Here is a 55,207-nt window from a genome sequence, read left to right on the forward strand (position 1 = left end):
AAGCCCGGCGCGGAGGAGACCCCGCCCGCGAAGCCCCGCGCGAAGCGGGCGCCCAGGGCGGCCGCGCGGCCGGCCCCGGCGGAGCCCCGCGCGAGGCCCGGCCGGTCGCCGCGGCCGCCCGCGCCGCCTTCCGGCCCTCCCACCACCCCGCCCCTGTCCGAGCCGGCCGCCGGCGAGACGCCCCTCCGCATCCCCTTCGGCAACAAGGAAGCGGCGCTGCGCCTCGGCGCCCGCTACCGCGCCGGCGGCTGGTACGCCCCGCCCGGCACGGAACTCGAAGGCTTCCGAGAGCGCGGCTGGCTCTGAGCGGCGGCCGGGCAGGCCATCGCCCGGGAAAAGCGGCTCCCCTCGGCCCCACCAGTATTGCCTTGCAACCCCGCCCGAAAAGTCCATATTGGAGGGGTCAGGTTTCGTTGTTTCGGTTTGCTTCCTCTGCCCTCACGGGCGCCGGGTTTGTTTCCGTTTCAAGGCGAAGGTGATCCGCGGGGCAATGTTGCCCGGCGGTTTTCTCTATTTGATCGGATCAAAAATCATGGCGACCGGTACCGTTAAGTGGTTCAACGCGACCAAGGGCTACGGCTTCATCCAGCCCTCTGACGGCTCGAACGACGTCTTCCTGCACATCTCCGATGTCCAGCGCGCCGGCCTCGACGTGCGTGAGGGCGACAAGCTCGAGTACGACGTGCAGGCCGGCAACAACGGCAAGTTCTCGGCCGGCAACCTCCGCCAGGCCTGAGGCGAAGCGGGACGGCCCAGCCCGTCCTGATGAACGACGCCGCGGCATCCCCGCGGCGCGCAGGGGCCCCTGCCGGAGAGATCCGGCAGGGGCCTTTCGCGTTTCGGGCGGTGTTCCGGGCGGCGGTGGTCAGGTCCGCGCGAACCACTCCGGGCAGGGCAGCGGGTGGCCATGGGCCTGGATCTCGGCCCGGCGCTGGTTGTTCAGCATGTAGGTGCAGTAGTCGTCCGCCGCCGCGTCGGCGTCCATGTCGGCCGGGATCAGCTCGCTCGCCCGGATCGCGTCGGAGATGGCGGCCCAGTTGCCGGTGAGCGAGATGTCCGACACATCCCCGCCCGCCCCGCGGCCCACCGTCAGCCGCACGGCGTTGACGATGATCGCGGTCTGAACAATCCAGAGGAACTGCTCCTGCTTCGTCACGTCCGTGTTCGTCCCTGATCGGTTGGCGGAAGTCTGCACCCGGCGAGGGGGCCTGAGAAGCCACTCGGCCCGGTTGCATCCCCGCGATATGGCCCCGTCCGCGCGTTCCGCCATCCGTCATTCTGGCCCCTGCCTTGCTGCCCCTCCCCACGCGCGGCATAGAATTCGGCGATGACCGACAGCCCGGCGCCCGCGCCCGACGCGCTCCCCGAGGCCTCCGGCGAGGAGGCGGCGCTCGCCGCGGGCTTCGACCTCTCCCGCCTGGACGCCGCCTTCCTCGACGACCCCTTCCCCACTTACCGCGCGCTCCGTCGGCACGCGCCGGTGAAGCGGATGCGGGACGGCTCGCTCTTCCTCACGCGCTGGGCCGACCTCGACCGCATCTACCGCGACACGAAGACCTTCACCTCCGACAAGCGCGACGAGTTCCGGCCGAAATACGGCGACACCCCGCTCTACGAGCACCACACCACCAGCCTCGTCTTCAACGACCCGCCGCTGCACACGCGCGTGCGCCGCCTCATCGCGGGCGCGCTCATGCCGCGCGCCATCGCCGCGATGGAGCCCGGCCTGCACGCCCTCGTCGCCCGCCTGCTGGACCGGCTCGAGGAGCGCGGCGGCGGCGACCTGATCGAGGACTTCGCGGCCGCGATCCCGATCGAGGTGATCGGCAACCTCCTCGGCGTGCCCGCGGACGAGCGCGGCCCGCTGCGCGACTGGTCGCTCGCCATCCTCGGCGCGCTGGAGCCGGTGGTCACGCCCGGGGCCGCGGCGCGCGGCAATGCGGCGGTGACCGAGTTCCTCGCCTATCTTCGCACCCTCGTCGCCCGCCGCCGCGCCGCGCCCGGCGACGCCGCGACCGACGTGCTCACCCGCCTCATCGCGGGCGAGGCCGACGGCGAGCGCCTCACCGAGGCCGAGCTGCTCCACAACTGCGTCTTCCTCCTCAACGCCGGGCACGAGACCACCACGAACCTCATCGGCAACGGGCTGGAGCTGCTGCACCGCTTCCCGGCCGAGCGCGCGCGCCTTCTGGCGGAGCCCGCGCTGATCGGCACCGCCATCGAGGAGACGCTGCGCTACGAATCCTCGAACCAGCTCGGCAACCGCCGCGCGGCCGCGGAGGTCGCGCTCGGCGAGGCCGTGGTGCCCGCGGGCACCCTGCTCACCCTCTGCATCGGCGCCGCCAACCGCGACCCCGACCGCTTCGAGAACCCCGAGCGCTTCGACATCGCCCGCCAGCCCAACCGCCACCTCGCCTTCGCGGGCGGGCCGCACATGTGCGCGGGCATGAACCTGGCCCGGCTCGAGGGGCGGATCGCGATCGCCGCCTTCCTGCAACGCTTCCCCACCTATACGCTCCCCGCGGCGCCGGTCCGCGGCGGCCGGGCGCGGTTCCGCGGCTTCCTGTCGGTGCCCTTCCGCCCGGCCTGACCGCGTCTGGCACGGAGAGAAGAGGCGCCCGCCACCGCGGCGGCGCGACCGCAACGGAGGAGGCGGCATGACCCCCATCACGCGGCGCCTGGCCCTGGCGGCCACGGCGGCGGCCCTCGGCGCCCGCGACGCCCTCGCGGCCTTCCCGGACCGCCCGGTCCGCTGGCTCGTCGGCTACCCGCCGGGCGGCGGCACCGACGTGCTGGCGCGCCTTCTCGGCCAGGGCATGGGCGCCCGGCTCGGCGTGCCCGTGGTGGTGGAGAACCGGCCGGGCGCCGCGACGAACCTCGCCGCCGAGGCCGCGGCCAACGCGGCGCCGGACGGCCACACCGTCTTCACCGCGGGGAACGAGACCCTCGTCTTCAACCCCGCCCTCTACAAGCGCCTGCCCTTCGACGCCGAGAACGGCCTCCGCCCGCTCGGCCTCATGGCCCGCTTCCACCTCGTCCTCTGCGCCAAGCCCGGCGGCGCCGCGACGCCGGCCGCCTTCGTAGACGCCGCTCGGGCCCGCCCCGGCGCGCTCGACTACGGCTCCCCCGGCATCGGCTCGCCCCACCACCTCGCGATGGAGCGGCTGGCGCGCGACCTCGGGCTGCGGCTGAACCACGTGCCCTACCGCGGCATGGCGCCCGTGATGACGGACCTCACCGCCGGCACGGTGGAGGCCGCCGTGCTCGACATGGCCGCGGGGGCGGAGCTGATCCGCGGCGGCCGGGTCCGCCCGCTCGCGATCCTCTCCGCCGCCCGCCTCCCCGGATTGCCGGACCTGCCGACGGTGACCGAGGCGCTCGGCCTCGCGGGCTTCGAGGCCTATGCCTGGCAGGGGCTCACCGCGCCCGGCCGCACCCCGGACGACGTCGCCGCCCGCCTCTCGCGCGAGCTCGCGGCCAGTGTGGCCGACCCGGCGACGCAGGCCCGCATGCGCGAGATCGGCCTCGACCCGCTGGAGGGCGGCCCGGAGGAGCACCGCGCCCTCATCGCCGCGGAGCGCGCGATCTACACGCCCCTCATCCGCGGCCTCGGCCTCAGCCTCGACTAGCCCTCACGCCCCGCCCGGCGCGGGGCGGAAGAGGTAGTCGCAGCGCCCGTTGTTGGCGCCGGCCAGCGCGAGCTCCGGCGCGCCGGGCGGCCCGGCCGCGCGGCGCAGCACGCTCTCGGGCGTGAGGAGAAGCCCCGGCGGGCGCAGGAAGAGGACGAAGAGCCCGTTGCCGGCCGGCTCCAGCCGGGCCTCCACCGCCGCCTCGCAGACCGCGGGCCCGCCGCGGGTGAGCGCGCCGAGCAGCGCTCGCGGCGCCGCCGGCGCGCCGGGAAGGGCAAGCACCATCGCGCCGGGCGGCGGGGCGGGCGCGCGCGCCGCGCTCTCCGGCCGCGGGGCGGGCGGCACCTCCGCGGCGCAGGCGGCAAGCGCCGCGGCCGCCAGCATCGCGGCGACGACCCGCCGCGCGGTCCCGGGCGCGCTCACGCCGGCGCCTCCCCGGCCGCGGCGGCCTCCAGCCGGTAGCCCAGGCCCCGCACGGTCTGGATCACCACCCCCGCCCCCGCCTGCCCGAGCCGCGCCCGCAGCCGGTGGACATAGACCTCCACGGCGTTGGGCTGCACCGCCCGGTCGAGCCCGGCCAGCCGCGCCTCCAGCGTCTCCTTCGCGACGGGGCGGGGGGCGGCGCGCAGCAGCACCTCGAGCAGCGTCCGCTCCCGCGGCGGCGGGTCGAAGGGCGCGCCGCCCACGGTCAGCGCCCGGGAGAGCGGGTCGAGCGCGATGGCGCCCAGCACCAGCGGCGCCGCCCCCCGCCCGCCGCGCCGCTGCGCCGCGTTCAGCCGGGCGACCAGCTCCACGAGAGAGACCGGCTTGACCATGTAGTCGTCCGCCCCGAGGTCGAGCCCCTCCACCACCTCCGCGACCTCGCCGCGCGCGGTCATGATCAGCACGGGCGGCGAGCCCGGCCGGTGGCGGAGGCGGCGCACGAGGTCGATGCCGTCGCCGTCGGGCAGGCCGCGGTCGAGCACCACGGCGTCGTACTCGCCCGTCGCCAGCGCCGCCTCCGCCTCCTCCAGCGATCCCCCGGTGTCGGCCTGCCAGCCGGCGCGCCGCAGCCCCTCCGCCAGCAGCAGCGCCAGCCGCTCGTTGTCCTCCACCAGCAGCACCCGCATCCGGTCCCTCCCTCGGGGGCGGGAGAGTGAGGCGGCGCCCGGGTCCCGGCAAGCCGCCCGGAACCGGAACGACGCGGACGAGACAAGGGGGAGGGACAAGGGGGCGAGACAAGGCGGGCGGCGGAGGGGTAGCCTTGGCGCATGGCCGCAAGCCCTGCCCCCGCCGCCCCGCCCAAGCCCTATAGCCTCATCGCCCGCCTCGCCGGCGCCTACGCGGTGATCGGCCTCGGCGCCCTCGTCTTCGGCGGCCTCATCCTCCACCACACCATCAACCGGGTGGTCTGGACCGAGCACCAGCGCGGCATCCTCGCCTCGGGCAACGAGCTGACGGAGCGGCTGCAGCGCGACGGCTTGGCCGGCCTCTCCCGGCCCATCCGGACCGAGGCCTCCCGCCGCTTCGACACCGCCAGCGGCTCCATGCTCTACGCCGTCACCGACGCGCAGGGCCACCGCCTCGCGACCTCCCCCGGCGTGCGCGAGCAGCTTCCGCGGGTGGAGGAGGACGGCTCCATCCCCGCCAACTTCCAGCTCGGCCAGGACGGCACCCGGCTCTGGGGCGTGACGCGCTGGATCGACACGCCGGACGGGCGCCTGGCGCTGCAGATCGCGCAGGACATGGAGCGGTCCTACATCGTGCTCGACGACGTGCCGGCGGCGGCGCTGGGGCCGATCATGGCCGTCCTCGCGCTCGGCGCCTTCCTTCTCTTCATCGCGAACATCGGGCTGCTGATCCTTCTCTCCGCCCCCCTCCGCCGCGCGGCGCGGGAGGCGGAGCGGATCGGCCATGGCGGCCCGCCCCGGCTGGAGGAGGGGGAGATCCCGCTCGAGCTGCGCCCGCTGATCCAGGCGGTGAACGGCGCGCTCGACCGGCTCGACGACAGCCTCGAGTGGCAGCGCGGCTTCTCCGCCGAGGTCGCGCACGAGCTCCGGACCCCGCTCGCGATCATCCAGGCGGAGCTCGACCTCCTCAGCGCCGACGAGGTGACGGACCGCCTCCGCCGCGACGTGCAGGAGCTCGCCCAGCTCGTCTCCGACCTGCTGGAGGCCGCCGAGGCCGCGCGCGACATGCCCGTGACCGAGGGCTCCTTCGACCTGGTGGAGCTCGCCGCCGACACTGCCCGCCGCTTCGCCCCCATCGCCGAGCGGGAGGGCCACACCCTCGTCGCCCCCGTCGCCAACGCGCCGATCTGGGTCCGGGGGGAGCGCGAATCAATCGGCCGGGCGCTGCGCAACCTCATGGACAACGCCCTGTCCCACTCCCCGCCCGGCGGCGCCGTCACCCTGCGGCTCGGCACGCCGCGCGACGGCATGGCGCTGGTGGAGGTGGCCGACCAGGGCCGCGGCGTGCCCGAGGCCGAGCGGCGCGACGTCTTCCGCCGCCACTGGCGCGCGGGCGACGTCCACCGGCGCGGCCTCGGCCTCGGCCTGTCGATCGTGGAGCGGATCGTGAACGCCCATGGCGGCACGGCGGAGGTGGGCGACGCCCCTGGCGGCGGGGCCGCCTTCGCGCTGCACCTGCCGCTCGCCCCGGCGCCGGCATCGGCGCAGACGCCCGCGCCCCCGCTGCCCGCCGGCTTCCCGGCCTAGGCGCACGCCGCGGCGGATCAGTCCTGCGCGGCCCGGTCGATGAAGAGGGCGCCGCCGGTCACGATGCGCGCGCCGGGGGCGAGGCCGTCCGTCACCTGCACCATGCCGTCCGACTGCAGGCCGGTCTTCACGCGGCGCATGACGAAGCGGTCGTCGCCGAGGGCCTCCCAGAGGGAGGTGTTGGCCCCACGGTAGATCAGCGCCCCCGCCGGCACCGCCAGCGCCTGGTCGGCGTCGCCCACCGCGATGCGGAAGGAGGCGAACATCTCGGGCTTCAGCAGGCGGTCGGGGTCCTGGATCGCGGCGCGCACCGTCAGGCGGCGGGTGGTGGCGTCGAGGGCGCTCGCCACGTTCTCGATGCGCGCGTCGAAGGTCCGGCCGGGCAGCGCGTCCACGCTGACCTGCACGGTCTGGCCCACGCGCACCATCGGCGCGTCCATCTCGCGCACGCCGGCCACGAGCCACATCTGGGAGAGGTCGGCAATGGTGTAGATCGGGTCCGACCCGCCGGCGTTCAGCCACTGGCCCGGCCCGATGCGGCGCTGCACCACGGTGCCGGCCAGCGGCGCCGTCACGGCGACGACCGCGTTGACGTGGCGGGTGCGCTCGATCTCGGCGATGGCCGCGGGGTCGCGCCCGAGGACGCGCAGGCGGTCCCGCGCGGCGGCCAGCGTCGCCTCGGCGGTGCGCTGGTCGGAGAGGGCGTTGGCGAGGTCGGCCTGCGCCTGCTCGAGGTCGCGGCGCGCCGCGGCCTTGGCGGCGAAGAGGTCGCGCTGGCGGGTCTCGTTGCGGCGGAACAGGTCCACCTGGGTGCGGGACTTCCCGGCGGCGTCGAGGGCGGCGAGGAGGTCGTTGGCCGCCCCCGTCAGGTCCGTCGTCTCGATCTCGAACAGCACGTCGCCGGCCGCCACCTGCTGCCCGGGCTGGGCCAGGGCGCGCACCACGCGGCCGGTGTAGGGCGCGAAGACGGGGGTGGAGCGCTCCTCGTTGAAGGCGATGCGGCCCTCGGCCACGCGCTCGGGGCGGAAGGCGCGGGCGCCCACGGGCTCGACGCGCAGCAGCTTCGCCTCGGTGGGGGAGAGGCGGAAGGAGCCGTCCGCCAGCCGGCCCGTGTTGGAGGCCGCCTGGGCCGGGGAGATCACGGCCGGCACCGGGGTCGTGCCGAACTCGCGCCAGGCCAGGGCGCCGCCGAGGCCGAGCACGGCGACGCCGGCGAGCAGCAGGGCGAGGCGGCGCGGCCGCGCGGCGGGGGCGTCCGGGGCCGACGGGGGGGCGAGGGGCGTGGCGGCGGCACCGCCCGGCAGGGCCGGGGCGTCCGGGGCGCGGCTTTCCACCGCCGGGGCATCCAGGGTCTGGCTGTGCAGAACCTGGGCGGCGGCGGCTTCGAGCTGAGGGGGGGTCAGCATGTTCATGGCCAGCACCTGCTTTCCGGTCGTGGGGGCGGGACGAGCGATCCCGCCAGCCGTGATCGTCTTATGCACCCCCCTCCTTACAGGCGGCTTACGGCCGATTTTATGGCTTCCGCTTTCGCCCCCGAGGGCTCAGACCGACGCTGACGGGGCCCGCGCCCCTCCCTTCGACACGCCCTGCACCACCCTTCCCCGTTCCGGGAGCCGCCCCCTTGCGCCACCTCGTCGCCCAGTCACTCGAGCGCCGCCCGCTCGTGCTGCTGTTCTTCGTCGTCTTCATGGTGGTGGGCGTGCTCGGCTTCCAGCACCTCAACATCGAGGCCTACCCGGACCCGGTGCCGCCCACCGTGGTCGTGATCACCCAGAATGCCGGGCAGAACGCGGAGGAGGTGGAGCGCACCATCACGATCCCGATCGAGGTCGCGATGTCGGGCCTGCCCAACCTCACCACGCTCCGCTCCACGAGCCTCTTCGGCCTGTCGGACGTGCGCGTGCAGTTCAACTTCAACTACACCTACGAGGAGGCGGTGCAGCAGGTGCTGAACCGCCTCGGCCAGCTCGGCGGCCTGCCCAACGGCGCCCAGCCCGGCATCTCCCCGGCCTCCCCCATCGGCGAGATCATGCGCTACCGCCTCGTCGGCCCGCCCGGCTACCCGCTGGAGGACCTCAAGACCCTCCAGGAATGGGTGCTCGACCGCCGCTTCAAGCGCGTGCCGGGCGTGATCGACGTCACCTCCTTCGGCGGCATCTCCAAAACCTACTCGGTCCAGGTCGACCTCGGCCGGATGAACGCCTACGGCCTCTCCCTGCCCGCCGTCGTGGACGCGATCCGCAACGGCTCGGTCAATGTCGGCGCGGGCACGCTGAACGTCGGCCCGCAATCGGTGGTGGTGCAGGGCATCGGCCTCATCCACTCCCTCGACGACATCCGCAACGTCGTGCTCGGCAGCCAGAACGGCAGCCCGGTCCTCGTCTCGGACGTGGCGACCGTCGGCATCGGCAACCTGCCGCGCCTCGGCATCGCGGGGCACGAGGGCGACGACGACGTGATGCTCGGCACCGTCCTCATGCGCCGCGGCGAGCAGACCCTGCCGACCATCCACGGCGTGCAGGCCGAGGTGAAGCGCATCAACGAGGGCGGCATCCTGCCCCCGGGCGTGAAGATCGTCCCGCTCTACGACCGCGAGGACCTGGTGAACACGACCACGGTGAAGGTGGTCCACAACATCCTCGAGGGCGTGGCCCTCATCCTCGTCATCCAGTGGCTCTTCCTCGGCGACCTCCGCGGCGCGGCCGTGATCGCCGCCACCATCCCCTTCGCCTTCTTCTTCGCGGTGCTGATGATGATGGCCCGCGGCGAGAGCGCGAACCTCCTCTCCCTCGGCGCGCTCGACTTCGGCCTGCTCGTGGACGCGACCGTCATCATGGTCGAGAACATCTTCCGCCACCTCCACCTCGCCCGGCACCACCTGCCCCCCGGCGCCAAGCCCCGACCCGTGCCGATGACCGTCCTCAAGGCCGCGAGCGAGGTGGACAACGCCATCCTCTTCTCGATCATGATCATCATCGCGGCCTTTATCCCCCTCTTCGCGATGGGCGGCATCGAGGGCCGCATCTTCGGCCCCATGGCCAAGACCTACGCCTACGCCATCGGCGGCGCCCTGCTGGCCACCTTCACCGTCACCCCGGCGCTCGCCGCCACCTTCTTCAAGCCGGAGACGGAGGAGAAGGACACCTTCGCGGTGAAGGGCATCCGCTGGGCCTACACCCGCCTGTTCCACGGCGGCATGCGCCGGCGCGCGCTGACCATGGCGCTGGCCGGCGCCATGCTGGTGGGCAGCGTCGGCGTCATGACCCGCCTCGGCGCCGAGTTCCTGCCGACGCTCGAGGAGGGAAGCATCTGGCTGCGCGCCACCATGCCCTCAACCATCAGCCTGGAGGAGGGCAACCCGACCGCCAACCGCATCCGCCGCATCCTCATGGAGTTCCCGGAGGTCATCACCGTCACCTCCCAGCAGGGCCGGCCCGACGACGGCACAGACAGCGCGGGCTTCTTCAACGCCGAGTTCTTCGTCCCCCTCATCGCCCAGGAGAAGTGGACCACCGCCCATGACCGCGACGGGCTGGTCGCCGCCGTCAACAAGCGGCTGGAGGACGAGTTCGCGGGCGTCGAGTTCTCCTTCTCCCAGGCGATCTCGGACAACGTCCAGGAGGCGGCCTCGGGCGTGAAGGGCGCCAACGCGGTGAAGGTGATCGGGCCGGAGCCGGAGGTCGCGTCGCGCATCGCCGACCAGATCCGCCGCGAGATGTCCCAGGTGCAGGGCATCGCCGACCTCGGCGTGCTGCTCAGCGTCGGCCAGCAGACCCTCTCGGTCACGGTCGACCGCGCCCGCGCCGCCCGCCTCGGCCTCACGGTGAACGACGTGAACACCGCCATCTCCGCCGCCGTCGGCGGGCAGGAGGCGGGCAACCTCTACGAGCCCGGCGGCGACCGGAACTTCCCCATCATGGTCCGCCTGTCGTCCCGCTTCCGCGACGGCATGGACGCGATCGGCCGCGTGCCCGTCGGCGCCAACGCCGTGCTGCGCGACGTGGCCAGGATCGAGATGGTCTCCGGCGCCTCCTACATCTACCGCGAGAACTCCGCCCGCTACGTCCCCGTGCGCTTCTCCGTCCGCGGCCGCGACCCCGCGAGTGCGGTGCAGGAATCCCAGGACCGCGTGGCGCGCAACGTCCAGCTCCCGAACGGCTACCGGCTGGAATGGGTGGGCGAGTTCAAGAATCTCCAGCAGGCCGTCGCGCGGCTGATGGTGGTGGTGCCCATCGCGCTCGCGATCATCGCGGTCCTTCTCTACGTCGCCTTCGGGCGCCTGCGGGAGACGATCATGGTCTTCGCCCTGCTGCCCCTCTCCATCTCGGGCGGCGTGCTGGCCCTGGCCGCGGCCGGGCTGAACTTCTCCGTGCCCGCCGCCATCGGCTTCCTCGCCCTGCTCGGCATCACGGTGATGGAGGCGATCATCTTTCTCTCCTACTTCAACCAGCTCCGCGAGCAGGAGGGGATGTCCTGGACCCCGGCGCTGACGCGGGCCGGCTTCGACCGGCTGCGCCCGGTGATGATGACCTGCTTCGCCTCCTTCTGCGGCCTGCTGCCCATGGCCCTCGCCCACGGCATCGGCGCGGACGTGACGAAGCCGCTGGCGATCGTGGTGGTCGGCGGCATCGGCCTGGTGCCGATCTTCATCCTCGTCGTCCTGCCCGTCGCGGTGGACCTCACCGGCCGCAGCCGCGCCGTCCGGGAGGAGCGCGCGGAAGCGGCCGCCACCGCCCGGGCCGCCGCCGCGGCCGAGTGACCCCGCCCCGCCCCCACGCCCGTCGCCAAGGCCCGACCCGCATGAAACGCCCCTCCGCCCGCCTCGCCCGCGCGATCCTCGCCGCCGGGGCCCTCGCCCCGCTGCTCGCCGCCCCCGCCCGCGCGCAGGTCGCCCCGGCGCCCGCCCCGGCCGCGGCCCCCCCCGCCGCCGGGCTGGTCGTCCCCGCCCCTTCCGCCCCCCGCCCCGCCCGCCCGGCCCGCGCGCCGCGCGCCAGCGCCCCCGCCGAGGCGCCGCTGCCCATCCGCGCCCCGGCCCTCACCCTGGCCGAGGCCGAGGCGCAGCTCGTGGACCGCAACCTCGCGGTCATCGCCGCCCGCCGCGGCGTGGACGTCGCGCGCGCCCAGCGCCTCGTCGCCAACACGAACCCCGCCGGCAGCATCGGCTACGGCCAGACCACCGCCCAGGTGAACGAGGGCGGGCGCTTCCGCAGCTACAACGGGGAGCGCTACATCTCCCCCCTCAACAACGCCTCGCTCAACATCAGCTTCACCATCGAGCGCGGCGGCAAGCGGGAGCTCCGCACGCGGCTCGCCGAGGAGCAGATCAGCGTCGCCGAGGCCCAGGTGCTCGACGCGCTGCGCGGCCAGGTCTTCACCCTCCGCCAATTCTTCATCCAGGCGCTGCAGGCCCGCGCCAACCTCCAGGTGGCGCTCGCCAACCGGGGCAGCCTCAACGGCACGGAGGGGCTGCTGTCGCGCCAGGTGCGGGAGGGGGCGATCCCGGAATCCGACCTCCTGCGCTTCCAGGCCAGCCGCCTTCCCTTCGAGCAGGACGTGGCCAACGCCGCCCAGTCCTACGCGGCCGCGGCCGCCCAGGTCGCGGCGCTGCTCGGGGTGGATGCCAGCCGCACGCCGGACCCGGCCGCGCGCAACGCCGGGCGCGATCCCGTGCCCTCCATCCTCGCGGGGATGCCCTTCGACCTCCGCGGCCGCTTCGACGCCACCCCGCCGCTCGACCTCACGCGCGAGGCGCTGGCCGAGGCCCTGCCGAACCGCCCGGACGTGCTCGCCGCCGCCCGCGGCGTGAACGCGGCCGACGCCAACACGCGCCTCGCCGAGGCCGGCCGCTCGCGCGACGTCTCGCTCAACGGCACCCTCACCCGCACGGAGCTGAGCCAGGACCTGCCCAACGCCTCCCGCCCGCTGCGCGCGAACGACACGCTCGGCATCGGGGTCTCCATCCCGATCTTCACCAGCCGCCTGACGGAGGGGAACATCGCGGTCGCCAACGCCCAGCGCGGGCAGGCCCAGGCCCAGGCCCAGGCGGCCCTGGCCGGCGCGCAGTCCGACCTCGCCGTCGCCTGGTCCGCCTATGTCCAGGCGCGCGCCCTGCTGGACCTGACGACCGGCAGCGCCCTCGGCCGCGCGGAGGAGGCCTACCGCTCCACCGAGGCCGCCTACGCCGCCGGCGGCCGCACGCTGCTCGACACGCTCGACGCGCTCCGCACCCTCAACGCGACGCGGGTGGCCGGCAACGCGGCGCGCGCGGCCTACCTCAACGCGCTGGCCGGGCTGGAACTGGCCAGCGGCATCGGGGGCATCGCGCCCCGGCTCTGAGCCGCGGCGCGCTCAGCCCTCCGCCGCCAGCATCGCCGCGTCGATCTGCTGGAGGAGCTGCGGGAAGTCCACGGGCTTGGGGTGGTAGTCGTTGCACCCCGCCTCAAGCATCCGGTCCCGGTCGCCCGACATCGCGTGGGCCGTCAGGGCGATGATGGGGATGGCCGCCGTGTCGGGGTCGGCGCGCAGCGTGCGGGCGGCGGTCCAGCCGTCCATCACCGGCAGGTTCATGTCCATCAGGACGACGTCCGGCCGCTCCGCCCGCGCCATGTCCACGCCCTGCTGCCCGTCATGCGCCAGCACCACGTCGAAGCCGCGGCGGCGCAGCCGGCGGGACAGGAAATCCCAGAGCTCCTCGTGGTCCTCCACGAGCAGGATCTTCGTCATCGTGCAGCAGCCTCCGTCTCCGTCGTCAACGGGGCGGCCGGGGTCGGGTTCCCTGCCGGGTTCCCTGCCGCGCGCGCCTGGGCGATGCGCCGCAGCTCGGAGAGCAGCGCCTCCGGCGGCTCGTCGTCGGCCGGCAGCACGCGGCGCACCTGCCCGCGCAGCGCCTCCAGCTCGGCCGGCGCCACCTCGCCGCCGGTCAGCGCGATCACCTGCAGGTGCCGCAGGTCCTCCCGCGCCCGCAGCCCGTGCACCAGCCGCAGCCCGTCCCCCTCCGGCCCGGGCACGGCGACGAGCACCAGCCCGACCGGAGGCGCGAGCGGGCCGGGGGCGGTCAGGCGCGCCATGGCCGCCTCGGTCCCCTCCGCCTCCTCCACCGACCACCCTTCGCTCTCGAGCAGCCGGCGGAGATCCGCCCGCGCCTCGCCCTCGGCCTCCACCACCAGCGCCGCGCCGGGCGCGCGGTAGCGATCGAGCACGCTGCGCAGCCGGTGCCACTGAACGGGCTTGATGAGGTAGTCCGCGGCACCCAGGGAGACCGCCAGCGCCCGCTCCTGCACGATCGAGACCATCACCACCGGCGTGTCGGCCAAGTCCGGATCGGCCTTCAGCGCGGTCAGCACGGACCAGCCGTCCATGCGCGGCATCATCACGTCGAGGAGGATGGCGGTGGGGCGGAGCTGCTTCGCCAGGCGAAGCCCCTCCTCGCCGTCCTGGGCGCAGCGCACCGCGAAGCCGTCCCGCACCACGAAGCGCGACAGCAGCTCGCGCGAGGCCGGGTCGTCGTCCACCACGAGCACGAGCCCCGCTTGCGTGCGCTCCTCCTCGCCCGGCAGGGCGGTCGCCTCGCGCTCGGCCTCCGGGTCCGGCCCGGTCTCGCGCAGGTCCATCGGCACGCGGATGGTGAAGGTCGTGCCGCGGCCCTCCTCGCTCTCCACCGCGATGTCGCCGCCGAGCAGCGTGCAGAAGGCCTTCGTGATCGCGAGCCCGAGCCCCGTGCCGCCGAAGCGCCGCGTCGTGGAGCTGTCCGCCTGGGTGAAGCGCGTGAACAGGCGGGAGAGCTGCTCGGGCGTCATGCCGATGCCCGTGTCCGCCACGCGGAAGGCGATCTCGCGCCGCCCCATCGCGTCCCGCCCCGGCTCGGCCGACAGAGTTACCCGCCCCTTCTCCGTGAACTTGCTCGCGTTGGAGAGAAGGTTGATCAGGCACTGCCGCAGCTTCACCTGGTCCGAGTGCATGCTGCCGAGGCCCTCGGGCGTCCGCACCTCGAGCGTGTTCCCCTTCCCCGCCACCAGCGCCTGCACGGTCGAGACCGTCTCGCTCACCAGCGTCTCGACCGGGAAGTTCTCCGCATGCGTCTCCATCCGCCCCGCCTCGATCTTCGAGAGGTCGAGCACGTCGTTAATGAGGGAGAGGAGGTGGCGCGCGTTGGCGCCGATCTTCTGCAGGTCCTTCGTCAGCGCCTCGCCGCCCTCGAGGTCGCCCGCCTCCTCCTCAAGCATCTCGGAGTAGCCGATCACGGCCGAGAGCGGCGTGCGGAGCTCGTGGCTCATGTTGGCGATGAACTGGCTCTTCGCGCGGTTCGCGTCCTCCGCCGCCTCGCGCGCCAGCATCGCCTCCTCCTGCGCCTCCCGCAGGTCGGTCGCGTCGGTGTTGGTGCCGAACCAGCCGGTGATGGTGCCGCCCTCCCCGTTCTCGTCGGGCTCGTCGCGGATCGGCACGGCGCGGCTGAGGAACCAACGGTAGTGGCCGTCGGCCCCGCGCAGGGGGAAGAAATCCTCCCAGGGCTCCCCGGCCTCGATGGCCGCGCGGAAATGCGCCTTCACCCGCTCGACATGGTCCGGGTGGTGCACGGCGACCCAGCCCGAGCCCTTCATCGTGTCGAAGGTGGTGCCGGTGAACTCGTACCAGCGGCGGTTGTACCACTCGATCTCGCCCGCGGCGTTGGTCTGCCAAGCAAGCTGCGGGAGGGAGTTGGCCAGGGTGCGGAAGCGGGACTCGCTCCGCCGCAGCCGGTCCTCGGCGCGGCGGCGGCGGGTGACGTCCATCAGGATGAGGCCGGCGCCCCCCTGCCCCGGCCCGGACTGGGCGAGGGGGAAGAGCGTGGCCAGGAGGTAGTGCCGCTCCTCCGGCCGGTCCGGCGGCGCGGTCTCCACCTCGACCTCCGCCTGCGCCCTCCCGCCCTCCATGACCGCGCGCAGCCGGGGTGCGAGCCGCTCCCGCACCGCCTCGGGCAGGGCCGGCATGGCGCCGGGCGCGCCGGCGCCGGCCGCGAGGCCCATCGCCCGCTCGCCGATCTCCACCAGCGCGCGGTTGGCGTTCGTCACGCCCATGTCGCGCCCGACGAAGCCGAGGCCGACCGGCGCGTTGGCCATCACGGCGTCGAGCAGCGCGTTCGCCCGCCGCTCGGCCCGCCGCCGCGACAGCGCGTAGGCGCCGAGCAGCGCGCAGGCGAGCAGGGCCGCGCCCACGGAAAGGCCCCAGAGAAGGATGCCCCGGTCGCTGCTCGCCTGGTTCAGCGCCTCCACCCGCGCCCGGGCCGCCGCCTGCTGGCGCGCGACCTCGACCCGGATGGCGTCCATCGCCGCCCGCCCCTCGCCCGTCTCCATCACGGCCTGGGCCTGCTCCACGCCGCCCTGCCGCCGGGCGACGACCGAGCGCTCCGCCAGGGCCTCGCGCCGCTCGATCAGCTCGCGCAGGTCCCGGTCGGCGGGCAGGCCGGCGACGCCGCGGAGGCGCTCCACCGCGACCAGCCGCTCCTCCACCGCCACCAGCCCGGCCTTGTAGGGGTCGAGGTACTCCTCCCGCCCGACGATGAGGAAGCCGCGCTGCCCGGTCTCCACGTCCTTCATGGCCGAGAGCACGCCCTCCAGCCCGACGACGACCTCGTTGCCGGCGTCGATGGCGACCCCGTCCCGGCCGTTGAGGACGGTGCCCAGGCCACCGGCGACGATCGCCAGCACCACCAGCAGGCCGGCGAGGAGGGGAACGCGCAGGCGCAGGGGGCGCTTGGCACCCCCCGCGGCCGGGAGGAAAGCGGGCGGGGGTGGCGAGGCGGCTGGACCGGGCACGGGGACTCCTTCGTTCCGGCGCCGATCCTGGCATTCCGGCCTGTCGTGATCACCGGCTCCGCCGATGACGTTCCCGCGCGCAACGCGGCAGGGGGCTGGTGGGATGCCGGGGGGCGTGGCACGGCCGCCCTTTCCCGCCCTCCCGATGGAACGAATAGCGCCTGATGGCCCCGACCGACCGACGCCTGCCGCCGCCGCCCGCCGCCGCCAATCCCGTGGCCGGGGCGGCGATGCTGGTCTCGGCCGCGGTGATCGTGGCCGCGCTCTACTTCGGGCGGGACGTGCTGGTGCCGCTCGTGCTGGCCGTGCTGATGGCCTTCGTGCTGGCGCCCGTCGCCAAGGCCCTCCAGCGCCTGGGCCTGGGCAAGGGCCTCTCGGTGCTGGCCGCGGTGCTCGCGACCTTCCTCGTCCTCGGCGCGATCGGCACGGCGCTCGGCGCCCAGGCGGTGGACCTCGCCGCGGAAATCCCCCGCTACGCCGCGACGCTGCGGGCCAAGCTCGGCGCCCTGCAGGGCCTGGGCGACCTCGTGCGGCGCGGGCAGGAGCTCCTCGGCGGCGCCGCGCCGGACGCAGCGGCGGCCGCGCCGGTCGTGGTCGCCGCCCCCCGCTCGGACGCGGCGCTGCTGGGCGTGCTCGGCAACGTGCTCGGCCCGCTCCTGCGCCCGCTGGCCACCGCGGGGCTCGTCATCATCTTCAGCATCCTCGTCCTCCTCTACCGGGAGGACCTGCGCGACCGCGCGATCCGCCTCGCCGGCGCGCGCGACCTGCACCGCACGATGACCGCGATGAACGACGCGGCCGCCCGCCTCTCGCGCCTCTTCCTCGCCCAGGTCGCGCTCAACGCGGGCTACGCGGTGCTCATCTCGGCCGTGCTCGCCGCCATCGGCCTGCCCAGCCCGCTCCTCTGGGGCATCCTCGCGGGGCTGATGCGCTTCGTGCCCTTCATCGGCACCCCCATCGCCATCGCGCCGCCCCTCCTGCTGGCGGCCGCGATCGAGCCGGGCTGGACGATCGCCATCGCGGTCCTCGGCGTCTTCCTCGTCTGCGGCCTCGTCATGGGCCAGGTGCTGGAGCCGCTGCTCTTCGGCCGCCGCACCGGCCTCTCGCCCCTCTCGGTGGTGCTCGCCGCCAGCTTCTGGGCCTTCCTCTGGGGGCCCATCGGCCTCCTCATCGCGACGCCGCTCACGGTCGGCCTCGTCGTGCTCGGCCGCCACGTCCCGCGCTTCGAGTTCTTCGACGTGATGCTCGGCGACCGCCCGCCGCTCCAGCCGCAGGAAAGCTTCTACCAGCGCGCGCTCGAGGGCGACGCGGACGGGCTGGTGGAGCAGGCGCGGGAGTTCCTGGCCGAGGACGGCAACTCGCTGACCGCCTACGGCGACAACGTGGCGCTGCAGGGCCTCGTCCTCGCCCAGAACGACTGGTCGCGCGAGGCGCTGGAGCCCGAGCGAATGGACATCATCCGCAACCAGGTCGGCATCCTGCTGGACGACCTCTCCGACCTCGGCGCCGCCGGCCCCTCCTCGCTCCCGGCGGAATGGCAGGCGGAGGGCGCGGTCCTCTGCATCGCCGGCCGCGGGCCCTTCGACCCGCTCGCCGCCCGCCTCGCCGCCCTCGTGCTCCACCGCGCCGGCCTCGGCGCCCGGGCGGAGACGAGTGCGGCGCTGGAGAACGCGAACCTCGCGCGCCTGGACCCCGCGATCGTCCGCCTCTGCCTCCTCTCGGTGCTCGAGGAGGGAAACAGCGTGGCGGGGCTGCGCTACTTCCTCCGCCGCATCGCGCGCCAGCTGCCGGAGGCGAAGGTCATCGTCGGCCTCTGGGACGCGCCCCCCGACAGCGCCATGCTGGCGGCGCTGCGGGAGGAAGGCCCCGCCGACGCCATCGTCACCTCGCTCGGCGAGGCGGCGGCGCTGGGCGAGGCGATGGCCGCCCGCTGAACGGGCGGCCCGGGCAGCGCCCGCTCAGCCCTTGAGGCTCTCCGGCACCTTGCCGCCGTTCTCGGCCAGCTTCTGCATGACCTGCTTCTGCAGCCAGATGTTCATGGAGGCGCTGTCGTCGGTGCTGCCGGTGTAGCCCAGCTCCCCCGCCAGCTCCTTGCGGTTGGCCAGACTGCTGTCGAGGCCGAGCAGCTTCATCAGGTCGACGATCGAGGTCTGCCAGTTGAGCGGCTGCGCGTTCTTGGACGCCATGTCCTTCAGCACGGCCTCCACGTCCACGCCGCCGCCCGCCCCGGCCGTCGTGTCCGGCGTGGGGCTGCCGGCGTTCGCGCTGCTGCTGGTGGGCGTGCCGATGCCGCCCGGCGTCGCCGCTTCGGCCTTGTGGCCGAAGATCTTCGATTTGATGGTGTCGAAAAGGCTCATGGTGGTCTCCCTGTTGCCGAAATGGCCGCGGGAGTGAACGGCGGCGGCGCGCCGGGGTTCCCCGCCGCCCCTCAGCCCCCGCCCTCGGGCTCGCGCGCGCCGCGGTCCCGGAAGCGCGCGCCGTGCAGGGGATAGGCGGTGGTGTACTTCAGCCGCTCCATCGCGAAGCGGGAGGTGACGTTGCGCATCGGCACGGCCTCGATCAGCCGCTTGTAGAAGCCGTCGAACTCCGCCATTCCGGTGACCGCAACGCGGAGCATGTAGTCGACCTCACCGGCCATGCGGTGCGCCTCCATCACCTCGGGCATCGCCGCGATGGTGCGGGAGAAGGTGCGGAGCCAGTCCGGCGTGTGGTCCCCGGCCTCGATCGCGACGTAGACGATGAGGTCCACCCCGATCTTCTCGGGATCGACGAGCGCGACCCGGCGCGTGATGACGCCGCTCGCCTCGAGCTTCTGCACGCGCTTCCAGCAGGGCGTGGCCGAGAGCCCTACCTTGTCCGCCAGCTGCGCCACGGAAAGCGTCGCGTCCTCCTGCAGGAAGCCGACGATCTTGCGGTCGATCTCGTCCATCATGGCGCGAGGAACACGGGCGCGCCGGGCGGATCGCGCCGCCCGGCCACGGGCCCCGTCAGCCCTGCTTGATCCACTCCGGCTCGTCGACGATGTCGAGGTCGGGCAGGTTCACCACCACCTCCTCCGTCCCGCTGCGGACCAGGGCGCAGTGCAGCACCTCGGTCGCGGAGGAGTTGATCTCCTGGTGCGGCACGTAGGGCGGCACGAGGAAGAAGTCCCCCGCCTTCGCCTCGGTGATGAACTCCAGCCGGTCGCCCCAGCGCATGTGGGCCGTGCCGGAGATGACGTAGATGACGCTCTCGAGCGGGCCGTGATGGTGCGGCCCGGTCTGCGAGTTCGGCTCGATCCGGTTCGTGCCGGCCCAGAGCGCGGAGGAGCCGTTGCGGCTGCCGGAGATCGCGACCTCGCGGTTCATGCCCTTCGTCTCGGGCGTGTCGCAGCTCTTCGCCTTCGCGGAGATGTGGCGGATGCCCTTGTTGCGCCAGTCATAGCCCTGGGGGGGCTTGGCGATGTTGCCGTCCGGCATGGTGCTCTGTCCTCTTCGTGGGTTCCCCGGGTGGGGGAGGGTTGCGGCCGGGTGCCGCCGGCGTCAAGCGCCCCGGAGGCCGGCCGCCACGGCCTCGTTGAAGGAGGCGTCGAGCAGGTCGCGCGCCTCGATCCGGGTGCGGACCAGCCGGGCGCGGGTGTAGAGGTCGATGTTCCGCTGCTCGTCCGCCGCCACGCCGTCGTCGATCGGCACCACGCGGGTGCCCGCGCGCTCGAACCAGCGCTGGGCGACGGGGGCGGGCACGTTCATCAGCCCCGACCAGGTCTGCGCGTAGCCCGGCGCATTGGCGTTGGCCCATTGCCGCGCGGCCGCGAGCCGCCGCACGAACTCGGCGAGCTCCGGACGCCGGGCGGCGATGGCGTCGGTGCGCGCCGCCTGGAAGCCGAGACCGGGGGTGATCCCCTGCCCGTCCGCCACGATCCGCGCGCCGGAGAGAAGCTCCTCCTGCGAGACATAGGGCTCCCAGGTCGCCCAGGCCTCGACCGCGCCGCTCGTGTAGGCGGCCTTGGCGTCGGCGGGCAGGAGGAAGACGAAGCGCACGGCATCCAGCGGCAGGCCTGCCGCCTCCAGCGCCGCCAGCACCACCTGGTGTCCGATCGAGCCGCGCCCGGTCGCGACGCGCTTCCCCTTGAGGTCCGCCAGGGACTGAACGGGGCTTTCCTTGGGCACGATAATGGCCAGCCCCCCGCGGTTCTCCCGCGTGGCGGCGATCGCCTTGATCGGCACGCCGGCCGCGGCGCCGAAGGTGAAGGGCGCGTCCCCCACCAGCCCCGTGTCGATGGCCCCGGCGTTCAGCGCCTCCACCAGGGGGGCGGCGGCCGGGAACTCGCTCCAGGCGATCCGCTCGCCGAAGCCCGCGAGCTGCCCCGAGGCCTCCATCACCGCCCGCGCGTTGCCGCGCTGGTCGCCCACCCGCAGCGGCGCCTGCGCGCGAAGCAGGCGCGGGGCGGCAAGGATCCCGGCGCCCGCCAGGAGAAGACGCCGGCCGATCATCGCGCTCATTCCGCGGCCACCCGCACGCGGCGCGCGAGGCGCTCGGCGACGAGCCGGCGCGTCGCCGGCAGCAGGGAGCGTCCGTACTCCAACGCGTCCTCCAGCGGGTCGAAGCCGCGGATGAGGAAGGTGGTCACGCCGAGGTCGTAGTATTCGAGGAAGGCCTCCGCCACCTGCTCGGGCGTGCCGACGAGGGCGGTCGTGTTCCCCCGCGCGCCCGTCTCGCGCGCGATCGCGGTGTAGAGCCGCCCCTCCGGCCGGTCGCCCAGCGCCGCCGCCGCCAGCAGGCGCTGCGAGCCCGCGTTCTGCGGCCCGTGGCTGTTCGGGCCGAGCGCAGACTGCCCCCGCACCTCCCGGATGCGGCCGAGGATGCCCTCCGCCTTCGCCCAGGCCGCCTCCTCCGTCTCCGCCAGGATGGGGCGGAAGGAGAGGGAGAAGCGCACCTGGTCCGCACGCCCATGCTTCGCCGCCTCGGCCCGCACGCGGCTCACGATCTCCCGCACCTGCGCGTGCGTCTCGCCCCACAGCGCGTAGACGTCCGCCTGCTTGCCGGCCACCCGCAGCGCGGCCTCGGAGGCGCCGCCGAAATAGACGGGAACGCGCGGCTGCTGCACCGGGCGCACGGCCGGCGAGGCCCCCTTGATGCGGTAGTAGGCGCCCTCGTGGTCCACGGGCGCCCTGCCCTCCCAGACCGACTTCAGGATCGAGACGTACTCGTCCGTCCGCGCGTAGCGCTCGTCCTTCGAGAGCCAGTCCCCGTCCCGCGCCTGGTCGGCGTCGTCGCCGCCGGAGATAACGTGGATCGCGGCCCGCCCGCCCGTGAGCTGGTCGAGCGTCGCGTAGGCGCGCGCCGCGTTGGTCGGCGCGACGAAGCCCGGGCGGTGCGCGACGAGGAAGCCGACCTTCTTCGTGTGCGCCCCCGCATGCGCCGCGAGCTGCAGCCCGTCCGGCCCGTCCGAGAACCAGCCGATGAGGATACGGTCGAAGCCGCCCTCGTCATGCGCCTGGGCGGAGGCGACGAGATAGCCCGGGTCGATCGAGGGACCGCTCGCCGGGTGGATCTCCGACTGCTGGCGCGGCTGCACCATGCCGATGAACTCGACGCCGTCGGCAGGAAGCGTGTTGAGGCTCATGAGGTGTTCCTCCGTCAGATGGAGAGCGCCGCGCGCCCGGCCGCGAGGAGCGCGGCGTCGGGCTGGGGCGTGTGGATTCGGGCGCAGAGAACGTCGCGCAGGTGGCGCTCGAGCGGGTTGGCCCGCGACAGGCCGTGGTTCCCGCAGAGCGCCAGCGCCTCCTGCACGGCGGCGATGGCGTTGTCGGCCGCGACCGTCTTGACCAGGGCGCAGGCCGTCGCCGTGCCCGGCGCGCGCGCGGCATCGGCGACGAGGCGCTCGTTGGTCAGGATCAGCGCCTCGATCCGCCCCACCGCCTCCTGCACGCGCGGCAGGGTCGCAAGCGGCGCGCCGAGACTGGCCGGCGCCCGCTCCCGCAGGAAGCCGACCAACCAGTCCCGCGCCGCGCGGGCGACGCCGGTGTAGAGGGCCGCGACCAGGATCGTGTTCCAGGCCACCGCGTCGGCGTCAGGCGCCGTCCAGGCCGCGGGCGCGCGCAGCTCCAGCGCGTGGTCCTCCGGCAGCGCCACGTCGGCGAAGAGCACGTCGTGGCTGCCCGAGGCGCGCAGCCCCGCCCCGTCCCAGGTCTCCACGATCCGCACGCCCGGCGCGCGCATCGGCACGAGGAACATCCCCGTCCGCGGCGAGGCCTCGTCCGTGCGCGCCCAGACGAGTCCCCAGTCGAGCGCCGGCGCGCCGGTCGAGTAGATCTTGCGCCCGTCCAGCCGCCAGCCGCCGTCGACGCGGCGGGCCGTGGTCGCGGGCAGGCCGCCGCGCGCGGGCGTGCCGAGCTCGGGCTCCACCCGCAGCGCGTTGATCACCTCGCCCCGCGCGACCGCGCCCTCCGCAATCCGGGCGCGCAGCGCGCGCGGCACGGCGCCGTTGCGGGCGAGGCCGCGGTGCTGGATGAGCTGCATCGCGAGCACCAGCGCCGTCGCCGGGCAGCCCTCCGCCACCGCGCCGACGAGCGACGCGGCCCAGGGAAGGTCCCGCCCCGGCCCGCCGAACTCCGGCGGCACCGTCGCGCCCAGCAGCCCAGCCTCGCGCAGAGCCGCGATGTTCTCGTGCGGGAAGCTGGCGTCGCGGTCATGGGCGGCGGCACCCTCGGCGAAGCGCCGCACGAGGTCGCCGAGCGGCGCCGCCCGCGGCGCGAGGATCGAGCCGTCCATCACGCCGCGCCCCCCAGCCGGGCGAAGCCGCGGTCCCAGAGCGGCGCGACCTCCACCCGCCGCGGGATGACGCCGATCCGCGCGAACTCGTCCGCCACCGCCTGGTGCGAGGCGATCGCCGCGTCGTCCACCGCGACGAGGCTCCGCGGCTGCGAGACGTTGTCCAGCAGGGCGCGGATCGTCGCCTCCGGCACGTTCAGCGCGGCCGCCTGGGCCGCCGCGTATTCCGCGGGACGCTCGGCGATGAAGGGCAGCGCGCGGCGAAGGCGGTCCAGCAAGTCGCGCGCCGCCTCGGCCCGCGCCGGCTCCTCCGCCAGCCCCGCGCGGATGAAGTAGGGGTAGTTGCCGGAAAGGATGCCCTCCGCCGTGCGCAGCACCCGCGCGCCCCCCTGCCGGGCCACCGGCACGGAGTAGCCGTAAATCGCCCAGGCATCGAGCGCCCCCGCCCGGAAGGCTGCCTGGCCGTCGGAGGGCGTCAGGTTCACGAGCTGCACGTCGGCCAGCGAGAGCCCCGCCTCCGCCAGCATGCGCGAGAGATAGTAGTGCGTCGTCGTCGCCCGCACGTAGCCGACGCGCTTGCCGCGCAGCCCCGCGACGTCGCGGATGGCCGACCCCTGAGGCACCAGCACCACCTGCTCGTTCACGTCGCCGCGGATGACCGCGACGAGCCTCACGCGGGCGCCGGAGACGGCGGCGAAGGTCGGCGGGACCTCGCTGCCGTAGGCGAGGTCCAGCGCCCCGGCGTTGGCGGCTTCCAGCATGAGGTTGCCCGAGCCGAACTCGGACCACTCCACCCGGTAGGGCGTGTCCGCCAGCCCCGCGAGGCGGAGCAGCAGCGCGTCCCCCGCCTTGTACTGCGCGACACGCAGCGTGACCGGCCCCTGCGCCCGCGCGACGGCCGGCAGGGAGAGCGCGCCGAGAAGGCCGGCGCGGCGCGTGACGGCGGTGGTCATGCGGCCTCCTGCAGCACCTCGGCCTCGAGGCCAAGCTCGGCGAGGAGGCGGCGGCGCAGCGCGACGAAGCGCGCGTCCCCGTGGCTGCGCGGGCGCGGCATCTCCACCGCGATATCCGCCGCGATGCGCCCGGCGTCGAGCACCAGCACGCGGTCGGCCAGCAGCACCGCCTCGTCCACGTCGTGCGTCACGATCAGCGTGGTCGGGCCGTGGGCGCGCCAGAGCTCCAGCACCAGCGCGTGCATGCGGATGCGGGTGAGCGCGTCGAGCGCCGCGAAGGGCTCGTCCAGCAGCAGCAGCCGCGGCTCCCGCACGAGCGCCCGGGCCAGGGCCGCGCGCTGCGCCTCGCCGCCCGACAGCGTCGCCGGCCAGGCCTCGAGGTGCCGCGCGAGGCCGACCTCGCCCAGCGCCCGCTCCGCCCGCCCCTTCGCGTCGCGGCCTTCGAGCCCGAGCGCGACATTCGCCCAGACGCGCTTCCAGGGCAGCAGCCGCGGCTCCTGGAAGACGGCGGCGACGCGGTCCGGTAGCCCGATCCGGGCCTCCGCCGGCGCGGGATCGAGCCCCGCCAACGTGCGCAGCAGCGTCGTCTTGCCCGAGCCTGAGCGGCCGAGCAGCGCGGTGAAGGAGCCGGGCTCCAGCTCGAGGTCGAGCCCGTGCAGCACGGTATTGCTGCCGAAGCGGCGCGTCAGCCCGCCGACCGAGACCCTGCGTTCGTCCGACATCTCTCACCCCTTGATCAGGTTTGGGCGCCAGGCGAGCGCCCGCCGCTCGAAGCCCCGCACCAGCGCGTCGGCGCCGAGGCCGAGCAGCGCGTAGACGAGGAGCCCCACGACGATCACGTCGGTGCGCAGGAAGTCGCGGGCGTCGTTGATGAGGAAGCCGATGCCGGCCGTCGCGTTGATCTGCTCCGCGATGACGAGGCTGAGCAGCGCGCTGCCGAGCGCGTAGCGCAGCCCGACCAGCCCCGAGGGCAGCGCCCCCGGCAGCACGACGTGGCGGATGAGCCCGGCGCGGTCGAGCCCGAAGACCCGCCCCGCCTCCATCAGCTTCGGGTCGGTGCCCCGAATGCCCGCGAAGAGCGTGAGGTAGACGGGAAAGGCGCTGCCGAGCGAGACGAGCGCGATCTTCGGCGTCTCGCCGATGCCGAACCAGAGGATGAAGAGCGGCACGAGCGCGAGGAAGGGCAGCGTCCGCAGCATCTGCATCGGCGCGTCCACGATCTCCTCGCCCCGGCGCGACAGCCCCGCGATCAGCGCGAGGGCGACGCCCGACGAGACGCCGATCGACAGCCCCGTCGCCACGCGCCCGAGGGAGACGAGCAGGTGGTGCGGCAGCTCGCCCGACAGGACCAGCTCCCAGGCCGTCGCCACGATGGTGGTCGGCGCCGCGAGGGTGCGGGGCGCGATCAGCCCGGCCATCGAGGCCCCCTGCCAGAGAAGCAGGATCACCGCGGAGGAGGCGAAGCGCCGCGTCCGGGAGAGATCGAGGCCTCGGAAGCGCGGGCGCCGGGGCGCGGGAACGGGCCGCGCGGGGGCGACGGCCCCGCGCCCGCCGAGGGCGTGCGTGTCGGACATGGAAGGACTCCGGCGGTTCGGGACGGCGTGGGATCGGGGCGGATCAGCCCCGACAGCGCGCCGCGAAGCCGGAGAAGGCGGCGCGGAAGAGGGTCTCGTTCATGGGCCAAAAGCTATGAACGACGCCGCCCCGGCGAAAGAGCGCGGTTTCCCAAACATCGGCCACGCCGCGGTGGCCCTGTCCTGCGGGGGCCCCCGGCGGGGGAATGGCATTCCCCCCCGGCCGGGAAGGGCCCTATTCCGCGTCGCCCTGCCGCTCGGGCGAGGCCGCGACGAAGGCCGGGTGCGCCTCGCAGGCCGCGACCGCCGCGCGGAGCCTCGGCAGGTCGTCGATCGGCGCCCCGAAGCGGCGCGCGTTGCCCACCTGCGGGACAAGGCAAAGGTCCGCCAGCGTCGGCGCGGCCCCGAAGAGGAACGGCCCCTCCCCGCCCGCCACCAGCGCCTCGCAGGCCTCCAGCCCCTCCCGGATCACGCGCCGCGCCCAGCCCGTCACCGCCTCCTCCGGCAGCGGGATCGCCCGCAGCGCCGCCAGCACCTTCAGGTTCTGCACGGGGTGGATGTCGCAGGCGATGGCCAGCGCGACGGCCCGGATCCGCGCCCGCGCCAGCGCGTCGCCCGGCAGCAGCGGCGGCGCGGGGATCGTCTCGTCCAGCCACTCGCAGATGGCGAGCGACTGGGTGAGCACCGCGCCGTCGTCCGTCTCCAGCGACGGCAGCAGCCCCTGCGGGTTGAGGCAGAGGTAGTCCGGCGCGCGCTGCTCGCCCTTCCGCAGGTGGTGGAAGGCGTGCTCCACCGCCACCCCCTTCAGGTGCAGCGCGATCCGCACCCGCCAGGCCGCGGAGGAGCGGAAGTATCCGTGCAGGCGCATCGGCGCTCCCGTCAGTCGAGGGTGATGTTGAGGTCGCGGATCAGCGGCAGCCAGGTCGCGCGCTCGCGATCGAGCAGCGCCTCGAACTCCGCCGGGCCGCCCGTCAGCGGCTCGAGCCCGAGCTGCTGCAGCCGCGCCCGCACCGCCTCGTCGCGCATCGTCGCGTCCAGCTCCCGCGTGAGCTGCGCGACCAGCGCGTCCGGCGTCGCCTTCGGCACCACCACGCCCTGCCAGGCGTAGGCCTCGAAGCCGCGGAGCCCGAGGGCGGCCCCCGCCGTCGGCACCGCCGGCAGGTCGGCGATGGGTTGGGCCGAGAGCACCGCGAGCGCCTTCACCCGGCCCGAGCGCAGGTATTCCGCGCCCGAGGGGTAGTCGAGCACCATCATCGGCACCGTGCCGGCGATCAGGTCGTTCAGTGCCGGCGCCGCCCCGCGATAGGGCACGTGGTTGAATCGCACCCCCGCCTCGCGCGAGAGACGCTCCAGCGCGAGGTGGTGGGGCGAGCCGATGCCGGCCGTCGCGCAGTCGATGGAGCCCGGCGCCGCCTTCGCGCGGGCCACCAGCGCCTCCACCGTGTCCGCCGGTGCCTTCTCCCCCACCACCAGGAACAGCGGGAAGCGCGCCATCAGCCCGACGGGGCGGAAGTCGCGCACGGGGTCGTAGGGCAGGCGCTTGAAGAGGGCCGTGTTAAAGACGAGCGTGCCGTTGTCCGCGCTGAACAGCGTGTAGCCGTCGGGCGGCGACTTCGCGACGGCCTCGGCGCCGATGTTCGTCGCGGCGCCCGGCCGGTTCTCGATGACGATCGGCTGGCCGAGGCGCGGCGAGAGGCTCGCCCCCACCAGCCGCGCCAGCACGTCCGTGCCGCCCCCCGCCGCGTAGGCGACGATCCAGCGGAGCGAGCGCTCGGGATAGGCGGCCAGCGCCGGGGCGAGCGGCAGCGCTGCGATCCCGGCCCCCAGCAGGGCGCGCCGGCGAAGGGTGAAGCGGGTCATGGATGGAACCTCCCTGCCGCCGGCTCGCGCGGCCGGCTTGTCGTATTGATTCGGGTGACGCGTCAGTTGGCCGGCAGAACGGTCGCGCGGCAATCCCCGAAGCCGATCGAGGCGAAGCCCGCCCGGCTGGCATGGGCGCGGAGAATCACCTCGTCCCCGTCCTCCAGGAAGCGGCGGACCTCGCCCGAGGGCAGCGGCACCGGCTCCTTCCCGCCGCGGCTGGCCTCCAGCAGGCTGCCGAAGCCGCCCGTGTCGGGCGCCGAGATGGTGCCCGAGCCCAGCAGGTCCCCCGGGTTCAGGTCGCAGCCGTTGGACGCGTGGTGCGCGACCATCTGCGCGACGGTCCAGTACATGTGGCGCGTGTTCGACAGCGCGATCCGGTGCGGCGCGATCCCCTTCTCGCGCATGGCCGCCGTCAGGATCAGCACCTCGAGGCCGATGTCGAAGGCCCCGCGCGCCTGGTCCTGCGGGTCGAGCAGGTAGGGCAACGGCGCCGGGTCGCCCGGCGGGCGCGGGGGCTGGGCGATGCGGAAGGGCTCCAGCGCCTCCGGCGTCACTACCCAGGGGGAGATGGTCGAGCCGAAGTTCTTCGCGAGGAACGGGCCCAGTGGCTGATACTCCCAGGCCTGGATGTCGCGCGCCGACCAGTCGTTCAGCAGCCCGTAGCCCGCCACATGCGCGTCGGCCTCCCCCACGGGGATGCCGTCGCCGAGCGCCGAGCCCGGGCCGATCCAGATGCCGACCTCGAGCTCGTAGTCGAGCCGCTCGCAGGGCGCGAAGCGCGGCGCCTCGGCCTCGGGCGCCTTGATCTGCCCCTTCGGCCGCCGCACCGGCGTGCCCGAGACGCGCACCGAGGAGGCGCGGCCGTGGTAGCCGATCGGCACGTGCTTGTAGTTCGGCAGCAGCGGGTTGTCGGGCCGGAAGACACGGCCGACGTTCACCGCGTGGTGGATGCCGACGTAGAAGTCCGTGTAGTCGCCGATGCGCGCCGGCAGGTGCAGCGTGCAGCCGGCCATCGGGTGCAGGTGCGGCTCCACCGCCCCGCGCTGCCCGCCGCCGTCGGACAGCAGCAGCGAGAGCCGCTCCCGCAGCGCGCGCCGCGGCCCGGCGCCGAGCGCGAAGACCGCGTTCAGTGACCCGCCCGCCGCCGCCTCGCGGATGTCCTCGGCGACCGGCGCGGCCGCAAGGTCGAGGATCATGTCCCCGATCGCGACCCCCGCCCGCGCGGCGCCGCCCCCGGGCGGCGTGAAGACGCCGAGCGGCAGGTTCTGGATCGGGAACTCCGCGTGGCCGTTGGCGGAGGCGACCCAGCTCCGCAGGGCCGGGTCGTGCGTGGCGTCGGTCATGCTCTACCGCTGGTTCGGGTTGAAGTGCTTGCGCAGGCCCGCGCCGTAGCCGGCGTAGTCGCGCTGGAACCCCGGCGCCTCGGCCGCGAAGCGCGTGACGCGCTGCGGCAGGCGCGTCTCGAGCATGAAGGCGAGCGTGCCCTCGAGCTTGTGCGGCTTCAGCTCCGCCGCGCTCGCGCCCTCGAAGGCCGTCACGTCGGGCCCGTGCGGCAGCATGCAGTTGTGCAGCGAGAAGCCGCCGGGCGTGAAGCCGCCGCCGGGCTTGGCGTCGTAGACGCCCTCGATCAGCCCCATGAACTCGCTCATGACGTTCATGTGGTACCAGGGCGGGCGGAAGGTGTTCTCGGCCACCAGCCAGCGGTCGGGGAAGATGACGAAGTCGATGTTCGCCGTGCCCGGCGTTTCGCTCGGCGAGGTCATCACCGTGAAGATCGAGGGGTCCGCGTGGTCGAAGAGGATCGGCCCCACCGGGGAGAAGCGCTTGAGGTCGTACTTGTAGGGCGCGTAGTTCCCGTGCCAAGCGACGACGTCGAGCGGCGACTGCCCGATCTCCGTCCGCCACAGCACCCCGCCCCACTTCACCGTGAGAAGCGAGGGCACCTCGCGGTCCTCGTAGGCCGCGACCGGCGTCAGGAAGTCGCGCTGGTTCGCCAGGCAGTTGGCGCCGATCGGCCCCCGCTCGGGCAGGGTGAAGGCGCCGCCGTAGTTCTCGCAGAGATACCCGCGCGCCGGTCCGCCCCGCAGCTCCACCCGCAGCTTCACGCCCCGCGGCACGACGGCGATCTCGCCGGGCGCGATGTCGATCACCCCGAACTCGGTCGCGAGCCGCAGCGCCCCCTGCTGCGGCAGGAAGAGCATCTCCGCGTCGGCGTTGTAGAAGTACTCGTCCGCCATGGAGCGCGTGACGAGGTAGACATGCGCCCCCATGCCGGACTGCGCGCCCGCGTCGCCCGCCGTGGTGATGGTGCGGATGCCCTCCAGGAAGGAGACCTCCCCCTCCGGCAGCGGCAGCGGGTCCCAGCGCATGGGCGCGAGCGGCAGCTCCACCTCCGCGCAGGGGGCCGTGCGCCACAGCCCCGGATCCACCCGCTCGAAGGCGCCCCAGTGGGCGACGGTCGGCCGGATGCGGTAGAGCCAGGACCGCTCGTTCGTCGCCCGCGGCGCCGTGAAGGGCGAGCCCGAGAGCTGCTCCGCGTAGAGGCCGTAAGAGCATTTCTGCGGGGAGTTGCGGCCGACCGGCAGCGCCCCCGGCAGGGCCTCCGTTTCGAAGCCGTTCCCGAAGCCGGGCATGTAGCCCGTCTCGTTGCGGGTGAGCGGCGATGGGCTGAAGGGGGCGTTCATGCGGGGCTCCTCTCTAGCGGTCCAGCTCGGCGGACTTCATCTCGGTGCCGTGTTCCAACGCCTTCCACATCTCGACGTCGCGCTCGGCGGTCCAGATGCGGGGATGGTCGAGGCCCTTCGCCTCGTCATAGGCGCGGGAGACGTCGAAGGGCATGCAGTGGTCGAAGATCACCCAGTGCCCGTATTTCGGGCGCATGGCCGACATCGCCTCGTCGTAGACCTGCTTGAGGGAGTGCCCGGCCGCGACCCCCTTCCGCGCGATCGCGAACAGGTCCGCCGTGAACTCCGCCGTGCCCCGCAGGCCTTCCTCGATCCGCTCGGGTGTCGTCAGCGAGTTGCCGCGCCCGGGCACCAGCGCCACCGGCTTCAGCGCCCGGATGGCCTCCAGCGTGCCCGGCCAGTCCGCGAAATGGGCGTCGCCGCAATAAGGAGTCGCGCCGTATTCCACGCAGTCGCCCGAAAACAGCACGCGCTCCTTCGGCAGCCACACGATCGTGTCGCCGGCCGTGTGCGAGCGCCCGATCTGGATGATCTGCACCTCCCGCTTGCCCATCCAGAGCGTCATTTTCTTGTGGAAGGTCACGTCCGGCCAAGTCAGGCCCGGGATGCTCTCCTTGCCGCGGAACAGGCGGGGGAAGCGGCCGATCTCGCTGTCCATGTCCTGCTGCCCACGCTCGACGATGAGGTCGCGCGTGACGTCCGACGCAATCACCTGCGCCCCCTCGTAGCCGGAGGCGCCGAGCACGCGCACGGCGTGGTAGTGCGAGAGCACCACATGCGTCACCGGCTTGTCCGTCACGGTGCGGATGCGCGCGATCACGTCGGCCGCCATGCGCGGCGTCGCCTGGGCGTCCACGACCAGCACGCCCTCGTCCCCGATGACCACGCCCGAGTTCGGGTCGCCCTCCGCCGTGTAGCCGTAGAGGCCCGGGCCGAGCTCGTCGAAGGAGATGGTCTTGTCGGCGAGGTCGGTGGTGCTGGCGAAGCCGGACATAGGGGGTTCCTTCAGGCGCGGGCGGCGAGGGTGGCGTCGTGCCCCGCGGGCACGATCCCCTCCCGCGCCCGCGCCATGGCCTGGCGCAGCACGGCGGGGTCGCCGATGTGGTTGCAAAGGAGCAGGATCAGCCGCGCGTCCACCTGCCGCCCCTGCTCGGGCGAAAGGTCCTGGTGGAGCGCGAGCAGCGCCTCGTAGAAGTCGTCGGGCGCGGCGATGTTGGGCTCGGTGTTCAGCATCACGCCCCCTCCACGCCCCGCCCCGTCGCGCGGTCGAGGGCCGCGCGCACGGCCTCGGGATCGAAGCGGCGCCAGCGGGCGCAGACGTGCTGGTCCGGGCGGATGAGGTACGTGGTCCCCGGCCGCGCGTCGTAGCGGCGCGCGGCCAGCCCCTCCGCGTCGGCGGCCGCCGTCACGGCCAGGACACGAAGCGGCGGCACGGTCGCGGGCGGGGCGGGCGCGGCCTCGCCGAAATGCAGCAGCACGAAGCCGCCGCCGAGATGCCGCAGCAGCCAGTCGCCGCCGGCCAGCGGCGCGTCCAGCGCCGGCGCGCCGGGCACCATCGGCCCCTCGAAGACCTCGTCGTCCGGCGTGTTCAGCGGCGAGGCCGCGTAGGTGCTGGGCAGGGAGAGCCGCCCGCTGTTCACCAGGCGCCGCGCGAAGGCGCAGTCCCGCGCGAGGTCCAGCACCGCGTCGCGGAAGGCCCGGCTCGCCTCGCTCTTCGGCGTGATGAAGTCGGTGGAGCGCGTGGAGTTGAGGATGTTCTCGTCGGCCGCCGCCACGCGCTCGGCGTCGTAGCTGTCCAGCAACGCGTCCGGCGCCGCGCCGCGCAGCACGAGGGCGAGCTTCCAGGCGATGTTCTCCGCGTCCTGCACGCCGCTGTTCGCGCCGCGCGCGCCGAAGGGGGAGACGCCGTGGGCCGCGTCGCCCGCGAAGACCACGCGCCCGTGGCGGAAGCGCTCCATGCGCAGGCAGGAGAAGGTGTAGACGCTCACCCATTCGAGCTCGAAGTCGGCATCCTTGCCCAGCAGCGCCCGCACGCGGGGGATCACCCGCACGGGATCGCGCTCCGCCACCGGGTCCGCGTCCCAGCCGAGCTGGAAGTCGATGCGCCAGACGCCGTCGGGCTGGCTATGCAGCAGCACGGACTGGTTGGGGTGGAAGGGCGGGTCGAACCAGAACCAGCGCTCGGCCGGGAAGTCGGCCTTCATGCGGACATCGGCGATGAGGAAGCGGTCGCGGAAGGTCCGGCCCTTGCTCTCCAGGCCGAGGGCGCGGCGGATCGGGGAGCGCGCGCCGTCCGCGGCCACGAGGTAGTCGGCGACGATCCGGTACGCGCCGTCCGGCGTCTCGACCGTGAGGCCCACGCCATCCTCCGAGGGCTCCACGGCCGCCACCTTGTTCCCCCAGCGGATCTCGATCCCGGGCATGGCGCGGGCGCGGTCGAGCAGGAAGCCCTCGACGTAGTATTGCTGCAGGTTGACGAAGGCCGGGCGGCGATGCCCGCTTTCGGGCAGAAGGTCGAAGCTGTAGACGGGGTCCTCCCGGTGGAAGACCCGCCCGCGGCTCCAGGTCACGCCCTTCTCCACCATGGCGTCGCCGCAGCCGAGCCGGTCGAAGATCTCGAGCGTGCGCTTGGCGAAGCAGATGGCGCGCGACCCGTTGGAGAGGCTGGCGTCGTCGTCCAGCAGCAGCACGCGCCGGCCCGATCCCTCGAGGGCCTGCGCGAGGTCGATCGCGGTCGCGAGCCCCACCGGCCCCGCCCCCACCACCACCACCGCGTGGCGCGCGGCCTGGGGCGCCGACTGGTCCGGCGAGCGCCGGTACTCGAAGCGGAGGGATCGGTAATCGACGTGCATGGCCGGGCCCTCCTCCTGGCCGATCTTCGAGGACCAGGCCGTTATCGGGGGCTTATCATCTCATATAAGATGATACAACACTCCCCTGATGCCCAAGCCCGCCCCCGCCCCGCTCCGCCTCGCCGAGTTCCTGCCCTACCGGCTCTCGGTCGCCGGCGAGACGGTGAGCCGCGCCTTCGCGGACCGCTACGAGGCCGAGTTCGGCCTCTCCATCCCCGAGTGGCGCGTCATGGCCATCCTCGGCGAGGGCACGTCCCTCACCACCCAGGCGGTGATCGCGCGCACCGAGATGGACCGGGTGAAGGTCAGCCGCGCCGTCATCCGCCTCGCGGCCAAGGACTTCGTCGCCCGCGCCCCGCACCCGGAGGACCAGCGCGCCCAGGTGCTGCGCCTGGCGCCCCGTGGCCTCGCCCTCTACCGCCGCATCGTCCCCCGCGCCCGCGCCCTGCAGGCCGAGCTGGCCGAGGCGCTGACGGAGGAGGAGCGGCACGCCCTCGACGCCATCCTGCACAAGCTCCACCGCCGCGCCGCCCGCCTCCTCGGGCGCGAGGGGCCGGCGCTAGGCCCAGGCGGCGAGTAGCTCCTCCGTCCGCACCGTCTCCACCTGCTGCCCGTAGCGCTCGCGGTAGAGCGTGAGCAGCGCATCGTGCGTGCGGTCGGAGGAGGAGCAGACGGCATCGGTCGGCACCACCACGCGGTACCCGCGGTCCACGGCGCCGAGCACGCCGGCGAGGACGCAGACATCCGTCTCCGCGCCCGTGACGATCAGCGTGTCCGTCTCCCACTCCTTCAGCACCGCCTCCAGCTCCGGCCGAAGCCAGGGCGAGTACACGCTCTTGTCGATCACCCGCGCCGGCGGGACCAGCCGGGCGAGCGGGGGCAGCAGCTCCACCTGCTCGGGCCGAAGCGCCTCCAGCGTCACCCCCTCCCAGCGCTCGTAGTAGCGGCGCCAGGTCCCCTCCCCCTCCCCGGGATGGGTGGCGGGGATGAAGCGCGTGAAGATCGTCCGCTCGGGATGCGCGGCCGCGATCCGCTCCACCACCGGCAGCGTCCGCGCCATCCAGGGCGCGTGCCAGTCGGTGGGCTCGGCGAAGAGCCGCTGCATGTCGATGCACAGATGCGCGCAACGGGCCGAGAGAGGCCCGTACCGAAACCCGTTCTCTTCCTTCACGTCCGCTCCCTCCGGTTCTTTCTGTCAGAACGAAGGAGGCGGCACTCCGCTGCGTGCCACCCGCACGCAAGACGCCGTCCGCGGCCGACCGCCCCTCGCCGGCCCTGCCCCCCGGGATCGGCCCCCGCCGGGAACCCGGCCACCACCCCGTCCCGCCCGCCCCTGGAACGATGCCCGTCCGTGTTCTGTTACAAGGCCGCGGAAACAGGAAGAAAGGCCGCCTCAGCCGGCGCGACCGGCCTCGGCCGTCCGCCCGCCCGGAGCCGGGATTGGCGCCTCCCGCTGGAAGGCCCAGCGCAGCGTCCGCGCGATCCCCAGGGTCCCCGCCCGGACCAGCGGCCCGCTGAGCGCCCCGCCGGGCAGCCCGTGCATCCGCCGGGCCCAGGGCGGCAGCAGGTCCACCCCCGCCTGGAGGGTGAGCTGCTGCAGGGGCTCCGTCACCCGGTTCGGCGCGGGCTGGGTGAGGACGACGCGGGCCACCTCCCGCGTCCTGGCATCGCTCAGCAGGGCGGGCCGCATGGCCCGGATCAGCCCCATGGCCTCCGCCCGGCTCCGCGGCACGGGGCCGGCGCCGAGCGCCAGCCCGACTTGCGCCATCTCGTCGAAGTAGCGGTCCTGGTCCGCGACCGACATGCCGGGCTCGCCGTAGCGGATCCAGGCATCCAGGAAGCTCGCCGTCTCCGTCACGTGCACCCAGGCGAGCAGCGCGGGATCGTTCGCCTCGTAGGGGACGCCGGACGGAAGGACCCCCCGGATATGCCCGTGGATCCGCCGCACCCGGGCGATGATCGCCTCCGCCTCCTCCCGCCCGCCATAGGTCGTGACGGCGATGAACCGGGCCGTGCGCCGCAGCCGCCCGTGCATGTCGGCGCGGAAGTTCGAGTGGTCCCAGACCCCCGCCAGCACCGCCGGGTGCAGCATCTGGAGAAGAAGGGAAGCCACCCCGCCAACCATCATGGAGGTGACGTCCCCGTGCACCCGCCAGGCTACCGAGTCTGGCCCGAACAACCCGTCCGCCTGCCGCAGGACCGGCGTTTCGCCGCGTTTCCGGTCGTTGAAGAGGGCCACGACCTGGGCCGCGATCGCCCCGCGGATGGGGCGGGAGACGAGGCGCCCGAGGGTGGCCGGGGAGGGAACGGGCGAGCCGGAGGCCGGCATCAGCGCGCCCCCGTGGCCGGGAGGGAGGCCAGGCGACGCCGGCCAGACGGGGAAGGGAGAGGAATCATCCCCTCGTCAACGGCCGAGCCCCGGGCCGCGTTGCCGAACGCCCCCCAGCAGGGGTTCGGAAACGGTCCTCCGGCAGCCCCCCACCAGCCCCTTATCCACCCCTGAATCACGATCACGTCACCATTACGTTCTCAAAAAAGTGTGCTTTCGGCGCACGGCGCAGTGTGTCGTAACATGATCGTACGATCATTCCTGGGTTCATCATCCTAGCAATCACGCGAATGCGAGGTCCCAGCCGTCGAATCGTGACGGTTTCGGCAACCGTTGCCGGACCATGGCTGTGTCGGCCGGGACACCTTGGTAGCCCTGCCGCCAGCGGTAGGGGACGACCGCCAGGGCCGATGGGAAAATCCACGGACCGGCTTCGCGACTGATGACTGGGAAAGACAACCACACATGAGCACGCTCACCGTTGGCGCAGGCCAGCAGTACTCGACCATTGCCTCCGCCGTCGCCGCGTCGCGCGATGGCGACGTGCTGGCCGTGCAGGCCGGCACCTACCGGAACGACTTCGCCAACATCGACAAGAAGCTCACCATCGAGGGCGTCGGCGGCGTCGCGCGGCTCGAGGCCTCGGGCGACATCCCCAACGGCAAGGGGATCCTCATGGTCAACACCGACGTGACCATCAAGAACCTCGCCTTCTCCGGCGCGACCGTCGCCGACGGCAACGGCGCCGGCATCCGCTTCCAGGGCGGCAACCTCACCATCGAGAACTCGCTCTTCGAGAACAACCAGAACGGGCTCCTCACCAACACGATGCCGGGGAGCACGCTCACCATCCGCAACAGCGAGTTCTCGCACAACGGCACGGGCGACGGCCGCACGCACAACATCTACGTCGGCGAGATCGGGAAGCTGTCGATCGACAACAGCTACTTCCACGACGCCGTGGTCGGCCACGAGATCAAGAGCCGCTCCTACGAGACGGTCATCACGAACAGCCGGATCGCCGAGGGCGCGGACGGCACCGGCAGCTACTCCATCGACCTGCCGAACGGCGGCAGCGCCTACATCGCCGGCAACACGATCCAGCAGGGCGAGCACTCGCAGAACCCGGCGATGATCCACTTCGGCGGCGAGAGCGGCCCCTACCCGGGCTCCAGCCTCACGGTCACCAACAACACCTTCGTGAACGACCTTCCCTCGCAGAGCGCCGTGGCGGTGCTCAACCAGACGGGCGTGCTGGCCAGCGTCACCGGCAACGCGACCTACGGGATCGCCTCCGACCTCGTCGCCTTCGGCGCCGCCCAGGTCTCCAACGTCACCACCCTCGTCGTGCGCCCGCTCATCGACCTGCTGCACTCCGTCGACGCGCCGGCCGCCCCCGCACCGGCTCCCGCCCCCGTCGCCGCGGCCCCGGTCGTGACGCCCGACCCCGCGCCGGCGCCGGCCCCCAGCCCGTCCCCGGCCGCCGGCCCCGGCGACCTCGTCCTCCGCGTCTCCGAGGACGCCTGGCAGGGCCACGCCCAGTTCACCGTCTCGGTCGACGGCGCCCAGGTCGGCGGCGTCCGCACCGCCAGCGCGTCCCACGCCGCCGGCCAGCACGACGACGTCGTCATCCCCGGCCTGCCCGCCGGCGCCCACGCCGTCGCCGTGACCTTCCTCAACGATGCCTGGGGCGGCAGCGCCGCCGCGGACCGCAACCTCTACGTCGACAGCGTGAGCTACGCCGGCGAGGAGAAGGGGATCGGGGCCGTGCTGCTGAGCTCCGGCGCCTCGGCCACAACGACGGTCGGCGCCGCAGCGCCCGCGCCCGCGCCCGAGGCCGCGGGCGGCCACAGCCTGACCCTGCACCTCGCCGAGGACGCCTGGCGCGGCGACGCGCAGTTCGCGGTGATGGCGGACGGCAAGCAGGTCGGCGGCGGCACCGTCACCGCCTCGCACGCGGCCGGCGCGGTGCAGGACTTCACCTTCAACCTGCCGAGCGCGCCCAGCACCGTGGACGTCGCCTTCCTGAACGACGCCTGGGGCGGCACCGCCGGCACGGACCGCAACCTCTACGTGGCCGGCTTCAGCGTGGACGGCCACGAGCAACCCGGCGCGACCGCGGCGCTGATGAGCGCCGGGACGGCCCACTTCAACGTCGATCCCTGGGCCTGACACCCCGCCTGCGCGCCGGCCTCCAAGCCGGTGCGCCCACGCCGGGGCCCCGCGCGGGGGCCTCGGCCGGGGCGGCGCGGCCCGGAGGCCGTCCGCCTCGCGCCCGCGTCAGTCCCGGCTGGGCGCGCGGCCCTCGCCCTCGGCGGCCGGCTCGCCCCCGGGCACGCCTCCCTCCTCGCCCGCGGCCTTCTCGAGCTTCTTCTGCGCCTTCTGCTGCGCCTTGATTTCTTTGGCCTTGTTGCGCTGGCTGCGTTCAAAATCATAATTCGGCTTACGCATGCACAACCTCACTTTCCCTGGGCTGGATGGCCCTGCACCGCCCAGGGTAGCGCGCATGCCCCCCCTGCCTCAACGCCCCCCACCCGCCGCCCGGCCCGTGGCATGGCCCGCCGCCGCGCGGCAGGGCATGCTGCGCGCCCGCCCCGCGCGAAGGACAGGATGAGAACCAGCCGGACGCACCCCCTGCGCATCGCCGCCCTTCCCTGCCCCGGCGGCGGCACGCTGGGCATCACCTTCTGCCCCGGGAAGTGGCAGGCCACGGCCGCCACCGGCGCCTGGGCGCGCGACCTGGAGGCCGATGTCGGCGCCATCGCCGAATGGGGCGCGAGCCGCGTGGTCACCCTCGTCACCGCCGCGGAGCTGCGGGCCCTGCGCGTCCCCGGTCTTGGCGAGGCCGTGGCCGCCCGCGGCATGGCGTGGCGCCACCTGCCGATCGAGGACTTCTCCGTCCCCACCCCCGCCTGGGAGGCGGCCTGGGCCGCGGAGCGCGGGGCGCTGCACGCCGCCCTCGACCGCGGCGAGGCGGTGCTCGTGCACTGCAAGGGCGGCCTCGGCCGCGCCGGCCTCGTCGCCTCGCGCATCCTCGTGGAGCGCGGCGCCGCCCCGCGCGAGGCCATCGCCGCCGTCCGCGCCGCGCGCCCGGGCGCGGTGGAGACGGCGGAGCAGGAGCGCCACGTCCTCTCCCTCACCGGCTGAGCCCTTTTGTCAGCCGAAGCTGCGCAGCAGGTCCTCCACCTGCGCCGGCGTCAGCCCCCGCGCCGCCTGGCCGCGCAGCATGAGCGCCAGCCGCGCCGATTCCTCGAGCTCCTCCGCCGCGTAGACGGCGTCGACGAGCGAGCGCCCCGACACCACCGGCCCGTGGTTGGCGAGCAGCATCGCGCGCGCGCCGAGCGCCGCCGCGTGGATCTCGCCCTCCATCGCGGGATCGCCGGGGCGGTAGTAGCGCACGACCGGCAGGCTTCGCCCCACGCGCATGACGAAATAGGGCGTCAGCGGCGGGATCGGCGCCTCGTCGCCGGGCGAGGCGAGGCAGCTGATCGCCGTCGCGTGGGTGGAGTGCAGGTGAACCACCGCCCCCGCCTCGGGCCGCGCCGTCAGCACGGCGCGGTGCATGAAGACCTCCTTGGAGGGCTTGTCGCCGCCGACATGGTTCCAGCCCGCGTCCAGCTTGCTGATCCGTGCGGCGTCGAGCCGCCCGAGCGAGGAGTTCGTGGGGGTCATCAGGTAGCCGTCCGGCAGGCGCACGCTGATGTTGCCGGCGCTGCCCACCGAGTAGCCCCGCGCGAAGAGGCTCGCGCCGAGCTCCACGAGAAGGCCGCGCAGCGCCGCCTCGTCCGTGCCGCCGCTCACCGGACGAACTCGTCCCGGTACTGCCGCACCACGCCGTCGAAGTCCCCGTCGCGGGTGAAGCCGAGCGCGAGCGGCCGCGCCACGTCGAAGTCGCCCGGCCAGGAACAGACGATGCGGGCCACCCGCTCCTCCGGCTCCTCGCGGACCAGCGCCCGCGCCGCCGCGCCGCCGACCCGCGCCAGGCTCTCCAGCATCGCGCCCGCCGTCACGCAGACGCCCGGCAGGTTGAGCGTGCGCCAGGGCCCGATCCGCGCGCCCTCCACCGCCATCGCGTGCACGAGGTTGCCCACCACCGCGTCGGGCGACGAGAGCCAGAGCCGCGTCTCCCGCGGCACCGGCAGGTTGGAGGCGACGCCCGCCAGCGGCTCCCGGATGATCCCGCTCGCGAAGGAGGAGGCCGCCGAGTTCGGCTTGCCCGGCCGCACCACGATGGTCGGCAACCGGCAGACCCGCCCGTCCACAAAGCCGCGGCGGGAGTAGTCGTTGACCAGCAGCTCCCCCATGGCCTTCGCCGCGCCGTAGGAGGAGGCCGGCATCGGCGCCAGCGTCTCCGGCACCACCTCGGGCATCTCGCCCCCGAAGACCGCGACGGAGCTCGCGAAGACGAAGCGCGGCGCCTCCCCCGTGGCCCGCGCCGCCTCGAGCAGGGCGCGCGTCCCGTCGAGGTTCACGCGCATCCCGACGTCGAACTCCGCCTCCGACTGCCCGCTCAGCACCGCCGCCAGGTGGTAGACGCCGAGCGTCCCCGCCTCGACGACACGCGCCGCGAAGCCGGGCTCGGCGACGTCGCCGACGAGCGACGAGACCCGCGGGTCCTCCACTGGGCAGGGCGCTAGGTCGACGGAAAGGATGCTCTCGAAGGCCGGCAGCCCCTCCTTGCGCCCGCGCGCCGCCAGCAGCGCTCGGATCACCCGGCTGCCGAGAAAGCCCGCGCCCCCCGTGACGACGATCCTCACGAGCGCCTCCTGTAGGGCGCGAACCAGCCCAGCCCGGCCACCGTCTCGCCCCGCGGGTTGTACTCGCAGCCGATCCAGCCCTCGTAGCCCACGCGGTCGAGCACGGCGAAGAGGTGCGGAAAGTTCAGCTCCCCCTCCCCCGGCTCGTGCCGGTCCGGCACGGAGGCGATCTGCACGTGCGCGAAGCGCCCGGCGAGCTTCTCGATGAGCTTCGTCAGGTCCCCGTCCATGATCTGCGCGTGGTAGAGGTCGAGCTGGAGCGACACGTTGGGCCGCCCGACCCTCTCGATCAGCGCGATGCCGTCCATCTGGTGGTTGACGAAGTAGCCGGGCATGTTCCGCGTGTTGATGGGCTCCACGAGGATCGTGATCCCCTCCCCCGCCGCGGCGTCGGCGGCGAAGCGGAAGTTTTCCACGAAGGCCGCCTCGCAGGCCGCCCGGTCGCGGTCCCCGGTCATGCCGGACATGCAGTGCAGCGTCCGGCACCCCATCGCCTTCGCGTAGCGCAGCGCGACGGGCACGCTCGCGCGGAACTCCGCCTCGCGCCCCGGGATCGCGGCCATCCCGCGCTCCCCCGCCGCCCAGTCGCCGGGCGGCATGTTGAACAGCGCGAGCGCGAGCCCGGCCTCCCGCAGCCTCCCCGCCACCGCCTCCGGCGGGTGCTCGTAGGGAAAGAGGAACTCCACCGCCTCGAACCCCGCGGCCGCGGCGGCGGCGAAGCGGTCGAGGAAGGGGTGCTCGGTGAACATCATCGAGAGGTTCGCGGCGAAGCGCGGCATGCTGCTGTCTCCTGTCCGGCTCAGCCGGCCGTTTCCTGCGCCTCGAAGAAGAAGCGCTCCCTTCCGAAGTTCCCCGACTTCAGTGCGAGCGAGACCGGCCGGTCGATCGCCCGCACCCAGGGCACGCCGGGCGCGATCTGCGGCCCGATGTGGAAGCCCGCGATCCCCAGCGACTGCGTCACCACGCCCGAGGTCTCCCCGCCCGCCACGATGAAGCGCGCGACGCCCCCCGCCTCCAGCCGCCGCGCCACCTCGCCGAAGACCCGCTCCACCGCCTCGCTCGCTGGCCCTGCCCCGAAGCGGGCCTGCACCGCGCGCAGCCCCGCCGGCTCGGTCGTCGCGAAGACGAGCGGCGCCGCCCCATCCGCCGGCTGCGCCAGCACCCAGCCGGCGATCGCCGCGGCGTAGCCGGGGTCGGAGAGGCAGCGCTCCACCTCCACCGCCATCGCGGGCGCCGCGGCGCGGTAGGCCGCGACCTGCGCGTTCGTCATCTCCGAGCAGGAGCCGGAGAGCACCACCGCCCGCCCGGCGCCCGGGTGCCCCTGGGCCGAGGCCGCCGCCGCGTCCCCGCCGCCCCAGGCCCGCGCCATCCCGTCCGCCAGCCCCGAGCCGCCCGTCACCAGCCGCATCCCCGCCACCGCCCGGCCCATCGTGACGAGGTGCGCGTCGTTCAGCGCGTCGAGCACGGCGTAGCGGAAACCCTCCCCCCGCAGCCGGTCCAGCGCCGCGCGGACGGCGTCGGGCCCCCCGTCCATCACGACGCTGTTCACGTTGCCGGTCCGCCCGCGCGACTGCGCGTCCATCAGCCGCATGAGGTTGCTGTCGCGCATCGGCGTCACGGGATGATCGCGCATCCCGGACTCCGCGAGCGGCACCCCGTTCACGAAGAGGTAGCCGCTGTAGATCGTCCGCCCGTTCACCGGCAGCACGGGGCAGATGACCGTGAAGTCCTCGCCCAGCGCGTCCAGCAGCGCGTCCGTCACCGGCCCGATGTTGCCCTTCGCCGTGCTGTCGAAGGTCGAGCAGTACTTGAAGAAGAACTGCGGGCAGCCCCGCGCCCGCAGCCACTCGAGCGAGGCCAGGCTCTGCGCGACGGCCTCCTCCACCGGGCAGGAGCGCGACTTGAGGCTGATGACGACCGCCTCCGCCTCCAGGTCCAGCCCCGCGGGCGGCACGCCGTTGAGCTGCACCGTCCGCAGCCCGTTCGCGACGAGGAAGCCCGCGATGTCGGTCGCCCCTGTGAAGTCGTCCGCGATGACGCCGAGCCGCATGGTCACTTCCCGTCGTCCCCCGGAAGCCGGATCCCCGCGAAGGTCCGGATCACCGCCGCGTCCGCCTCCCGCCCGTGGCCCGCGTTGCTGGCGTTGGCGAACATCCCGTAGGCGGTGCTGGCCAGCGGCAGCGGGAAGTTCAGCGCCAGGGCCGTCTCCGTCACCAGCCGCAGGTCCTTCACGAAGATGTCGACGGCCGAGTGGGGCGTGTAGTCGCCCTCCACCACCTGCTTCATCCGGTTCTCGAACATCCAGCTGTTCCCCGCCGCGTGGGTCACCACCTCGTACATCGTGCCGAGCGGGATGCCCGCGCGCGCGGCGAGCGCCATCGCCTCCGCCCCCGCCGCGATGTGCACCCCGGCGAGCAGCTGGTGGACGATCTTCACCGTCGCCCCGAGCCCGATCTCCTCCCCGATCTCGTAGACCTTGCCCGCGACCGCATCGAGCAGGGGCCGCAGCCGGTCGAAGGCCGCGCGCGACCCCGCGGCCATCACCGTCATCTCCCCCGCCGCCGCCTTCGCCGCCCCGCCCGATACCGGGGCGTCGAGCACGAGCAGGCCCATCCCCTCCAGCCGCCCCGCGATCTCGCGCGCGTCCGCGGCCGAGATGGTGGCCGAGACCATCACCCCGGTCCCCGGCCGCAGCCGCGGCGCGAGGCCCTCCGGCCCGAACAGCGCGCCCCGGCACTGCTCCGCGTTCACCACCAGCAGCAGCACCCCGTCGAGCTCCCCGGCGAAGCCCGCCGCGTCCGCCCCGCTCGCCACTGCCCCCGCCCCCTGGAGGGATTCGCAGGCCGCGGGGTTCAGGTCGACGCCGTAGGTGGCCAGCCCCGCCGCGATGCAGGAGCGCGCGGCGCCCATGCCCATGGAGCCGAGTCCCACCACGCAGGCCTTGTACTGGTTGCCGCTCATCGGGACGCCCTCGCGGTGATCTTCTGTTTGTGAACGTAACGCTCGCCCGGGGCCGGCCGCCCCGGCGCCCGCCCCGGCAATACAGCCCGCCGCGCACGGCCGGACAAGCCACCCGGACAGGCCACCCGGGGCGGGGGGGGTCCCCTGTTGCATTGCCGCGCGCCCCCTGCGTAGGCTCGCGCCAACCAAGCTGGAGGACTGTCCGATGACGAGACGGCGGATGCGCGCCCGCGTGCCGGTTTAGCGGACCCCCGATGGCCTCGGTCGAGATACGCGCCGTCCGGAAGAGCTTCGGCGGCACCCCCATCCTCCACGGCGTCGACCTGGACATCGCGGACGGCGAGTTCTGCGTCCTCGTCGGCCCCTCGGGCTGCGGCAAGTCCACCCTGCTGCGGATGATCGCGGGGCTCGAGAACATCTCGGGCGGCGACATCGTCATCGGCGGCAAGGTCGTGAACGACGTGCCGCCGAAGGACCGGGACATCGCCATGGTGTTCCAGAACTACGCGCTCTACCCCCACATGACCGTGCGGGAGAACATGGCCTTCTCGCTTCGTCTGGCGAAGGCGCCGGCCGAGGTGATGGAGGCCGAGACCTCGCGCGCGAGCCGCATCCTCGGCCTCGACCCTCTGCTCGACCGCTACCCGCGCCAGCTCTCGGGCGGCCAACGCCAGCGCGTCGCCATGGGCCGCGCCATCGTCCGCCACCCGCAGGTCTTCCTCTTCGACGAGCCGCTCTCCAACCTCGACGCGAAGCTGCGCGTGCAGATGCGCGGCGAGATCAAGGACCTGCACCAGCGGCTCCGCACCACCACCGTCTACGTCACCCACGACCAGATCGAGGCCATGACCATGGCCGACAAGATCGTCGTCATGCAGGCCGGCAAGGTGGAGCAGATCGGCACGCCGCTCGAGCTCTACGACCGCCCGGCGAACCTCTTCGTCGCGGGCTTCATCGGCAGCCCCTCCATGAACTTCCTCCCCGGCCACGTGCAGGACGGCGGCTTCCGTCCCGACGGCCTGGACGGCGCGGCCGCCAGCCTCCCCCTTCCCACCCAGACGGGCGCGGGCGAGCCCGTCATCTACGGCATCCGCCCGGAGCACCTCCGCCTGGACGAGGCGGGCATCCCCGTGACCGTCCAGCTCGTCGAGCCCACGGGGTCCGAGACGATGGTGATGGCGCGCCTCGGCGAGACGCCCCTCGTCGGCGCCTTCCGCGAGCGCATCTCGGCCCGGGTCGGCGACACGCTCCGGATCATGCCCGACCCCGCGCTGGCCCACCTGTTCAGCAAGGGAACCGGCATGCGCCTGAGCGCCTGACCGCCCCCGCCACGAAGAAGAAGACACGAGGGAGACACGAGACGATGGACAGGATCACCCGCCGCGGCACGCTGGCGCTCGGCGCCGGCGCCATGGCCGCCACCACGATCGGCGCCGGCGGCGCCCGCGCCGCCATCCCCGTGGGCAACGCGACCCCGCCCCGCCAGCCCATCGAGAACGGCGCGACGCTCCGCGTGCTGCGCCCGACGAAGTTCGTGGACGCCGACGAGACCATCTTCCGCGAGAACACCGCCAAGTTCACCGCGCAGACCGGCGTTCAGGTGCGCGTGGACTTCGCGGGCTGGGAGGACCTCCGCCCGCAGACGGCCGTCGCCGCCAACACCGGCGCGGGCCCTGACGTCGTCGTCGGCTGGGCGGACGACCCGCACATCTACGCGGACAAGCTCCTCGACATGACGGAGATGGCCGCCTATCTCGGCCAGAAGTACGGCGGCTGGCTCGCGCTGCCCCAGCGCTTCGGCAAAAAGTGGGGCACGGAGCAGTGGATCTCGCTCCCCATGGGCGGCACCGGCGCCCCCTGCGTCTACCGCATCTCCTGGGCGAAGGAGGCGGGCTACGACAGCATCCCGACCGACCACGAGGGCTTCCTCAAGCTCTGCCAGGCCATGAAGAAGAACGGCCACCCCGCCGGCTTCGCCCTCGGCAACGCGGTCGGCGACGGCAACGCCTACTGCAACTGGCTGCTCTGGTCGCACGGCGGCATGGTGGTGGACGAGGCCGGCAAGGTCGCGATCAACAGCCCCCAGACCATCCAGGCGCTCCGCTACGCCAAGGAGCTCTACCAGACCTTCATCCCCGGCACCCTCTCATGGGGCGACGTGAACAACAACCGCGCCTACGCGGCGGGGGAGATCGGCGTCACGCAGAACGGCGTGTCGATGTACTTCTCGCTCAAGAACGACCCGCGCACGGCCGCCGTCGCCGAGGACACGGGCATGATGCGCATGCCCACCGGCCCCGCCGGCAAGATGGCCGAGAACGTGCTGCTGCTGAACGCCATGGTGTTCAAGCACACCCGCTACCCCAACGCCGCCAAGGAGTACCTCCGCTTCATGATGGAGCAGGAGCAGTACGACCCCTGGCTGACGGGCTGCGGCGGCTACTGGTCCCACCCGCTCGCGGCCTACGCCCAGAGCGCCGTCTGGACGAGCGACCCCAAGCTCGCCGTCTACCGCGACACGAACACGGTGGAGTTCTGGTCGGGCTACAAGGGCCCGATCGGCGTCGCCTCCGGCTCGGTCGCGGCCGACTACGTCGTCGTGCAGATGTTCGCCGCCGCCTCCTCCGGCCAGTCCACGCCCGAGGAAGCGGTCCGCGAGGCCGAGCGCCGCACGCGCCGCTACTACCGCTAGCCCAAGGGGCGCCGCGGATCACCCCGCGGCGCCGCCCGCCTCCGAAGGAAGGGCCCGATGTCCGAGACCACCACCGCCGCGGTGCCCTGGAACCCGAAGCGCAGCACGCCGGGCGCCCTCGCGCGCCTGCTCGACAACAAGGCCTTCCTCGTCTTCCTCTGCCTCCTGCCGGCGGTCGGGCTGCTGATGGTCTTCCTGACCTACCCGCTCGGCCTCGGCATCTGGCTCGCCTTCACCGACACCCATATCGGCCGCGGCGGCGTCTTCGTCGGCTTCGAGAACTTCGAATCCCTCTGGTACGACCAGGTCTTCTGGGGCGCCGTCTTCTACACGCTCTTCTACACGACCGTGGCGACGGTCCTGAAGTTCGGCCTCGGCCTCTGGCTGGCGCTGCTGCTGAACGAGAACGTGCCCTTCAAGTCGCTCATCCGCGCCATCATCCTGATGCCCTGGATCGTGCCCACTGTCCTCTCCGCCATCGCCTTCTGGTGGATGTTCGACGCCCAGTTCTCCATCATCTCCTACGTGCTGGTGGACGTGCTGGGCTGGCGGGACACCTACATCGACTTCCTCGGCACACCCTGGCACGCCCGCTGGTCGCTCGTCTTCGCCAATGTCTGGCGCGGCATCCCCTTCGTCGCGATCTCGCTGCTCGCGGGGCTGCAGACCATCTCGCCCTCCCTCTACGAGGCCGCGCTGCTCGACGGCGCCTCCTCCTGGCAGCGCTTCACGAAGATCACGGCGCCGCTGCTGATGCCCATCCTCTCGGTGGTGCTCACCTTCTCCGTGCTCTTCACCTTCACGGACTTCCAGCTCGTCTACGCCATCACGCGCGGCGGGCCGATCAACTCCACCCACCTCATGGCCACGCTGGCCTTCCAGCGCGGCATCCCCGGCGGGCAGCTCGGGGAGGGCGCGGCCATCGCCGTCTCCATGATCCCCTTCCTCGTTCTCGCGACGCTGTTCAGCTACTTCGCCCTCTCCCGGCGCAAGTGGCAGCAAGGAGGCAACGATGAGTAAGTCCACGGACGAGGGCGCGGTCCTCTCCTGGCAGTCGGGGCCGCGGCGGATGGTGACCGTCTACCTCCCGCTCGCCATCTTCATCTTCATCCTCCTCTTCCCCTTCTACTGGATGACGATCACCACCTTCAAACCCAACGCGGAGCTTTACGACTACAAGCAGTACAACCCGTTCTGGGTCGTCCACCCGACGCTCGCCAACATCAAGAAGCTCCTCTTCGAGACCTCCTACCCGCGCTGGCTCATGACGACGATGCTCGTCGCCATCTGCTCGACGGTGCTGTCCATCTTCGCCTCGGTCCTGGCGGCCTACGCCATCCAGCGGCTGCGCTTCCGGGGCGCCAACGCGGTCGGGCTCGCGATCTACATCGCCTACCTCGTGCCGCCCTCGATCCTCTTCATCCCGCTCGCCACCATGGTCTTCCAGCTTGGCCTCTTCGACAGCCCGCTGGCCCTCATCCTCACCTACCCGACCTTCCTCATCCCCTTCTGCACCTGGCTGCTCATCGGCTACTTCAAGTCGATCCCCTACGAACTCGAGGAGTGCGCCCTGATCGACGGCGCGACCCGCCTGCAGATCCTGCGCCGCATCACGCTGCCGCTGGCGGTGCCGGGCCTGATCAGCGCGGGCATCTTCTCCTTCACCCTTTCCTGGAACGAGTTCATCTACGCCCTCGCCTTCATCTCCTCCTCGGAGAAGAAGACGGTGCCCGTCGCCATCCTGACGGAGCTCGTCCAGGGCGACGTCTACCAGTGGGGATCGCTGATGGCGGGATCGCTCCTCGGCTCTCTGCCGGTCGCGATCTTCTACTCCTTCTTCGTCGACTACTACGTCTCGTCGCTCACCGGCGCGGTGAAGGAGTAGCGCCGCCTCAGCGCGACGCGCCGGCGCCCGGACGGGTGCTGCCGTCGCGCTGGGGCACCTCGACCGGGGAGATCTCGACGGGCGCCACGCCCTCCTCGAGCATGCCGAGCTGCTGCGCCGTCCGCGGGCTGACGTCGAGGATGCGGCCCCGCGCGTAGGGGCCGCGGTCCTCCACCTCCACCATCGCCGTGCGCCCCGTCTCCAGGTTCTTCACCCGCGCCGTGGTGCCGAGCGGAAGGGTGCGGCTCGCGGCGGAGTTGGAGTTGACGGAGAAGCGCTCCCCGTTCGCCATGCGCCGGCCGTTCAACCGGCGGTGGTAGTGCGAGGCCTGCCCTCGCTGCACCCGGCCCGACGTGTCGTCGCTTGGCCGCGCGCGCTGCTCCTGCGCGTTGCGCTCAGCGGCCTGCACGGGCACCGGCGCCGTCGTCACGGCCGCCGCGAGAAGGGCCGAGAACGCCACCATCGCGCGAACCTTGTTCATGGGAAGCCTCCTGTCCTGAATCGGGTGCGGCGCCCCCGCGCTGCTCGCCGGGCGCCTTTTGCGCAGGCCCAGGAACGCCCGCGGCCGCCGATGGATGCCCCGGCCCCCGGTCCCTCCCCCTCCCTTGAAGCCGCCCCGCGCCGCCGCCGCGCGCCGATTGACCGCCCCCGCAAAGGGGACAACCCTTCCGCGCATCGCCCGCGATCCCCGGAAGGGTCACATGCCCAACATTCCCCTCACCATCGCCCTCTCCGAGTACGACCACGTCCGCGACGTGCTGGACGGCACCGTCCCCGTGCCCGGCGTCGACCTCACCGTGCTGCGCATGCCCGTGGAGGAGATCTTCTACCGCTTCACCTTCCACCGGGAGTGGGACGTGTCGGAGATGTCCTTCGCGAAGGTCGCCTCCCTCCTGTCGCAGGGCGACGAGACGATCGTCGCGATCCCCGTCTTCGTCTCGCGCATGTTCCGCCACTCCTCCTTCTACGTGCGCGCCGACAGCGGCCTCACCGATCCCGCGCAGCTCGCGGGCAAGCGCGTGGGCGTCCCCGAATGGGCGCAGACGGCCGCGATCTACTCGCGCGGCATCCTCGCGCACCACCACGGCGTCGACCTCGCGGGCATCCGCTGGTTCCAGGCGGGGGTGAACGATCCCGGGCGCGTGGAGAAGGTGAAGCTCGCCCTCCCCGGCGGCCTCAGCCTCACCCCGGTGCCGGACCGCTCCCTCTCCGAGATGCTCCTCGCCGGCGACCTCGACGCGGTCCTCTCCGCGCGCCCGCCCGGCCCCTTCCTCGCGGGCGACCCCGCCATCCGCCGCCTCTTCGCGGACTACCAGGCGGCCGAGGAGGACTTCCTTCGCGAGACCGGCATCTTCCCGATCATGCACGTCGTCGTCATGCGGCGCGACGTCTACGAGCGGAACCGCTGGCTCGCGCTCAACCTCCTGAAGGCGCTCGAGACCGCGAAGGACCGCTCCCTCGCGCGCTTGTCCGACATCACCCTCTCCTACTTCCCCCTCCCCTGGATGGCCGAGCGCGCGCGCGCGGCGCGGGCGATGATCGGGGGCGACGGCTGGCCCTACGGCGTGGACGCCAACCGCGCGACGCTCGACGCCTTCACCACCTGGGCGCATGAGCAGGGCGTCTGCCACCGCAAGCTCGACCCCGCGGAGATCTTCGCGCCCGAGACGCGCAGCCGCTTCAAGGTCTGACCGCCGCTACTCCGGCCGGATGCCGATCGCGCGCACCAGCGCGCCGTACTTCGCCGTGTCGTGCCGGATCAGCGCCGCGAAGCCCTCGGGCGTCGTCACCATCGGCTCCAGCCCGCCCGCCAATTCCAGCCGCGCGCGCACGGCGGGCTCGGCGAGCGAGGCGTTGATCGCGTCGCGCAGGGTCGCCACCACCGGCGCCGGCGTGCCGGCGGGCGCGAAGACGCCGAGCCAGATCACCACCTCGTAGCCCGGGAACATCTCCCCGATCGCCGGTAGGTCCGGGAAGGCCGGCGAGCGCCGCGGCCCCGTCACCGCGATCGCCCGCAGCCGCCCCTGCTGGATGAGCGGCGCCGAGGAGGTGCCCGAGAAGACCGCCGCCGTGTCCCCCGCCACCGTCGCCGTCACCGCCGGCGTGCCGCCCCGGAACGGCACGTGCAGCATGCGCAGGCCCGCCCGCTGCGCCAGCATCTCCATCGCGAGCTGGTGCTGGCTGCCCGAGCCGCCGGAGGCGTAGGCGAGCGGCGGGTCGCTCCGCCGGGCGAGCGCGATGAACTCCTCCAGCGTGCGCGCGGCCAGCGACGGGTTGACCGAGAGCACGAAGGCATTGGACGCGACGCTCGCCACCGGCACGAGGTCCGTCGCGACGTTGAAGGGCGCCCGCTCGTAGAGCGCCGGGTTCACGGTGATCACCGTGTCCTGCGCGAAGAGCAGCGTGTAGCCGTCGGGCCGTGACCGCACCGCCGCCTCCGTCGCGATCTGCCCGTTCGACCCCGCGCGGTTCTCGATCACCACGGGCTGCCCGAGCCGCTCGCCGAGGCGCTGCGCGACGATCCGCGCGGCCACGTCCGGCGCGCCGCCGGGCGGGATGGTGACGAGCAGCCGGATCGGCCGGTCCGGATAGGGCGCCTCCGCCCGCGCCGCGCCGGGAACCATCGTGGCGAACCCAAGAGCGGCCGGGGCCAGCCCGAGGGCGGCCGGGGCCGCCAGGAAGCCGCGTCGTCTCATGGTCCTGCCGCCCTCCCGCGCGTTTCTCTTGCGCGCCACGCTACGCCCCGCGGCCACCCGCTGCGAAGGGGCCGAGCGCCCCCTGTTCAGCCCCTCGCCTCCCGCCATAGGCTGCGGCCAGCAGAGGGGGAGAGGGCACATGCCGCGCGACGAGCCGGAGGCCGTGAGGGGCGCCGCGCGGGCTGAGGCGATGGACCGCCCCGTCCCCGCCGCCCCCGCCGATAACCGCGCCTGGGGCAGCGACGCCATCGCCGACGTGCTGCGCGCGCTCGAGATCCCCTTCGTCGCGCTCAACCCTGGCGCCAGCTACCGCGGCCTGCACGACAGCCTCGTCAACCGCCTCGGCAACACCGCGCCGCAGATGCTCGTCTGCCTGCACGAGGAGCACGCGGTCGCCCTCGCGCACGGCTACTACAAGGCGTCCGGCCGACCCATCGCGGCCGCGCTGCACAGCAACGTCGGCCTCATGCACGGCACCATGGCCATCTACAACGCCTGGTGCGACCGCGTGCCCGTCCTCGTCCTCGGCGCCACCGGCCCGGTGGACGCCGCGCGCCGCCGCCCCTGGATCGACTGGATCCACACCGCCCAGGACCAGGGCGCGCTGATCCGCCACTACACGAAGTGGGACGCCCAGCCTGCCTCCGTCCCCGCCGCGCGGGAGGCGCTGCTGCGCGCCGCCCAGATCATGGCGAGCGCGCCCTGCGGCCCCGTCTACGTCAACCTCGACGCCGCGCTGCAGGAGCAGCCGCTCGACCACCTGCCCGCCCCGCCGGACGTCGCCCGCTACGCCGCCCCGCCCGCCGCGGCGCCGGCGCCCGACCTCCTCGCCCGCGCGGCGGACCTCCTCCTTCGCGCCGCCAGCCCCCTCATCCTCATGGGTCGCACCGGCCGCTCCCCCGCGGCGTGGGAGGCGCGGGTCCGGCTCGCCGAGCGCCTGGGCGCGCGGGTCGCGACCGACCTCAAGCTTCCCGCCACCTTCCCGACCGGCCACCCCCTGCATGTCGGCCCGCCCGGCACCTTCGCGGCGCCGAGCCTGCAGGCCGCCATGCGGGAGGCCGACGTGATCCTCGCCCTCGACTGGGTGGACCTCGGCGGCACCCTCCGCGCCGCCGGCGCCGAGGAAGCGGGCCCCCGCATCATCCAGGTCTCGCCCGACGCGCGCCTGCACAACGGCTGGAGCTTCGACCACGGCGGCCTGCCCCCGGCCGACCTCTACTTCGACAACGAGCCCGACCCCGTCGTCGCCGCCCTCCTCGCGGCCCTGCCGGCCAGGGCAACGCCGCCCCCCTTCGTCGTGGCCGAGGCCCCGGCGGCGCCCGCCGCCCCCGGCCCCCTCGCCATCCCCGGCCTCGCCGCCGCGCTGCGCCGCGCCACCGCGGGGCGGGAGGTCACCCTCATCCGCCTCCCCCTCGGCTGGGACGGCGCGCTCTGGCATTTCGCCCACCCCCTCGACTACCTCGGCCAGGACGGCGGCGGCGGCATCGGCAGCGGCCCGGGCATGGCTGTCGGCGCGGCGCTGGCGCTCCGCGGCACCGGCCGCCTGCCCGTCGCGGTGCTCGGCGACGGCGACACGATGATGGGCCTCTCCGCCCTCTGGACCGCCGCCCACTACCGCGTGCCGCTGCTCGTCGTCGTCTCCAACAACCGCTCCTTCTTCAACGACGAGGTCCATCAGGAGCGCGTGGCAAAGGAGCGCGGGCGCCCCGTCGAGAACAAGTGGGTGGGCCAGGCCATCTCGGACCCCGACCCCGACTTCGCGAAGCTCGCCGAGGGCCTCGGCCTGCTCGGCATCGGCCCGGTCGGGACCGAGGCGGCGCTGAACGAGGCCCTCGCCCGCGCCGTCGCCCATGTGGAGGCCGGCGGCGCGGCCCTCATCGACGCCCGCGTGGCCCCCGGCTACGCCCCCGCCATGGCCTCCGCCCTCACGCGGGAACCGCGGCGCGACTGACCACCGGCCAGGACAGGCAGCGAGGGAGGAACGAGGCGAATGCCCGACCAGCACGACCGGCGCCCCGAGGCCGCGCCGCCCCCGGCACGACCCGGCCCCCTCACCCGCCGCGCCGCGGCGCTGCTGCTGGCCGCGCCCGCCCTCCTGCCCCGCCGCGCCCGCGCGCAGGCGCCCTGGCCCTCCGACAAGCCGGTGCGCCTCGTGGTCACCCTCGCCCCCGGCGGCACCGCGGACTTCCTCGCGCGCGGCCTCGCCCAGCGCCTGCAGGAGGTCACGGGCAACAGCTTCGTCGTCGAGAACCGCACCGGCGGCAGCGGCGCCGTCGGCTGGCAGGCCGCCGCCCGCGCGGCCCCCGACGCCACCACCCTGCTCGTGATGGACAACTCCCTCCCCATCGCCGCCGCCGCCGGGCGCGACATCGGCTTCAGCCTGGCGCGCGACCTCGAGGCCGTCTGGCCCCTCGCGCAATACGCCCCGATCGTTGTCGTGAACCCCGGCCTGCCCGTGAACGACCTCAAGGGCTTCGTCGACTTCGCCAAGGCCCGCCCGGGCGCCCTCTTCTACGGCAGCAACGGCATCGGCAGCGTCACCCACCTCCAGACCGAGCTTCTCCAGGCCGCGACGGGGATGCGGCTGAACCACGTCAGCTACCGCGGCATGGCCCAGGCCGCGACGGACCTCGTCGCCGGGCAGGTGCAGGTCATGCTGCCGGTCTTCCCGACCGTCGCCGGGCAGATCCGCGGCGGCGCCCTCAAGCCGATCGCCGTCAGCACCCCCGGCCCCCGCATCCCCGCCCTGCCCGACGTGCCCAGCGCGCGGGAGCAGGGGATCGACTTCGCCGAGGGCACCTGGTTCGGCCTCATGGCCCCGCGCGGCACCCCGCGGGACGCGCTGGCCGCCATGCAGGCCGCCCTCGCCGCGGCCGCCGCCGGCGAGGCCTACCGCCGGCGCCTGGAGGAGAGCGGCGCTGCGGTCCCGGACGGGCGCGCCGCCCCCTTCGGCGACACCGTCGCCCGCGAGGTGGCGCTCTGGACCCGCGTCCTGCGCGAGCGGAACATCGCCATCGAGTAGCCGCGCCCACCCCCGGGCGAAAACCGGGCTTCCGTTCCAACCGGTGGAAGCACCCCCGCCCGCCGCGCGTTGTCCCCGGAGGCGCCGGCCCGCGCGCCACGGGAGGACACCCATGCAGATCCCCATCAAGCGCGCCATCGAGCGCGTGCCCGGCGGCATGATGGTCGTGCCCCTCGCCCTCGGCGCGCTCATCGCCACCTTCTTCCCGGACACGCCGAAGTTCTTCGGCTCCTTCACCGGCGCGCTCTTCTCCGGCGCCCTCACCATCCTCGCGGTCTTCTACGTCTGCATGGGCGCGAGCATCGACTTCAAGGCGACGCCCTACATCCTCAAGAAGGGCGGCACCCTCTTCGGGGTGAAGATCGGCATCGCGATCGTGCTCGGCGTCGTCTTCGGCCGCATCCTGGGCGAGGCGCCGGTCGAGGCCGGCCTCTTCGCGGGCCTCTCCACCCTCGCGATCGTCGCCGCCATGAACGACACCAACGGCGGCCTCTACATGGCGCTGATGGGCCAGTACGGCGAACCGCGGGACGTCGGCGCCTACACGGTGATGACGCTCGAATCCGGCCCCTTCCTCACCATGGTCACGCTCGGCGTCGCGGGGCTCTCGGCCTTTCCCTGGCCCACCCTCGTCGGCTCCATCCTGCCGCTCGTCGTCGGCATGATCCTCGGCAACCTCGACCGCGACATGCGCGACTTCCTCAGCCGCGCCATCCCCGTGATGATCCCCTTCTTCGCCTTCGCCCTCGGCAGCGGGCTGGACCTCGCCAAGGTCTGGCAGGCCGGGCTGCTCGGCCTCGGGCTCGGCGTCGCCGTCGTGGTCGTGACCGGCATCCCCCTCTTCCTCGCGGACCGCGCCACCGGGGGATCGGGCGTCGCCGGGGTCGCCGCCGCCTCCACCGCGGGCAACGCGGCGGCGGTGCCGGCCATCGTCGCCGCGGCCAACCCCGTCTACGCCCCGGCCGCCGCCCACGCGACGATCCTCGTCGCGGCCGCGGTCATCGTCACCACCGTCCTCGTCCCCCTGCTCACGGCCTGGACGGCCAGCCGCTTCGGCCCTAGGCCCGTCGCCTCGCCGCAGGGGGCCCCCGCCGAATGACGTCCCGCTGGCTCATCCTCGCCGACGACCTCACCGGCGCCGCCGACTGCGCCATCGCCTTCGCCCGCCGCGGCCTCACGGCCTCGGTCGGCTGGCAGGGCGTGGAGGCGGGCTGGGAGACCGACGTGCTCGCCATCGACGCGGACAGCCGGCGCCTCCCGCCGGGGGAGGCGGGGGCGCGCCACGCCGCCCTCCTCCGCGCCCGCCACCGGCCCGGCGCCGGCCTCATCAAGAAGATCGACTCGACCCTTCGCGGCCAGCCCGCGGCGGAGCTCGCCGCCACCCTCGCCGCGCTGCGCGAGGCCGGGCGCCCCTCGCTCGCCATCCTCGCCCCCGCCTTCCCCGCCACCGGCCGCACGACGGTTTCGGGCCGCGTCCACCTCGACGGCGCGCCGCTCGAGGGCACCCCCCTCTGGGCGCGGGACCACAGCTACCCCAGCGCCCATCTCGCCGAGGTGCTCGGCACCGCCGGGCTCTCCGCGCGCCACCTCCCGCTGGACCTCCTGCGCGCGGGCGACGCCGCCCTCGCCGCCGCCCTCCGCGACGCCCTGGCCGCGGGCTTCGACGCCGTCGTCGCCGACGCCGTCCTCCCCGGCGACCTCGACGCCCTCGCCCGCGCCAGCCTGCCGCTCGCGGAGCAAGCCCTCTGGGTCGGCTCCGGCGGCATCGCCGCCGCCCTCGCCGCCGCCCTCCCCGGAGGCGCCCCCGACTCCCTCCCCGCCCGGCCCGCCCCACGCGGCGGCGCGCTCGTCGTCGTCGGCAGCGTGGCGGAGGCCTCCCGCCTGGCCGCCCGACGGGCCGAGGAGGAGGGCGCCGCCGCCTTCGACGTCCCGCCCGCCCTCCTGCGCGCCGGCCCCGCCGACCCCCGCTGGGCGCCGCTCTCCGAAGGCATCGCCGTGACGCTCGCCGCCGGCCGGGACGCGCTGGTGCGGATCGCGGCCGAGCCCGACGCCGACCTCGCGGGCGGCGCC

Annotated in this window: 52 protein-coding genes (1 of these 52 cut by a window edge); 20 read left to right on the forward strand and 32 right to left on the reverse strand. The window is 73.8% G+C overall.

Annotated elements, in window-relative coordinates:
- Positions 1–306, forward strand: a 306-nt coding sequence (locus EAH89_RS31460; RefSeq protein WP_206667630.1) for a hypothetical protein, incomplete at its 5' end; no start/stop codon positions are given.
- Between the two features lie 226 nt (positions 307–532).
- Positions 533–736, forward strand: a complete 204-nt coding sequence (locus EAH89_RS21160) for a cold-shock protein (protein WP_140885704.1) — start codon at positions 533–535, stop codon at positions 734–736.
- Positions 737–865: 129 nt separating this feature from the next.
- Here EAH89_RS21160 and EAH89_RS21165 read toward each other — a convergent pair whose 3' ends face one another.
- A complete protein-coding gene (locus EAH89_RS21165) occupies positions 866–1,156 on the reverse strand; it encodes a hypothetical protein (RefSeq protein ID WP_140885705.1) in 291 nt (96 codons plus the stop codon).
- A gap of 171 nt (positions 1,157–1,327) precedes the next feature.
- On the opposite strand from EAH89_RS21165, the gene EAH89_RS21170 reads away from it, so the two are divergent.
- A complete protein-coding gene (locus tag EAH89_RS21170) occupies positions 1,328–2,590 on the forward strand; it encodes a cytochrome P450 (RefSeq protein WP_140885706.1) in 1,263 nt (420 codons plus the stop codon).
- Positions 2,591–2,657: 67 nt separating this feature from the next.
- Positions 2,658–3,629, forward strand: coding sequence for a Bug family tripartite tricarboxylate transporter substrate binding protein (locus EAH89_RS21175; protein WP_140885707.1), 972 nt, complete (start codon positions 2,658–2,660; stop codon positions 3,627–3,629).
- 3 nt (positions 3,630–3,632) lie between these two features.
- On the opposite strand, the gene EAH89_RS21180 is transcribed toward EAH89_RS21175, so the two are convergent.
- The gene (locus tag EAH89_RS21180; protein ID WP_140885708.1) at positions 3,633–4,052 is read right to left on the reverse strand and encodes a hypothetical protein; all 420 of its coding nucleotides are present in this window, start codon (positions 4,050–4,052) and stop codon (positions 3,633–3,635) included.
- Complete coding sequence (locus EAH89_RS21185; RefSeq protein WP_140885709.1) at positions 4,049–4,738, reverse strand: response regulator transcription factor; 690 nt, start codon at positions 4,736–4,738, stop codon at positions 4,049–4,051. Before EAH89_RS21185 ends, EAH89_RS21180 begins: the two co-directional genes overlap by 4 nt.
- A gap of 141 nt (positions 4,739–4,879) precedes the next feature.
- On the opposite strand from EAH89_RS21185, the gene EAH89_RS21190 reads away from it, so the two are divergent.
- Positions 4,880–6,325, forward strand: coding sequence for a sensor histidine kinase (locus EAH89_RS21190; protein WP_140885710.1), 1,446 nt, complete (start codon positions 4,880–4,882; stop codon positions 6,323–6,325).
- A 17-nt stretch (positions 6,326–6,342) separates the two neighbouring features.
- Here EAH89_RS21190 and EAH89_RS21195 read toward each other — a convergent pair whose 3' ends face one another.
- Positions 6,343–7,737 (reverse strand): efflux RND transporter periplasmic adaptor subunit, encoded by a 1,395-nt coding sequence (locus EAH89_RS21195; protein ID WP_140885711.1) that lies wholly within the window; start codon positions 7,735–7,737, stop codon positions 6,343–6,345.
- 209 nt (positions 7,738–7,946) lie between these two features.
- Between EAH89_RS21195 and EAH89_RS21200 the strand changes: the two genes are divergently transcribed.
- Together EAH89_RS21200 and EAH89_RS21205 are read left to right on the forward strand one after the other, a co-directional pair.
- Positions 7,947–11,084: an efflux RND transporter permease subunit gene (locus EAH89_RS21200; RefSeq protein WP_140885712.1), complete on the forward strand. Its 3,138-nt coding sequence runs from the start codon at positions 7,947–7,949 to the stop codon at positions 11,082–11,084.
- Between the two features lie 41 nt (positions 11,085–11,125).
- Positions 11,126–12,661: a TolC family protein gene (locus tag EAH89_RS21205; protein ID WP_140885713.1), complete on the forward strand. Its 1,536-nt coding sequence runs from the start codon at positions 11,126–11,128 to the stop codon at positions 12,659–12,661.
- Positions 12,662–12,673: 12 nt separating this feature from the next.
- On the opposite strand, the gene EAH89_RS21210 is transcribed toward EAH89_RS21205, so the two are convergent.
- A complete protein-coding gene (locus EAH89_RS21210) occupies positions 12,674–13,048 on the reverse strand; it encodes a response regulator (RefSeq protein WP_140885714.1) in 375 nt (124 codons plus the stop codon).
- Positions 13,045–16,116: a response regulator gene (locus tag EAH89_RS21215; RefSeq protein WP_140885715.1), complete on the reverse strand. Its 3,072-nt coding sequence runs from the start codon at positions 16,114–16,116 to the stop codon at positions 13,045–13,047. Before EAH89_RS21215 ends, EAH89_RS21210 begins: the two co-directional genes overlap by 4 nt.
- Positions 16,117–16,280: 164 nt before the next feature.
- On the opposite strand from EAH89_RS21215, the gene EAH89_RS21220 reads away from it, so the two are divergent.
- A complete protein-coding gene (locus EAH89_RS21220) occupies positions 16,281–18,050 on the forward strand; it encodes an AI-2E family transporter (RefSeq protein ID WP_140885716.1) in 1,770 nt (589 codons plus the stop codon).
- A gap of 24 nt (positions 18,051–18,074) precedes the next feature.
- On the opposite strand, the gene EAH89_RS21225 is transcribed toward EAH89_RS21220, so the two are convergent.
- The 16 genes from EAH89_RS21225 to EAH89_RS21300 all read right to left on the reverse strand — a co-directional run bounded on the left by EAH89_RS21225 (position 18,075) and on the right by EAH89_RS21300 (position 32,795).
- Positions 18,075–18,473, reverse strand: coding sequence for a DUF3597 domain-containing protein (locus EAH89_RS21225; RefSeq protein WP_140885717.1), 399 nt, complete (start codon positions 18,471–18,473; stop codon positions 18,075–18,077).
- A gap of 71 nt (positions 18,474–18,544) precedes the next feature.
- A complete protein-coding gene (locus EAH89_RS21230; RefSeq protein WP_338325542.1) occupies positions 18,545–19,048 on the reverse strand; it encodes an Lrp/AsnC family transcriptional regulator in 504 nt (167 codons plus the stop codon).
- A 55-nt stretch (positions 19,049–19,103) separates the two neighbouring features.
- Positions 19,104–19,574 carry a cupin domain-containing protein gene (locus EAH89_RS21235; RefSeq protein WP_140885718.1) on the reverse strand — a complete coding sequence of 157 codons (471 nt, stop codon included), beginning with the start codon at positions 19,572–19,574 and terminating at the stop codon, positions 19,104–19,106.
- Positions 19,575–19,637: 63 nt separating this feature from the next.
- Positions 19,638–20,597, reverse strand: coding sequence for an ABC transporter substrate-binding protein (locus EAH89_RS21240; protein ID WP_140885719.1), 960 nt, complete (start codon positions 20,595–20,597; stop codon positions 19,638–19,640).
- On the reverse strand, positions 20,594–21,721 hold the full coding sequence (locus tag EAH89_RS21245; RefSeq protein ID WP_140885720.1) for an LLM class flavin-dependent oxidoreductase: 1,128 nt from the start codon (positions 21,719–21,721) through the stop codon (positions 20,594–20,596). Before EAH89_RS21245 ends, EAH89_RS21240 begins: the two co-directional genes overlap by 4 nt.
- Positions 21,722–21,735: 14 nt before the next feature.
- Positions 21,736–22,869 carry an acyl-CoA dehydrogenase family protein gene (locus tag EAH89_RS21250; RefSeq protein WP_140885721.1) on the reverse strand — a complete coding sequence of 378 codons (1,134 nt, stop codon included), beginning with the start codon at positions 22,867–22,869 and terminating at the stop codon, positions 21,736–21,738.
- The gene (locus EAH89_RS21255) at positions 22,869–23,822 is read right to left on the reverse strand and encodes an ABC transporter substrate-binding protein (RefSeq protein WP_140885722.1); all 954 of its coding nucleotides are present in this window, start codon (positions 23,820–23,822) and stop codon (positions 22,869–22,871) included. Before EAH89_RS21255 ends, EAH89_RS21250 begins: the two co-directional genes overlap by 1 nt.
- Complete coding sequence (locus tag EAH89_RS21260; protein ID WP_140885723.1) at positions 23,819–24,544, reverse strand: ABC transporter ATP-binding protein; 726 nt, start codon at positions 24,542–24,544, stop codon at positions 23,819–23,821. Before EAH89_RS21260 ends, EAH89_RS21255 begins: the two co-directional genes overlap by 4 nt.
- Positions 24,545–24,547: 3 nt before the next feature.
- Complete coding sequence (locus tag EAH89_RS21265; RefSeq protein WP_140885724.1) at positions 24,548–25,396, reverse strand: ABC transporter permease; 849 nt, start codon at positions 25,394–25,396, stop codon at positions 24,548–24,550.
- A gap of 235 nt (positions 25,397–25,631) precedes the next feature.
- Positions 25,632–26,264 (reverse strand): maleylacetoacetate isomerase, encoded by a 633-nt coding sequence (maiA, locus tag EAH89_RS21270; protein WP_140885725.1) that lies wholly within the window; start codon positions 26,262–26,264, stop codon positions 25,632–25,634.
- A gap of 11 nt (positions 26,265–26,275) precedes the next feature.
- Positions 26,276–27,256: a Bug family tripartite tricarboxylate transporter substrate binding protein gene (locus tag EAH89_RS21275; protein WP_140885726.1), complete on the reverse strand. Its 981-nt coding sequence runs from the start codon at positions 27,254–27,256 to the stop codon at positions 26,276–26,278.
- A 62-nt stretch (positions 27,257–27,318) separates the two neighbouring features.
- Positions 27,319–28,602 carry a fumarylacetoacetase gene (gene fahA, locus EAH89_RS21280; RefSeq protein ID WP_140885727.1) on the reverse strand — a complete coding sequence of 428 codons (1,284 nt, stop codon included), beginning with the start codon at positions 28,600–28,602 and terminating at the stop codon, positions 27,319–27,321.
- A gap of 3 nt (positions 28,603–28,605) precedes the next feature.
- Complete coding sequence (hmgA, locus tag EAH89_RS21285; RefSeq protein WP_140885728.1) at positions 28,606–29,943, reverse strand: homogentisate 1,2-dioxygenase; 1,338 nt, start codon at positions 29,941–29,943, stop codon at positions 28,606–28,608.
- Positions 29,944–29,956: 13 nt separating this feature from the next.
- Positions 29,957–30,937: an MBL fold metallo-hydrolase gene (locus EAH89_RS21290; RefSeq protein ID WP_140885729.1), complete on the reverse strand. Its 981-nt coding sequence runs from the start codon at positions 30,935–30,937 to the stop codon at positions 29,957–29,959.
- 11 nt (positions 30,938–30,948) lie between these two features.
- Complete coding sequence (locus tag EAH89_RS21295) at positions 30,949–31,176, reverse strand: DUF2783 domain-containing protein (protein WP_140885730.1); 228 nt, start codon at positions 31,174–31,176, stop codon at positions 30,949–30,951.
- Positions 31,176–32,795, reverse strand: coding sequence for an FAD-dependent oxidoreductase (locus tag EAH89_RS21300; protein ID WP_140885731.1), 1,620 nt, complete (start codon positions 32,793–32,795; stop codon positions 31,176–31,178). Before EAH89_RS21300 ends, EAH89_RS21295 begins: the two co-directional genes overlap by 1 nt.
- Positions 32,796–32,883: 88 nt before the next feature.
- Here EAH89_RS21300 and EAH89_RS21305 point away from each other — a divergent pair, with 88 nt between their 5' ends.
- Entirely contained in the window at positions 32,884–33,375 is a 492-nt protein-coding gene (locus EAH89_RS21305; RefSeq protein ID WP_140885732.1) for a MarR family winged helix-turn-helix transcriptional regulator, read from the forward strand.
- On the opposite strand, the gene EAH89_RS21310 is transcribed toward EAH89_RS21305, so the two are convergent.
- Positions 33,355–33,966 (reverse strand): cysteine hydrolase family protein, encoded by a 612-nt coding sequence (locus EAH89_RS21310; RefSeq protein ID WP_140885733.1) that lies wholly within the window; start codon positions 33,964–33,966, stop codon positions 33,355–33,357. The genes EAH89_RS21305 and EAH89_RS21310 overlap by 21 nt on opposite strands.
- 222 nt (positions 33,967–34,188) lie before the next feature.
- Positions 34,189–35,124, reverse strand: a complete 936-nt coding sequence (locus tag EAH89_RS21315) for an oxygenase MpaB family protein (protein ID WP_140885734.1) — start codon at positions 35,122–35,124, stop codon at positions 34,189–34,191.
- A gap of 465 nt (positions 35,125–35,589) precedes the next feature.
- On the opposite strand from EAH89_RS21315, the gene EAH89_RS21320 reads away from it, so the two are divergent.
- Positions 35,590–37,296: a carbohydrate-binding domain-containing protein gene (locus EAH89_RS21320; RefSeq protein WP_140885735.1), complete on the forward strand. Its 1,707-nt coding sequence runs from the start codon at positions 35,590–35,592 to the stop codon at positions 37,294–37,296.
- Positions 37,297–37,404: 108 nt separating this feature from the next.
- Here EAH89_RS21320 and EAH89_RS31785 read toward each other — a convergent pair whose 3' ends face one another.
- Positions 37,405–37,581 (reverse strand): hypothetical protein, encoded by a 177-nt coding sequence (locus EAH89_RS31785; protein WP_162559128.1) that lies wholly within the window; start codon positions 37,579–37,581, stop codon positions 37,405–37,407.
- A 153-nt stretch (positions 37,582–37,734) separates the two neighbouring features.
- On the opposite strand from EAH89_RS31785, the gene EAH89_RS21325 reads away from it, so the two are divergent.
- Entirely contained in the window at positions 37,735–38,271 is a 537-nt protein-coding gene (locus EAH89_RS21325; RefSeq protein WP_140885736.1) for a cyclin-dependent kinase inhibitor 3 family protein, read from the forward strand.
- Between the two features lie 9 nt (positions 38,272–38,280).
- On the opposite strand, the gene otnC is transcribed toward EAH89_RS21325, so the two are convergent.
- Genes otnC through ltnD form a run of 5 tightly spaced genes read right to left on the reverse strand, consistent with a single transcriptional unit; the run spans position 38,281 to position 42,842 of the window.
- A complete protein-coding gene (gene otnC / locus EAH89_RS21330) occupies positions 38,281–38,925 on the reverse strand; it encodes a 3-oxo-tetronate 4-phosphate decarboxylase (protein ID WP_162861329.1) in 645 nt (214 codons plus the stop codon).
- Complete coding sequence (gene denD / locus EAH89_RS21335; protein WP_140885737.1) at positions 38,922–39,881, reverse strand: D-erythronate dehydrogenase; 960 nt, start codon at positions 39,879–39,881, stop codon at positions 38,922–38,924. The genes otnC and denD overlap by 4 nt, the downstream gene beginning before the upstream one ends.
- Entirely contained in the window at positions 39,878–40,660 is a 783-nt protein-coding gene (gene otnI / locus EAH89_RS21340) for a 2-oxo-tetronate isomerase (RefSeq protein WP_140885738.1), read from the reverse strand. Before otnI ends, denD begins: the two co-directional genes overlap by 4 nt.
- A gap of 20 nt (positions 40,661–40,680) precedes the next feature.
- Complete coding sequence (otnK, locus tag EAH89_RS21345; RefSeq protein ID WP_140885739.1) at positions 40,681–41,931, reverse strand: 3-oxo-tetronate kinase; 1,251 nt, start codon at positions 41,929–41,931, stop codon at positions 40,681–40,683.
- 2 nt (positions 41,932–41,933) lie between these two features.
- Positions 41,934–42,842: an L-threonate dehydrogenase gene (ltnD, locus tag EAH89_RS21350; RefSeq protein ID WP_140885740.1), complete on the reverse strand. Its 909-nt coding sequence runs from the start codon at positions 42,840–42,842 to the stop codon at positions 41,934–41,936.
- A gap of 254 nt (positions 42,843–43,096) precedes the next feature.
- Here ltnD and EAH89_RS21355 point away from each other — a divergent pair, with 254 nt between their 5' ends.
- From EAH89_RS21355 to EAH89_RS21370, 4 genes are read left to right on the forward strand one after another with little or no spacing between them, the layout of a single operon-like run.
- Positions 43,097–44,161, forward strand: a complete 1,065-nt coding sequence (locus EAH89_RS21355; protein WP_140885741.1) for an ABC transporter ATP-binding protein — start codon at positions 43,097–43,099, stop codon at positions 44,159–44,161.
- Positions 44,162–44,205: 44 nt separating this feature from the next.
- A complete protein-coding gene (locus EAH89_RS21360; RefSeq protein WP_140885742.1) occupies positions 44,206–45,534 on the forward strand; it encodes an ABC transporter substrate-binding protein in 1,329 nt (442 codons plus the stop codon).
- Between the two features lie 57 nt (positions 45,535–45,591).
- Positions 45,592–46,554: a carbohydrate ABC transporter permease gene (locus EAH89_RS21365; RefSeq protein ID WP_140885743.1), complete on the forward strand. Its 963-nt coding sequence runs from the start codon at positions 45,592–45,594 to the stop codon at positions 46,552–46,554.
- Positions 46,547–47,419, forward strand: coding sequence for a carbohydrate ABC transporter permease (locus tag EAH89_RS21370; protein ID WP_140885744.1), 873 nt, complete (start codon positions 46,547–46,549; stop codon positions 47,417–47,419). The genes EAH89_RS21365 and EAH89_RS21370 overlap by 8 nt, the downstream gene beginning before the upstream one ends.
- 7 nt (positions 47,420–47,426) lie before the next feature.
- Here the strand turns inward: EAH89_RS21370 and EAH89_RS21375 are convergent, their stop codons facing one another.
- Positions 47,427–47,900 carry a septal ring lytic transglycosylase RlpA family protein gene (locus tag EAH89_RS21375; protein ID WP_241667135.1) on the reverse strand — a complete coding sequence of 158 codons (474 nt, stop codon included), beginning with the start codon at positions 47,898–47,900 and terminating at the stop codon, positions 47,427–47,429.
- Positions 47,901–48,120: 220 nt separating this feature from the next.
- Here EAH89_RS21375 and EAH89_RS21380 point away from each other — a divergent pair, with 220 nt between their 5' ends.
- A complete protein-coding gene (locus tag EAH89_RS21380; protein ID WP_140885745.1) occupies positions 48,121–49,110 on the forward strand; it encodes a substrate-binding domain-containing protein in 990 nt (329 codons plus the stop codon).
- Positions 49,111–49,116: 6 nt separating this feature from the next.
- Here the strand turns inward: EAH89_RS21380 and EAH89_RS21385 are convergent, their stop codons facing one another.
- Positions 49,117–50,115 carry a Bug family tripartite tricarboxylate transporter substrate binding protein gene (locus tag EAH89_RS21385; RefSeq protein ID WP_140885746.1) on the reverse strand — a complete coding sequence of 333 codons (999 nt, stop codon included), beginning with the start codon at positions 50,113–50,115 and terminating at the stop codon, positions 49,117–49,119.
- Positions 50,116–50,254: 139 nt separating this feature from the next.
- On the opposite strand from EAH89_RS21385, the gene EAH89_RS21390 reads away from it, so the two are divergent.
- The 4 genes from EAH89_RS21390 to EAH89_RS21405 all read left to right on the forward strand — a co-directional run.
- Positions 50,255–52,066: a thiamine pyrophosphate-dependent enzyme gene (locus EAH89_RS21390; RefSeq protein ID WP_241667136.1), complete on the forward strand. Its 1,812-nt coding sequence runs from the start codon at positions 50,255–50,257 to the stop codon at positions 52,064–52,066.
- 39 nt (positions 52,067–52,105) lie between these two features.
- A complete protein-coding gene (locus EAH89_RS21395; RefSeq protein WP_140885747.1) occupies positions 52,106–53,137 on the forward strand; it encodes a Bug family tripartite tricarboxylate transporter substrate binding protein in 1,032 nt (343 codons plus the stop codon).
- Between the two features lie 112 nt (positions 53,138–53,249).
- Positions 53,250–54,236 carry a 2-keto-3-deoxygluconate permease gene (locus EAH89_RS21400; protein WP_140885748.1) on the forward strand — a complete coding sequence of 329 codons (987 nt, stop codon included), beginning with the start codon at positions 53,250–53,252 and terminating at the stop codon, positions 54,234–54,236.
- Positions 54,233–55,207, forward strand: partial view of a four-carbon acid sugar kinase family protein gene (locus tag EAH89_RS21405; RefSeq protein ID WP_140885749.1) — the 5' portion only. The gene runs 303 nt beyond the window's last position; only the first 975 of its 1,278 coding nucleotides appear in the window; the start codon lies at positions 54,233–54,235; its stop codon lies beyond the right edge, outside the window. Before EAH89_RS21400 ends, EAH89_RS21405 begins: the two co-directional genes overlap by 4 nt.

Origin of the sequence: Muricoccus nepalensis (genome assembly GCF_006438825.1) — a bacterium.
Taxonomy (GTDB): Bacteria; Pseudomonadota; Alphaproteobacteria; order Acetobacterales; family Acetobacteraceae; genus Roseomonas; species Roseomonas nepalensis.

Coding starts and splice junctions, on each gene's coding strand:
- EAH89_RS21160 (WP_140885704.1), top strand. CDS start 533: ATGGCGACCGGTACCGTTAAGTGGTTCAACGCGACCAAGGGCTACGGC.
- otnK (WP_140885739.1), bottom strand. CDS start 41,931: ATGCGGCTCGGCGTCATCGCGGACGACTTCACAGGGGCGACCGACATC.
- EAH89_RS21315 (WP_140885734.1), bottom strand. CDS start 35,124: ATGCCGGCCTCCGGCTCGCCCGTTCCCTCCCCGGCCACCCTCGGGCGC.
- EAH89_RS21295 (WP_140885730.1), bottom strand. CDS start 31,176: ATGCTGAACACCGAGCCCAACATCGCCGCGCCCGACGACTTCTACGAG.
- EAH89_RS21255 (WP_140885722.1), bottom strand. CDS start 23,822: ATGACCACCGCCGTCACGCGCCGCGCCGGCCTTCTCGGCGCGCTCTCC.
- EAH89_RS21235 (WP_140885718.1), bottom strand. CDS start 19,574: ATGCCGGACGGCAACATCGCCAAGCCCCCCCAGGGCTATGACTGGCGC.
- EAH89_RS21175 (WP_140885707.1), top strand. CDS start 2,658: ATGACCCCCATCACGCGGCGCCTGGCCCTGGCGGCCACGGCGGCGGCC.
- EAH89_RS21275 (WP_140885726.1), bottom strand. CDS start 27,256: ATGACCCGCTTCACCCTTCGCCGGCGCGCCCTGCTGGGGGCCGGGATC.
- ltnD (WP_140885740.1), bottom strand. CDS start 42,842: ATGAGCGGCAACCAGTACAAGGCCTGCGTGGTGGGACTCGGCTCCATG.
- EAH89_RS21240 (WP_140885719.1), bottom strand. CDS start 20,597: ATGAGCGCGATGATCGGCCGGCGTCTTCTCCTGGCGGGCGCCGGGATC.
- EAH89_RS21305 (WP_140885732.1), top strand. CDS start 32,884: ATGCCCAAGCCCGCCCCCGCCCCGCTCCGCCTCGCCGAGTTCCTGCCC.
- EAH89_RS21380 (WP_140885745.1), top strand. CDS start 48,121: ATGCCCAACATTCCCCTCACCATCGCCCTCTCCGAGTACGACCACGTC.
- EAH89_RS21365 (WP_140885743.1), top strand. CDS start 45,592: ATGTCCGAGACCACCACCGCCGCGGTGCCCTGGAACCCGAAGCGCAGC.
- EAH89_RS21320 (WP_140885735.1), top strand. CDS start 35,590: ATGAGCACGCTCACCGTTGGCGCAGGCCAGCAGTACTCGACCATTGCC.
- hmgA (WP_140885728.1), bottom strand. CDS start 29,943: ATGAACGCCCCCTTCAGCCCATCGCCGCTCACCCGCAACGAGACGGGC.
- EAH89_RS21210 (WP_140885714.1), bottom strand. CDS start 13,048: ATGACGAAGATCCTGCTCGTGGAGGACCACGAGGAGCTCTGGGATTTC.
- EAH89_RS21205 (WP_140885713.1), top strand. CDS start 11,126: ATGAAACGCCCCTCCGCCCGCCTCGCCCGCGCGATCCTCGCCGCCGGG.
- EAH89_RS21250 (WP_140885721.1), bottom strand. CDS start 22,869: ATGGACGGCTCGATCCTCGCGCCGCGGGCGGCGCCGCTCGGCGACCTC.
- EAH89_RS21355 (WP_140885741.1), top strand. CDS start 43,097: ATGGCCTCGGTCGAGATACGCGCCGTCCGGAAGAGCTTCGGCGGCACC.
- fahA (WP_140885727.1), bottom strand. CDS start 28,602: ATGACCGACGCCACGCACGACCCGGCCCTGCGGAGCTGGGTCGCCTCC.
- EAH89_RS21190 (WP_140885710.1), top strand. CDS start 4,880: ATGGCCGCAAGCCCTGCCCCCGCCGCCCCGCCCAAGCCCTATAGCCTC.
- EAH89_RS21170 (WP_140885706.1), top strand. CDS start 1,328: ATGACCGACAGCCCGGCGCCCGCGCCCGACGCGCTCCCCGAGGCCTCC.
- EAH89_RS21360 (WP_140885742.1), top strand. CDS start 44,206: ATGGACAGGATCACCCGCCGCGGCACGCTGGCGCTCGGCGCCGGCGCC.
- EAH89_RS21225 (WP_140885717.1), bottom strand. CDS start 18,473: ATGAGCCTTTTCGACACCATCAAATCGAAGATCTTCGGCCACAAGGCC.
- EAH89_RS21325 (WP_140885736.1), top strand. CDS start 37,735: ATGAGAACCAGCCGGACGCACCCCCTGCGCATCGCCGCCCTTCCCTGC.
- EAH89_RS21245 (WP_140885720.1), bottom strand. CDS start 21,721: ATGAGCCTCAACACGCTTCCTGCCGACGGCGTCGAGTTCATCGGCATG.
- EAH89_RS21220 (WP_140885716.1), top strand. CDS start 16,281: ATGGCCCCGACCGACCGACGCCTGCCGCCGCCGCCCGCCGCCGCCAAT.
- EAH89_RS21385 (WP_140885746.1), bottom strand. CDS start 50,115: ATGAGACGACGCGGCTTCCTGGCGGCCCCGGCCGCCCTCGGGCTGGCC.
- EAH89_RS21400 (WP_140885748.1), top strand. CDS start 53,250: ATGCAGATCCCCATCAAGCGCGCCATCGAGCGCGTGCCCGGCGGCATG.
- EAH89_RS21300 (WP_140885731.1), bottom strand. CDS start 32,795: ATGCACGTCGATTACCGATCCCTCCGCTTCGAGTACCGGCGCTCGCCG.
- EAH89_RS21195 (WP_140885711.1), bottom strand. CDS start 7,737: ATGAACATGCTGACCCCCCCTCAGCTCGAAGCCGCCGCCGCCCAGGTT.
- EAH89_RS21260 (WP_140885723.1), bottom strand. CDS start 24,544: ATGTCGGACGAACGCAGGGTCTCGGTCGGCGGGCTGACGCGCCGCTTC.
- EAH89_RS21230 (WP_338325542.1), bottom strand. CDS start 19,048: ATGATGGACGAGATCGACCGCAAGATCGTCGGCTTCCTGCAGGAGGAC.
- EAH89_RS21370 (WP_140885744.1), top strand. CDS start 46,547: ATGAGTAAGTCCACGGACGAGGGCGCGGTCCTCTCCTGGCAGTCGGGG.
- EAH89_RS21395 (WP_140885747.1), top strand. CDS start 52,106: ATGCCCGACCAGCACGACCGGCGCCCCGAGGCCGCGCCGCCCCCGGCA.
- maiA (WP_140885725.1), bottom strand. CDS start 26,264: ATGCGCCTGCACGGATACTTCCGCTCCTCCGCGGCCTGGCGGGTGCGG.
- EAH89_RS21375 (WP_241667135.1), bottom strand. CDS start 47,900: ATGAACAAGGTTCGCGCGATGGTGGCGTTCTCGGCCCTTCTCGCGGCG.
- otnI (WP_140885738.1), bottom strand. CDS start 40,660: ATGCCGCGCTTCGCCGCGAACCTCTCGATGATGTTCACCGAGCACCCC.
- EAH89_RS21290 (WP_140885729.1), bottom strand. CDS start 30,937: ATGTCCGGCTTCGCCAGCACCACCGACCTCGCCGACAAGACCATCTCC.
- EAH89_RS21265 (WP_140885724.1), bottom strand. CDS start 25,396: ATGTCCGACACGCACGCCCTCGGCGGGCGCGGGGCCGTCGCCCCCGCG.
- EAH89_RS21390 (WP_241667136.1), top strand. CDS start 50,255: ATGCCGCGCGACGAGCCGGAGGCCGTGAGGGGCGCCGCGCGGGCTGAG.
- EAH89_RS21185 (WP_140885709.1), bottom strand. CDS start 4,738: ATGCGGGTGCTGCTGGTGGAGGACAACGAGCGGCTGGCGCTGCTGCTG.